Origin of the sequence: Undibacterium sp. GrIS 1.2, from assembly GCF_040544435.1 — a bacterium.
GTDB lineage: Bacteria > Pseudomonadota > Gammaproteobacteria > Burkholderiales > Burkholderiaceae_D > Undibacterium.
In genome coordinates this window covers 1-57,671 of the sequence record NZ_JBEONP010000029.1, presented here as the reverse complement: position 1 = coordinate 57,671, position 57,671 = coordinate 1, and the positions used below count along the sequence as shown (strand labels likewise).

Sequence of the window (57,671 nt, the reverse complement as noted above, 5' to 3'; positions counted from 1 at the left end):
TAGTCGCGTTAATCAGCTTAACAATTGCCTGAAAAATAATCCTATGGTCATATCGGTAAAAATCATCCTCGCGGATAAAGTCGGCGATTCTATCCCACGCAGCATTATCTAATAGTAAGCCACCCAAAACAGATTGCTCGGCTTCGATGGAATGTGGTGGGACTCGAATGGAATCTAATTGCGGATCGGAAGGTGCTTTCATGGCGCGCATTATACCTTTTTATTCAATATCGAAATCAACAGAACATGCCTTAATGAAATACATAAATCTGACCATTTATTACTAAGATAACAGGCACAGCCGCTATTAAAAAATAGTAAATACCATTTATGCTGCAAGCTTTAAAATACCAAATTAATTAAATCAATACCTGACTGCCAAGACTAATTGATCGCTCAATCTTAGCGACGTAAACGTTAAAAAGCCGGGCGAACCCGGCTTTTTTAAATACTATGCGACTAAAACTTAAGCGTGCTCGCCCAAGATAGCAACGGTCACATCAACAACTACGTCTGTGTGCAAAGCAACGGCAACAGAATGATCGCCAACGATCTTCAACGGACCTTGTGGCAAACGAATCTGCGCTTTTTCAACAGCAAAACCTTGCTTGGTCAATGCTTCAGCGATGTCGAAGTTGGTTACGGAACCAAACAAACGACCATCAACACCAGACTTTTGCGAGATTTGTACAGTCAAACCAGACAATTTTTCGCCTTGAGCTTGTGCTGCAGCCAAACGTGCTGCTGCTGCTTTTTCCAACTCTGCGCGTTTTGCTTCGAATTCAGCAATCGCTGAAGTTGTAGCACGGCGAGCCATACGTTGTGGGATCAAGAAGTTACGTGCGTAACCGTCTTTAACTTTAACTACATCGCCCAGATTGCCGAGATTAACGACTTTATCAATCAGAATAACTTGCATATTTTTCTCCTAGTACCTTGTCGTCAATTACGCTGTGTGCAAATCAGTGTACGGCAGCAACGCTAAGTAGCGTGCGCGTTTGATCGCTGTGTCGACTTGACGTTGGTACAAAGCTTTAGTACCTGTCAAACGTGCTGGCATGATTTTGCCGTTTTCTTGCACGAAATCTTTCAATGTATCGACGTCTTTGTAGTCAACTTGCGCTACATGTGCGGCTGTAAAGCGGCAGAATTTTTTACGCTTGAACAATGGATTTTGTTGTGGGCGCTTATTTTTCAGTTTGCTTTTGTCAAATTTTTTACCGAATGCCATTTGTGGCTCCTAATCTAGTAAATTTGTCTCGAATTCAGTAATGTGAAATACGAGACTTTTGCTGTTACGGTTCTTGCGCGACAAAAAACCTGTGAATTGCATTACAACACCTAACTCTATTTCCATAAATCGCTTTGAAATTTCTCCTGCGGCTAGCGCATTGATTTCAAAGTCGACTACACGTTGGGCATTTGCTTGCGTTTGCTTAGAGCTATGTATCAGTACCGCAGAGGCTATCGGAATTCCGGCTGGTGTAAAACGCAGCGCCGATTTTTCTACAATGCTGGCAACGACTTTAAGCTGATTCACTGATTTATGTAGCGTCCTCTAACGTGTCAATTATGCTGCTGGCGCTTCTACGCGTTGCGTTTTAGCAGCATCTTCTTTCTGAACAGATTTCATCATTGGAGATGGCGCTGTTTCAGCTTTCTTCATTTTGACTGTGAGGTGGCGCAGAACTGCATCATTGAATTTGAATGCGGTTTCCAACTCAATCAGAGTCTCAGCATCGCACTCAATGTTCATGCAAACATAATGTGCTTTTGCCAGTTTTTGAATCATGTATGCCAATTGACGACGGCCCCAATCTTCAATACGGTGTACTTGACCACTACGTGCAACAACTGTGGCTTTGTAACGCTCGATCATTGCAGGCACTTGCTCGCTTTGATCCGGATGTACGATAAATACGATTTCATAATGACGCATATATTCTCCTTGTGGACAATTTAATAGCCCGCCTCGGCGTCAAGACGAGTGCGGGAAGAGGAAAGCCCACAACTATACTGCACTTTGATAATTTACTCAATAGTTTCAATAGCTTATTACATTTACTGCTACCAATTTATGTGCAACACACCCATTGAGAGGACTTAAAAAAATTTTGAGATGAAAAAGATTTTAGGTTTATACTGTACAAAAATACAGGCTGCATATAAACCCAGTCTCACAACTACACGATTGGAATTCGATCATGCTAAAACTCACCGCTCGCCAAGAACAGATTTTAAATTTAATTAAGGACGCGATCCAAAATACTGGATTTCCGCCAACAAGAGCAGAAATTGCAAATGAATTAGGTTTTCGCTCCACCAATGCAGCGGAAGAGCATTTGCAAGCACTAGCGCGCAAAGGAGTTATTGAAATTGCTCCGGGTACCTCACGCGGCATACGATTGCTTGATTCCATACTAAGCAATGGAAGCACCAAGGCTAGGCCTAACTATATTGCTCAATTAGCGCTACCCCATCCATCACTAATGCAACTTAGTTTGCCGCTAGTTGGCAGAGTAGCGGCAGGATCTCCCATTCTTGCGCAAGAGCATGTGGACACAACCTATCAAGTTGATCCAGCCTTATTTTCAGCTATTCCAGACTACCTGCTCAAAGTGCGTGGTATGTCTATGCGTGACGCCGGTATTTTTGATGGTGATTTGCTTGCAGTAAAAAAATCTAACGAAGCAAAAAATGGACAAATCGTGATTGCCCGTATGGGGGATGATGTTACGGTTAAACGCTATAAAAAATCAGGGAATATGATCGAGCTATTAGCAGAAAATCCTGATTATCCCAATATCAAGATTAATGAACTTGACGAAGACTTTTCACTTGAAGGTTTAGCCGTTGGGCTGGTCAGAGCCTGGACTTAAGTTATGTATTACTAGGTATTGGCAGTATCAGTAAATAAAATAAAAAATTTCATCTGTCACGTCCCAACTCAATCAATATACTCCCCACAATCTTTTTGAAAAACATGATTTTACTCAATTATTGCATGGACAATTAAAATATACTCACCCATAGTATGAACGTACTCCGATTAAATGAATAAAATTTCATGTTTATCGAGCCTACTTTCATCGTCTCGACAAAAGTTAAATTGTCGGTCAATTTAATTTACTATTTTGGTAATAATTTATAAATTAGATAACCCAGAAAATCGATTATGAAAAAAATGGCCGCTAGATAACTAGTGACCATTTTACTTTCTTCAGTTTTAATCAGAGAAAACTATCTGATGAAAACCAAATTTCAGATCAGGCTCAATGCTTTACAACACCACCAACATCGACGCCACCTTCAACTTTAGTGGCCGTAGCAGCTACTAAAACTTCTTCATCAGTCAAAGCAACTGGCTGACGCTCTAAAGCAATTTCTAACACTTTATCTATCCAACGCACTGGAATGATCTCCAGCTTATTTTTGACGTTATCAGGAATCTCAGTTAAATCTTTAGCATTCTCTTCAGGAATTAAAACCGTCTTAATTCCGCCTCGATGCGCTGCCAATAATTTCTCTTTTAGACCACCGATAGGCAATACTTCACCACGCAAGGTAATCTCACCAGTCATCGCTACATCTGCACGTACCGGTATCCCGGTAAAAACAGATACCAGAGCTGTCGTCATAGCAATACCAGCGGAAGGACCATCTTTTGGCGTTGCCCCCTCTGGAACGTGAATATGAATATCACTTTTTTCAAACACATCTGGCTTAATACCCAAGCGCTTCGCACGACTGCGAACTACAGTGCGAGCAGCTTCAATCGACTCCTTCATCACATCACCTAAAGTACCGGTACGTATCACGCCACCCTTACCAGGCATTGCAACTGCTTCAATTGTCAATAAATCGCCGCCGACTTCAGTCCACGCAAGACCAACGACTTGTCCAACCTGGTTATCTTTGACCGCCACACCAAAATCGTAACGACGAACACCCAAAAACTTATCCAGATTTTTTGATGTAATCGTTGCTTTCTTCTCACTCTTTTTAAGTAAGAGCATCTTAACGACTTTGCGACAAATTTTTGATAACTCACGCTCTAAGGAACGTACCCCTGCTTCTCTAGTGTAATAACGAATAATGTCTCGAATAGCACTTTCAGCAACACTGATTTCACCATCCTTCAAACCATTATTTTTAATTTGTTTAGGAAGTAAGTAACGCTGGGCAATGCTAGCTTTTTCGTCTTCGGTATAACCCGACAAACGAATAACCTCCATACGATCCAACAAAGCTGGCGGAATGTTGTATGAATTAGAGGTCGCTACAAACATAACATCTGATAAATCGAAATCAACTTCGATGTAATGATCAGAAAAAGTATGGTTTTGTTCAGGATCTAGCACCTCAAGCAACGCAGAAGACGGGTCGCCACGGAAATCCGCCCCCATTTTATCTACTTCATCCAGTAAAAATAATGGATTACGTACTCCTACTTTCGATAAGCTTTGCAATATCTTACCGGGCATAGAACCAATATAAGTGCGTCGATGACCGCGAATCTCTGCCTCGTCACGAACACCGCCCAACGCCATACGTACAAACTTACGATTAGTAGCACGTGCAATAGATTGACCAAGAGAGGTCTTACCTACACCTGGAGGGCCGACCAAACACAATATTGGCGCTTTCAGTTTGTCAACGCGCTGTTGTACGGCAAGATATTCCAGAATACGCTCTTTGACCTTATCTAAACCAAAATGATCATCTTCCAATACTTTTTCAGCGTTAGTTAAGTCATTGTTTACCTTAGATTTTTTCTTCCAAGGTAAATTAACGATCGTGTCTATATAGTTGCGAACAACAGTTGCCTCAGCAGACATAGGAGACATCATTTTGAGCTTTTTCAACTCATTCATCGCTTTGTTATGCGCTTCTTTCGGCATCTTTGCTGCCAGAATTTTCTTTTCTAACTCATCGATGTCAGCACCTTCATCACCTTCACCGAGTTCTTTTTGAATCGCTTTTACTTGCTCATTCAAATAGTATTCACGCTGAGATTTTTCCATCTGACGCTTAACACGGCCACGGATACGCTTTTCTACTTGCAGAATGTCAAGCTCACCCTCCAATTGACCAAGCAAATGTTCTAAACGTTTGGCAACGCTAAAAATTTCCAGAATGACTTGCTTTTGCTCTAGCTTCAAAGGCAAATGTGCAGCAATTGTATCGGCCAACCGACCCGCATCATCAATTCCTGAAAGTGATGCCAAAATTTCAGGTGGGATTTTTTTATTCAGTTTTACATATTGATCAAATTGCTGAACGATTGCACGGCGCATTGCCTCTACTTCAGAGTCATCACCCTCTTCCGGCGCAACAGGAGTGAGCTCTGCTGTGAAGTGAGACTCTGTTTCAGTAATCTTGTGAATACGTGCACGCTGTGCACCCTCGACCAGCACCTTAACAGTGCCGTCTGGCAATTTCAACATTTGTAAAATATTGGCAATGCAGCCGATTTCGTAAATATCGTCAGCAGATGGCTCATCTTTTGCTGCAGCTTTTTGTGCCGCCAACATGATGCTCTTACCCTGCTCCATTGCTGCTTCCAAAGCTTTAATGGACTTTGGACGCCCCACAAATAAAGGAATAACCATGTGTGGAAACACAACCACATCGCGCAGTGGCAACAAAGGCAATTCGGTTTGTTCAGTAATTATAGAAGTTGTCATGGCGCACCTTATTCAAAATTTCTAGTATATAGATTGGCGCACTAGGCTAAATCTCAAGCCCGTCATCCGAAAAACAATAAAAAAAGCCACTCAGAGAGAAACTCCGGGTAGCTTTTCGATTGAAGCTCAATTTTATTGTGTAATTAATTGTACTGCTTATTCCAAATATCGTGGATCAATTATGACATTCACCCACAATTTTAAAGGATTAAGATTTTATACCTGACACCTTCGGTTGCTCGTCGTAAATCAGCAAAGGTTTTGCGCCATTGGTAATAGTATTTTCATCAATAACCACTTTAGAAACATTTTGCTCGCTAGGCAAATCATACATGACATCTAGCAACGCGTGCTCAAGAATAGATCTTAAGCCTCGTGCACCTGTTTTACGTGCGATTGCTTTTTTTGCAATTGCTTGCAAAGCTGCGGGCCTGATTTCAAGCTCAGCACCCTCCATTTCAAGCAATTTAGAATATTGCTTGATCAGCGCATTCTTCGGCTCGACCAAGATTTGAATTAATGCCGTCTCATCAAGCTCGTTGAGAGTTGCAATTACAGGCAAACGACCAACAAGCTCAGGGATCAAACCAAAACGAATCAAATCTTGCGGTTCTGCATCTTGCATAACTTGGCTAGCACTCTTCTCTGCCTGACTTTTCACGCTAGCAGAAAATCCTATGCCGCTGCGTTCAGAGCGGTCAGAAATAATCTTAGCCAAACCATCAAATGCACCGCCGCAAATAAACATAATATTTGTTGTGTCAATCTGAATGAAATCTTGATTAGGATGTTTTCGCCCTCCCTGCGGTGGTACGGATGCCATAGTACCTTCAATCAATTTCAATAATGCTTGCTGTACGCCTTCTCCAGAGACATCGCGGGTAATTGAGGGATTATCTGACTTACGAGATATTTTATCGATTTCATCAATATAGACGATCCCTTTTTGTGCTCGCTCAACTTCATAGTTACAGTTTTGAAGCAGCTTTTGAATAATATTTTCAACGTCTTCACCTACATAGCCAGCCTCAGTCAAAGTTGTCGCATCAGCAATTACAAACGGCACATTGAGCATACGTGCTAAGGTTTGTGCAAGTAAGGTCTTACCTGACCCAGTTGGGCCGACCAAAAGGATATTGCTCTTAGATAGCTCAATATCATCTTTTTTACCAAGATGCTTTAAGCGCTTGTAATGATTATAAACAGCAACAGCAAGAATACGTTTTGCTGTTACTTGACCAATTACGTATTGATCAAGCAAAGCTGTAATTTCTAAAGGTGTTGGCAGATCAGTTTTTGCACTGGAAATGGATTCCAGGTTGCTGACTTCGTCACGAATAATATCGTTACACAGATCAATGCATTCATCGCAAATGAAAACAGACGGACCTGCAATTAGTTTTTTAACCTCGTGTTGGCTTTTGCCACAAAAAGAACAATATAAAAGCTTTTCGCCAGTGGAGGATTTTTTATCAGGCATAGTACGTATATCTTTAACAGGAATTAAGCAAAAATTAAGCGAGAATAATTTTGATATTAACCGTAAATCCGATATATGTCATTGAAGAAGGACACGAAAATACGAAGATAACAAATCAATATAAAACCCGCTAGCAATTTAATTATAGAGCACAATAAAAAACGTCCGCACTTAATAAGCACGGACGTCTTCTAATTACTCAATATTTTTAGTATATCAGGCGCGATGCGTTAACACTTTATCGATTAAACCATATTCAGCAGCAGATTCGGCCGACATAAAGTTGTCACGATCAGTATCTTTCGCAATTTGCTCAACTGTCTGACCAGTTTTGTCAGCTAGGATTCCATTCAAACGTTCACGCAGGTACAAAATTTCACGCGCCTGTATTTCTATGTCAGAGGCTTGACCTTGAGCACCACCCAAAGGTTGGTGAATCATAATACGAGAATTTGGCAGTGAGAAACGTTTGCCTTTCGCACCAGCAGCCAATAAAAATGCACCCATTGACGCGGCCAAACCTGTACACAAAGTAGATACATCAGGCTTAATAAATTGCATGGTATCGTAAATCGCCATACCAGCTGATACAGAGCCACCCGGAGAATTAATGTAAAGCGAAATATCCTTATCAGGATTTTCACTTTCCAAAAACAATAACTGAGCTACGATTAAATTTGCAGCTTGATCATTTACTGGCCCAACTAAAAAAATCACACGCTCTTTTAACAAGCGAGAGTAAATGTCGTAAGCACGTTCGCCACGACCGCTTTGCTCTATGACCATAGGCACCATACCGAGCATGTTGGTATCTAATGCTGAACTACGAATAATGCCTGTCATTGGATTTTCCTTTAGTTATTACGCGTTGTTACCCATTAATTCGTCAAAAGGTAACACCTTGTCAGTGACTTTTGACTTACCTAAGACATAGTTAACGACGTTTTCTTCTAATACAAGGGCTTCAACTTCAGCTAAGCGATTACGGTCACTAAAATAATATTTAACGACCTGCTGAGGATCTTCATAGCTCTGAGCGAAATCTTCGACTTGCGCTTTAATTTGCTCAGCAGTTGCTTGCAAATTATTAGCCTTTACTAACTCAGCCAATATCAATCCTAAACGAACACGGCGTTCCGCTTGCACCGTAAACAATTCTGGTGGGAATGGAACATCTGCAACATTCATACCGCGCTGAGCCATGTCTTGACGAGTCATCTCTGCCAAGCGTTGACCGTCTTGCTCTACCAAGGATTTTGGCACATCAAATTCTACGGCTTTAACTAAAGCATCCATTACACTATCTTTAGTTTTAGCTTTAACGCGACCTTTAACTTCACGTTCAAGATTTTCTTTGATATCAGCGCGCATTTTGACTAAATCACCATCGTCTACACCTAGACTTTTTGCAAATTCAGCGTCAACCTCAGGAAGATGTGCCCACTCTAATTTTTTCAGAGTGACAGTAAACTCTGCAGTTTTACCAGCTACATCTTTACCGTGATAATCCGCCGGAAACGATAGCGGGAAAGTTTTGCTTTCACCAGATCTCAAGCCTAAAGTCGCAGCTTCAAACTCAGGCAACATACGACCCTCACCCAAAACAAAAGCAAAATCTTCAGCTTTGCCGCCAGCAAACTCTACGCCATCAATTTTACCGACGAAGTCCAAGGTAGCACGATCACCATTTTTTGCTGATAAGTCGCCACCGTCTCCATGAGCACCTTGTTCACCTTTGACATGAAAGTGAACGCGTTGCTTGCGTAAAATGTCGATAGTTTTATCAATTTCCGCTTCAGATACTTCAGCTTTAACTTGCTCTACTTCTGCAGAAGACAAATCACCAACTACAACTTCTGGATATATTTCAAAAGTTGCGTCGAAAGCTAAACTACCTTCGGCTACGCCTTCACCAGATTTTGGTTCAATGCGTGGATAACCAGCAACGCGCAATTTATTCTCGTTAGCAGCGGCATTAAATGCCTGGCCAACTTTATCATTTAAGACTTCATTTTCGACTTGATAACCGTGCTGCGCGGCGACCATTTTCATCGGCACTTTTCCAGGGCGGAAGCCAGGGGCTTTCGCTGTGCGTGCGCGCAATTTCAAACGCTTTTCCACTTCAGATTGCACATCGGCGATCGGAAAAGAAATAGTAAGGCGGCGTTCCAATTTATCTAAAGTTTCGACTGCAGTTGCCATGAAAATCGTCCAAATAAAAAAAATTCTGTGGTGCGAGGAGGGGGACTCGAACCCCCACACCATTACTGGCGTCAGGACCTAAACCTGGTGCGTCTACCAATTTCGCCATCCTCGCGGGATGAGAACACTTGCCAAAATTAAAAACTGGCACAAAAGCAAAGGGCGACCCAAAATTCAAGTGTCGCCCAAAACTGTTGCATGTGGCATTTCAACTCCAGCCGCATATTCTACTGGATTTTAATCGGATGTGGCTCTTTTTTAGAGTTTGATTTGCAATTATCTAGTCAGGCTCACTATATAAATAGTAGCAAGCCCGACTCGCACCCACAAACGGAGCCTATCAAACAGGTCTTTTCACCCTAAACCAAGCAGCATATAAAGCAGGTAAAAACAGCAAAGTTAAAGCTGTCGCAATGATCAACCCACCCATGATCGCGACCGCCATTGGCCCCCAAAAAACTGATCGGGACAATGGAATCATTGCTAAAACTGCTGCGGCGGCTGTCAAAATAATTGGACGGAAACGCCTCACAGCCGACTCCACAATCGCGTCCCAAGCGGGAGCACCTGCTTGAATATCTTGCTCAATCTGATCAATCAAAATAATCGAATTGCGAATAATCATTCCAAACAAGGCAATCACTCCTAGCTGCGCAACAAAGCCGAACGGTCTATGCAACAGTAATAAAGCCATCGCTGCACCAGCAATACCAAGTGGCCCAGTCAAAAATACCAATAAAGAACGTGAGAAGCTATGCAATTGCAACATCAATAAAGTAAAAATAATGAATATCACTAAAGGTACATTTGCCGATATTGATTCTTGCGCTTTCCCACTATCTGCCGCTGCACCAGCCAATTCAATTTTGTAGCCAGGTAATAACTCAGAGCGAATTTTCTCTAACTTAGGCGAAATCTGGCTGGAAACCGTCGGACCCTGTATGCCATCGACAACGTCACACTGAACCGTAACTGCCCACTCCCGTCCCTCGCGCCAGACTACACCAGGCTCCCAAACCAGATTAATTCTTGCTACTTGAGATAAGGGAACAGACTTACCACTCGCCGTAGGAATATTTGCATCGCCTAACGCATTGATAGTAGATCGCTCATCAACAGGTTGCCGAACCACGATATCAATGAGCTTATTGCCATCCCTAAATTGTCCAACAGTTGAACCTGTCAAAATAGTATTCGCCGCCCGCATTACTGATTGTGAAGTAACACCTAAGGCACGCAATTTATCTTGATCCAAATCGATACGCACAACCTTCACTGACTCATTCCAATTATCATTGACGCCAATAGCATTAGGATTGGCGCGCATGACATCTTTAACCCGATCTGCCACCTCACGAACCTTGGCGACTTCTAAACCTGTCACGCGGAACTGCACAGGATAAGGAACAGGTGGACCACTAGGTAACACCTTAACGCGTCCACGTACTTCAGGAAAATCAACTTTAAACACGTTGACGATTTTTAAACGTAGCGCGTTTCTAGCCTCAAGATCTTTTGGCAGCACAACGATTTGCGCCACATTCGTCTGAGGGAAGATTTGATCTAACGGCAAATAAAAACGTGGACTGCCAGTACCAACATAGCTGGTCACGCTCTCAACACCTTCTTGTTTTTGAATGAACTGCTCAAACTTTTTAGCCTGCGCCTCGGTCGCCGCGAAGGAACTTCCTTCTGGCAACCACAACTCCACCATCAGTTCAGGGCGACTAGAATCAGGGAAAAATTGCTGCTCAATAAATTTAAAACCGAAAATACCTAAGCCAAAGACACCAAGCGTAATGAGGATGGTGGTTTTTCGCCATTCGACACACCAGGTAACCAGCTTACGGAAACGTGAATAAAATGGTGTGTCAAATAATTCATGATGACCGTCAGCATTAGAGGATGGCTTCACCTTGAGTAGCAAGTAACCAAGGTAAGGAGTAAATAATACCGCCGCCAACCAAGAGATAATCAAAGCTAACGTGTTTACTGAGAACATCGAAAATGTGTATTCCCCCGCGGCCGATTTAGCTAAACCAATCGGCAAAAATCCCGCCGCCGTAATCAGGGTTCCGGTCAACATCGGCATCGCAGTTGAAGTGTAAGCAAAAGTCGCGGCATCAAAACGAGAGAAGCCCTCCTCCATTTTGCGCACCATCATCTCAACAGCAATAATGGCGTCGTCGACTAACAGTCCGAGTGCAATAATCAGGGCGCCTAGAGAAATTTTATGCAGGTCAATATCAAATATCCGCATAAACAAAAACGTTACTGCCAGCACCAAAGGAATAGTCAAGCCGACGACTAAGCCAGGCCACACGTCCAACCGGAATGGTTTTGTATGCAAACCCAAAGCGAGAAAACTCACCGCCAAGACAATAACCACGGCCTCAATTAAAGTATGGACAAACTCGCCAACAGAAGACGCAACCATTTTAGGTTGATCAGAAACGCGCTCAATCTGAATACCAACAGGTAATTTACTCTTAACCTCGGCTGTCGCTTTTTCGAGATTTTTACCTAAGTCAATAATATTCCCGCCCCGCTCCATGGAAATACCAAGACCAATTACTTCTTTACCGTTGAAGCGCATTTTGTCCTGTGGAGGATTTTTGTACTCTCGCTTAACTGTCGCAAAATCACCTAAACGAAAAGTGGTTCCATTGGCGCGTAATTGCAGATTTTCCAGATCTTTTACTGTCATTAACGCACCAGAAATCCTGACCTGCAAATTATCTGCTGCGGTCGTTAGAATACCTGTGGCATTAATCGTGTTTTGGGAATTAATTTGACTAACAATCGTGTCAAAAGAAACTCCTAACTGAGAAAACTTTTTTTGAGAAAATTCAATATTGATTTTCTCATCCTGCACGCCAAACAACTCAACCTTGGCAACTGTCGGTATGCGCAAAAATTGCTGACGTACAAAGTCCGCATATTCTTTGACCTGCTCATAGGTAAATCCATCGCCAGACAGAGCAAAGATAGATCCGTAGGTATCACCAAATTCATCATTAAAAAATGGGCCGAGCACACCAGATGGCAAAGTGCTGCTGATATCTCCAATTTTTTTTCGGACTTGATACCAGGATTGTGCGGTTTCTTTTGGCGGGGTCGATTCGCGTAATTGCAAAATGATGAGGGTCTCACCAGGCTTAGAGTAGCTGCGTATTTTGTCTATATAAGGCGTCTCTTGTAGTTTCTTCTCAAGTTTATCGGTTACTTGTTCCGCCATCTGCAAAGCAGTTGCACCAGGCCAAACGGCCCTAACCACCATATTACGGAAAGTGAATGGAGGATCTTCATCTTGTCCCAACCGTCCATAGCTCAAAATGCCGCCTAATAACAGCACCACGATTAAGTAACGTGTTAATGGAATGTGCTCCAGAGCCCACCGCGACAAATTAAAACCTCGGGAGGAATCGCTCATTTAGCCACTCCTGCTGCATCGCTAGCTGCTTTAACAGAATCAGTAGTTGGACTGGCACTCGCAAGCTCGCCTCCAAGAATCGATACTTTTTGTCCGACTTTTAATAAATTCACACCAGCTGTCACGACAATTTGTCCTGCTAAAACACCCTTGGCAACCAATATATCTTGTCCGGCAGAACCCGCAATGGTGACTGGAACTAATTTAACCGCACCACCCTCAACGATCCATACCGAAGTCATATTTTTATCGTTAAATAATGCCGTCATCGGTAGACGTATCATTGCATTAGGCGTTTTAGCAGAGAAAGTGACGTAAGCAGTCATGCCTAATCTGACATCTTTAGAGTTAGCCGGAAGAGCGACTTTGGCTGTATAAGTGCGAGTCACCGCATCAGCAATTGGCGACAATTCACGTAGCTTCGCCTCTAACACTTCGCCTTGATTTGCCCACAAACGTACCCGGATATCAGAAATTTGGCGTATCGTATTTACTTTATCCTCAGGAATACCTACAACCACATCCATCTCACCGGATTGCGCGACGCGCACTACCGGTGTACCTGCTGCAACGACCTGCCCTACCTCCGCATCAATCCCGGTAACCACGCCATCTACGTCAGAAATTAAGGTCGTGTAACCAGATTGATTGACCTGATTTTTATATGATGCCTGCGCCTGCTCATAACTCGCTTGAGCCGCTTTATAAGTCGTTTCTTTGGACTCTAATACAGTAGCAGCGACAAAATTCTTTTGTCGCAATTCTTGATAACGCTTGAGTTCTGCTCTGGCCAAATCACGATTGCTCTCCGCCGCCATTAATCCAGCTTTTGCCTGCGTTTGCGCTAACGCCAGGTCTTGCGGATCAAGCTGCATCAATACCTGACCACGTTTTACCAAGTTACCCACATCAACTTTGCGGAGAACGATTTTACCTGCCACTCTAAAACCAAGGCGTGACTCTATCCGTGGGCGCACCTCGCCGGAAAATTCCGTAGCCGAGTCAGCGCTATCTGCACTAGCTTTAACGACGCGTACTGGACGAATATCTTCTACTTTTTCTGCTGGCTTTGAGCATGCAATCAACAACAGTACGGTACTCACACCGAGTACAAGAGTATGTTTTGCAATAGATAAACGTATGCCAGATGCTTTGTTCGCACCAGTGAACTCGGTGAAATAGTTTTTTTGTACGGTTGGCACGAGGGGTTTCCTTTACTATGCTGGCTGTAAATACCAAGAATATGCGTTTGCCGGATGGCAATCAAAATTTGTTACTTTTAAGTTTTGCTTAAATCTTGCTTAAATCTTATTTACGTCTTGCTCAAATCTTATTCCAGCTTTTTTTAAACGTTCTAACGGAATGGATGACAAAACACTTACTGACTGCTAACGGATAGACAAAATACTTTGGGTAGACTATTTGAATATCATTTAAAGTGACCCAATCAGTTACTGACTAAACGGTTAGTAATTATAGTTGCGCAACATTTTTTTGCCAATGACTTTAGAGTCATTTATTTTTTATTGCAATTTTAGCCAATGCTATGCCAGTAGATCATTACGAAAACTTCCCTGTAGCCTCAATTTTGCTGCCCGAACACTTACGTCCAGCAGTTGAATCTATTTATGCTTTTGCCAGAACGGCGGACGACATCGCAGATGAAGGTGATGCAACCGCAGAACAACGTTTGTTTGCGCTTAACCAATATGAAACGGAATTGACCAAAATAGAATTAAATGAAATAAGTGACATTGGCTTGTTTCAAAAGCTTAATTATTATATTGGGCAACATCGCCTGCCTTTACAAGCCTTTCGGGACTTGCTGTCCGCATTTAAACAAGATGTGGTGATTACCCGCTTTCAAAGCTTCACTGAGTTATTAGATTATTGCAGACGCTCTGCCAATCCTGTCGGAACGCTCATGTTGCATCTCTATAAGGCGACAACACCGGACAATCTAAAAGACTCCGCAGCAATCTGCTCTGCGCTGCAACTAATCAATTTTTGGCAAGATGTTGCTGTCGATTGGCATAAACAAAGAATCTATTTACCCTTAGACGACCTGACGCAATTTGGTATTACCGAACAACAAATAGCAAATGAGCAAGTAAACGAAAATTGGCAGAAAATGATGCGATTTCAAACCGACAGAGCACGTACGATGATGTTAAGCGGAAGCCCGCTATGTAAGCGTTTAAAAGGTAGGATAGGTTGGGAATTACGTCTTGTTGTACAAGGCGGATTACGTATCTTGGAAAAAATTGACGCTGTTCATGGCGATGTTTTTAGGCACCGTCCATCCATAGGAAAAAGTGATTGGTTGGTGATTGCCTGGCGCGCAATCTGGATGTAAGCGTCGGGGTAAAAAACAAACTCTGTACGCGTGAGTAGTACAAATAAATTACAGGCTGTTGCAAAATTATTATAGCTTTGGCGCGTACAGCACCTTACTATGCGGATACCATGTCGTACACCAATGATCAATACGATGCAATTTTCTTTTCGGGCATGATGATGCGAAATTCTTTTCCTCTTTTTTCCTCCCGCTTATTATGTTGCCTCAGCATGTTGCTTGGCAGTCTGAGTGCCAGTGGATGCACCGTAATCGCAATTGCAGACGCGGCGGTATCTACTACGGTCAAAGTAGGTAGTGCGGTGGTGGGTACTGCGGTTGATGTAACGGCGGCTGGGGTACACGCGGTGACAGGCAGCGGTAAAAAATAAGTAAGGCAAATCAGATCCTGTTTTTAATCTGCTGACGCATCACACTATCCGGCCAATACACCATCTGGCACATCACTTGGTACATCAACCCGCAACTCAACATCATTAAGAGCTAGCTCATGCCAACCGAACTGCAAATTGCAGAGCACCGTAAAGCGCAACATGCGGCTAAGTTCGCTTTGGCGCGTTTGGGGTCCTTAATTACGCCAGAAGATACCGAGCAGAGTCTTGCGGCAAAAGCACACGCCCTGTTATCTGAATCTGGTTACCCGGAAACCTGGTATTACCAATGCCCTGCCCTGGTGTTATTGGGGTCCAGAAGTTGCGTATCTATTGCTGGCAACAACTACAGCGCGAGTGAGGAAGCGGTTGGCATGTCCAACCTGATTACGATAGACCTCAGTCCGGTCAAAGATAATTGCTGGGGAGATTACGCTCGCTCATTTGTCATCGAAGATGGCAAACTCAGCGAAAAACCTAAGCAGCTTGAATTTAAAAATGGCTTACATTTTTTGCACCAGCTACACCAGCAAATGCCGCGCTTCGTAAAACCGAACACCACGTTTGAACAGTTGTTTGAATGGGCCAACGTGCGCATACGCGAGAGTGGTTTTGTGAACTTAGATTACCGCGGCAATGTAGGCCACAGCGTTGCCACTAATCGGGATGAACGACAATATATCCAGACCAGTAATACTTTGTGTTTGGGAGATGTGCCATTTTTTACCTTCGAGCCTTTTGTCAGGCTTAAAGGTGGGCGCTGGGGATTTAAACATGAGGATATGTTTTTCTTCAATCAGGACGGCGCACTCGAAAGCGTATAAAAGCTAACCTGCTTCATAAAAAAAGCCGATATCTTTACAGACATCGGCTTTTTACTTTTGCGAGAGTTCTTTATTAAGCTTAATTGTATAACTCAGCTATAGAACTTCGTTTACAGAGCTTAGCTAGCAACCGCCCGCTAAGGTCTATGCGCGCTTAAAGTCAGACTTTAAATACAATTAATCTGGATATTGCTTGCACCGGTCGGATTGCTCAATTGTGCAGTGCCAGTACCGCCAACCACGGTACAAGTTTGTCCGACTGGTTGTGTAGTCACCGTTACAGCATACGGCTGACCATCCAATACAGAGTTCGAGAAAGTAAAAGTACCGTTGGCACCTAAGGTCAGGAACAAAGGATCTGAACCGTTGGTAACAACAACCGTCTTGCCCGCTGCTAAACCAGTCAATACAACAGAAACCGGTACACTCGGCACGCAGTTCACCAGCACATTGGCAGCAGGTAGTGGATTAGTAATGCTAGCTGTGCCCGTCCCGTTTTGCACAGTACAAGTCTGCGCTGCAGGTTGCAAACCAACGGTTACTGCATAAGCAGTACCATCTGGAATATAAAATGGAAAAGTGCCCGCGATATTCGTGGTGTATGTCAACGCATCAAAATTAACGTTAGCATTGTTATACAAATACAATGAACCAGCAGTTAATCCAGAGACGGTCGCAGTTACAGGCACTTTAGGTGCGCATGTCACTGCGATATTATTCACCGCAGCATCGCTAGTCATCGTGCCTGTGCCATTGGCGACCGTGCAATTGACTTGGTTTGGCTGTTGCAAAACGCTGATGGTATAACTCGCATTACTCGCGACTTTAAACGAGAAAGGGCCGTCCACTGTCAGTTGTTGAACAAAGTTACCTTCATTCCTCAATTTTAAAGTACCACCTGACGTCCCCGCAGCGCTGTTACCCAGACCAGTGACAGTGCCGCCGACCGTTGTGTACACATAGCCACCACAGGCTGCCAAGGCGAGCAGCAAGCTACTAGCTAAAAGAATCATGCTCGTTTTTTTCATCATTTTCATTCGCTATTCCATTTGGTCAAAATCAATCAAACCCAATAATATTGCAATATATACACTGCTTAATTTGAGTAATTGCGTAATGGTATATGAGCTTGACGAAAAAAGCGTGAGCCAGATACAAAAAACCGCATCAGATTACAAAGCATTACATGTATTTCTAAGTCAAAACATTCGATTAATTTACTAAAAGCGCATCGCAACACCGATTAAAGCAACGCCCCACCCGCTAATTCTGCCTTGTCTATTTGTAGTCTCTGTCACTTCGGATAACATACGGGCTTATTGCTGCATTGCACGTAGCCAACAGCGGACTCATAAGTCCTCTACAGACAATCTCACTCACTTAGCATGTCTCCAGACGAATATTGCCAACAAAAAGCAGCACAAAGCGGCTCCAGTTTTTATTACAGTTTTTTATTTCTACCGAATGAAAGACGCTTAGCCATCACGGCGCTGTACGCGTTTTGTCGCGAGGTCGATGATGTCGTGGATGAGAGTACAGACGATGGCATTGCCCGCAGCAAACTCAGCTGGTGGCGTGGTGAAATCCAAGCCATGCTGAATAAACAGCCGACCCATCCCGTCACCAAAGCCTTATTGCCGCACATGGCAACCTATGCTTTGGATGGAGCACATTTGCTGGCGATCATTGATGGCATGGAGATGGACTTAAACCAGACACGCTATCTCGATTTTATCGGTCTGCAAAAATATTGCTGGCATGTGGCTGGCGTCGTCGGTATTTTGTCCGCCAGTATTTTTGGCATCAAAAATCCGCAAACCAAACAATTTGCTGAAAAATTAGGGCTGGCTTTCCAGATGACTAACATCATTCGCGATGTCGGTGAAGATGCGCGCAAGGGTCGGATTTATTTGCCAGTCAATGAGTTGCAACAATACAAAGTCACCGCCGCCGACATTCTGAATGCGCGCCACAGCCCTGAATTTGAAGCTCTCATGCAATTCCAGTACGAACGGGCGCAGCAACTCTATGACGACGCCTTTGCCCTGCTGCCTGCGGAAGATCGTAAAGCGCAGCGCACCGGTCTGATTATGGCCGCCATTTATCGCGCCTTGCTGGTAGAAATTAAAGACGACCACTTTAAAGTGTTGACACAGCGCATCTCGCTGACACCCATCCGCAAACTCTGGCTAGCCTGGAAAACTTACATCCGTGGCTAAGCTCGAGATCAATCGCAAACAAAATCTACGAATTGCTCGACACGTCGCCGTAATCGGTGCTGGCTGGGCAGGCTGCGCAGCAGCCACTGAGCTTGCCAGCCAAGGCGCGATAGTGAGCTTGTTTGAAGCGGCACGCACCTTGGGTGGCCGGGCGCGGCGGGTGGATTTGCATGGACATGCGCTGGATAACGGCCAGCATATTTTGCTAGGTGCTTACAGCGCCAGCCTGGCGATCATGCGCAAAGTCGGGATTAATCTGGACGCGGCGCTTTTGCGCTTGCCCTTGCAGATGGTTTATCCAAACTACACCGATGGCATGCAATTTATCGCGCCCAAACTGCCCGCGCCTTTGCATTTGCTGCTGGCGCTATTCCGCGCTAAAGGTCTGGATAAACAAGATAAACTCGCGCTGGCCAGATTCTCAACGACAGCGCGCTGGATGGGATGGCAGCTGAATCAAGATTGCCGCGTGACCGAGCTGCTGGAGCGCTTTGATCAGACTGACCGGCTATGCCAGCTAATGTGGAATCCCTTGTGTATTGCTGCCTTAAATACACCGCCAGAACGCGCCTCGGCACAAGTATTTTTAAATGTTTTACGCGATAGTCTGGGAGCAAAACGAGCGGCATCCGACATGCTGCTGCCCAAACTAGACTTGTCCGCCCTCTTCCCTGAACAAGCCAGACAATGGATTGAAGCGGCGGGTGGCAATGTGCACTTAGGCACCACCGTGAAGCACATCACGCCCACCGCACAGCACGGCTGGCAATTAGATTTTACAAGTGCGGATACCAGCCATCAGCAAGAGTTTGATGCACTAATCGTAGCGACGAATCCTGAGCAAGCGACGCGTCTTTTAGGTAGTAACCTGAAAGCAGAAACTACCCGCCAGCTTTCTGGTTTTGGCTATGAGGCTATCACCACTTGTTATCTTCAATACGACACCACACTGCAACTGCCGCGTGCTTTTTTTGCCCTACTAGACCAGGCAGAGCTGCAGCACTGGGGACAGTTTGTCTTTGATCGCGGCCAGTTACATCCATCACAAGCCGGTTTATTAGCAGTAGTCGTCAGCGCGTCTGAACAGGCGATTGCCCTGGGCAATTCGGCCTTAGCGACCGCTATTGCTCAACAACTGGCACAGGTATTCCAACTACCGCAGCTCACAAACCCACTATGGCATCAAATTATTTCAGAAAAACGCGCCACGTTTTCTTGCACACCCGCATTAGACAGGCCGGATAATAATCTTGGCCTGAGCAACTGTTTTATCGCTGGCGATTACACCAAGGGCGATTATCCGGCGACGCTGGAGGCCGCGGTACGCAGCGGTGTTGCAGCGGCGAAGTTGTGTTTGCAAGCGAAGTCTTAAGCCGATATAAAGACAGCACCATAAAATATACTCCCAACAAGTATATTTAAGTTGTCCATAGAATCCTTGGACAATAAGGCATATTTCATAAAAAATTGGGGGAGTATATGGAAATTGATATTCTCACAGACATCCCAAGCATGGCGCACTCGTTATGAGAATGATCGATATTCCATGATCTTTTACCCTAGTCTTTTACATAACTATCGACATCCCGTATTTTATTCAATGCCTCTTCTATCCTGTCGACGGGTATTAAGGTCAAACCTTCAATCGGCTGCTTGGGCGCATTGGATTTGGGGATCATCGCAATCGAGAATCCGAGCTTGGCGGCCTCGCGTAGACGCTCTTGTCCGCGCGGTGCGGGGCGAATTTCTCCTGCTAAGCCAACTTCGCCAAACACGACTAAACCTCGCGGCAATGGCTTGTTACGCATCGAGGAATTGACTGCCAGCAAAACCGCCAGATCGGCAGCAGGTTCGGTAATTTTGACGCCGCCAACCGCATTGATAAAGACATCCTGATCAAACACGGCAACACCCGCGTGCCGGTGCAAGACGGCCAGCAACATTGCCAGCCGGTTTTGCTCCAGGCCGACTGACAAACGTTTGGCATTGGGCGCGTGAGAACTATCGACCAAGGCCTGTATCTCAACGAGCAAAGGACGTGTACCTTCTTGCGTCACCATCACGCAAGAACCGGCAACCTGCGTGTCGTGCTGCGACAAAAACAGAGCAGATGGGTTGGAAACACCTTTCAAGCCACGTTCGGTCATAGCAAAAACCCCCAGCTCATTGACCGCACCGAAGCGGTTTTTGATCGCGCGCACCAGACGAAAGCTGGAATGGGTATCGCCTTCAAAGTACAGTACGGTGTCCACAATATGCTCCAGCACACGTGGTCCCGCCAGTGCACCCTCTTTAGTAACATGGCCGACCAGAATCATCGTGATATCCATGGTCTTGGCAATCCGCGTCAGTTGCGCTGCGCATTCTCTGACCTGCGCTACCGATCCTGGTGCCGAGCTTAAAGCATCCGAATACATGGTTTGAATTGAGTCAATCACTACCACTTGCGGTTTGTGGTCTGCCAGCGTATTGAGGATTTTCTCTAGCTGAATCTCGGCCTGCAATTTTAAGTCGCTGGCATCGACCGCCAGACGTTTTGCACGCAGGGCGATCTGGGAGCCGGATTCCTCACCGCTGACATACAGCACTTTTTTGACCTTAGATAAATTGGCCAGCGCCTGTAACAGCAAGGTCGATTTACCAATCCCCGGATCGCCACCGATCAGCACTACTCCGCCAGCAACCAGACCACCGCCCAGCACCCGGTCAAACTCATCAATACCGGTACCAAAACGCGGAATTTCTTCTGCATCGATTTCAGACAGATTCAGCACAGGCGCAGTCTGCGCCAGACTTTGTGGTTTGGCAGAATAGCGATTGATGCTGGTTTCGATAATGGTTTCTACCAAGGTATTCCATTGCTGGCAGGACGGACATTGCCCCGCCCATTTATTGACGATGCCACCGCATTCGGTACAGGTGTAATTGGTTTTTGGTTTGGCCATGGTCTAACAAATAAATTCATCAAAAAACGTGGATGTCGACTTTAACAATAAGCTTCAAAAATAAACTTTAAAAAATACGCTTTAACTACAGCGACAATACAATCTAAATTTGGTGCGTCGCAACAATAAATCTGCTTGCCAATAAATTGCCAATCAATCGCAAACTAAACTTACCAAAGCTAGTTTGGCATATTGACAAAACTACTGATAGTTTAACCAGTATTGTAAAACTTGCCCCATGTAAATCACAAATATTCTTGGTTTTTCATGGTATAAAGCGAGTCGGTGACATTACGTAACAGGCATATAAAAAGAATGAAACGCGGTTTTTATACGATCATGGCGGCGCAGTTTTTTTCGTCGCTCGCAGATAACGCTTTATTAATTGCAGCCATCGCTTTGTTGGTGTCCATGGAGTCGCCCGAATGGATGCCTCCCTTCCTGAAACTATTCTTTGTCTTGTCGTATGTGCTGTTGGCACCTTTTGTCGGCGCTTTTGCAGATTCGCTCCCCAAAGGCAAAGTCATGTTCTTTACCAACCTGATCAAAGTATTTGGTTGCGGCTTAATGTATTGCCGAGTCCATCCTCTACTGGCTTATGCAGTCGTCGGGTTTGGCGCAGCAGCTTACTCCCCAGCTAAATACGGCATCTTGACCGAATTATTACCCCCAGAGAAATTAGTTGCCGCCAATGGCTGGATTGAAGGCTTAACTGTATCCTCTATCATCCTTGGCACGGTATTAGGTGGTGCGCTAGTCAATCCGCACAATGCTGCGATGTTACTGAACTTAGATTTCCCCTTCATCGATTTCAATATTTCTACAGCGACGCAAGCGGCGATTTGTGTGATTACCGCCTGCTATGCTCTGGCCGCTTTATTCAATTTACGGATACCTGATACCGGTGTCTGTTACGTACATCAAGAACGCAACCCAGCAAAATTGGTAGAAGATTTTGCTAATTGCTTCGTCAATTTATGGAAAGATAAATTGGGTCAAATTTCTTTAGCCATCACGACTTTATTTTGGGGTGCCGGTGCGACTCTGCAATTTATCGTTTTGAAATGGGCGCAAAGTGCGTTGAAAATGCCATTAGACAAAGCCGCAGCATTACAAGGCGTAGTCGCAGTCGGGATTGCATTGGGCGCAGTAGCAGCAGCGCGATTTGTTCCGTTGAAAAAATCATTGACGGTAATGCCATTAGGTATTGCGATGGGCTTGACGGTAATGAGCATGACCTTAGTCACCAATGTGTGGGTGGCTTATCCGTTGCTCATCGTAATTGGCGCACTGGCCGGTTACTTTGTGGTTCCGATGAATGCTTTATTGCAGCATCGCGGACATGTGTTGATGAGCGCAGGACATTCCATCGCGGTACAAAACTTTAATGAGAACCTCTCCGTACTGACTATGCTAGGACTATATGCCCTGCTGATTTCTCTCAACGTCAGTATTTATTTTGTGATCATCCTGTTTGGTCTGTTTATGGCCAGCACGATGTATTTAGTGATGCGCAAACATCAGTTGAACCAACTGGAATTTGATTCAGTTGCTTTGATTGGTGAGCATAAGCACCCTTGTCAGCCAACGCCTTAAAAAATCCCATTTTTCAAGATAGATATTGTCAAGCACAAGTAACGCTAATCACTTAAATGTGATCACTTATATCTTTCCTGCGCAAGATCTAACCACTGCTCCGGTACCACCATGCCGCGATGCGTTTCCTGCATCAGATCGCCGTTTTCACGCATGATTGCCAACATCACCGGCGTGTTTTGCAATTGAAAACGGCGCTGTATTTCATCCATTAACATTGCCTGATTCAGCACCTGCTCTGGCTTGGTTTGCGCTGGTGCCAGCCATGACATACGCTCCAAAATCACGCCATGCTCTATCGCCATAGCCGCCATATCTTGTAGCGTCCACCAATAACCACGGCAGTGCTCAGGCGCGATCTCTGGCGGCGCATTAGCAGAGGCAATCGGTTGACGATAGAATAACCAGCCCTTCATCAATGCCTGCGTGCTAATCACGGCTCGCTGCAATAAAGCTTGCGCAGCAGCGTGGTGAGATAACAGCAATTGTTGATTAAAAAGTTTGTCCGCTTTTTTGGCAAAGGTATCAAGCTGATTGGGGCCAATATAGTCGTCTAGTGCAAACTTGCTACGGGTCTGATCCAGATCACCGACGAACAAATACATCTTGGTGGCCAGCTCCCAATGAACGAATCCCCGGGCGTCATTTAATAAAAAATCAAACTCACCCAATGTCACTTGCTTAGCACCTTGTACTTGCAGATTTTGGGCAAAGAGTAAATTTTGTAGCCCAGACAAACTTTGATGATTCAGAAAAAATGCCAGTAAGTTTTCAGCATAATGTCCTAGCCTGCGATGCTTGTGTACCGCCAAAGCGTCATGCAAAACCTGGGGATATTGATCAAGCTGGTTAATCCAGCTTAATAATTGTTGTGGATTAGGCAGCGCAATGCGGGCAATCTGTCCATGCCAGCGGGATGCGCTGATTGAACCTGTTGGATCGGTTGAATCTGGTGTTGCGTATTCAGCGGTATCGCTCGCCAGCAAGTTGGGCGAGGTCAGCATCCATACCAGCGCGCGCACATGCGGGTCTTGCAGATGCTGCCATTGTTGATGAAACTGTTTCTGGTAGGTTTGCATCCAAGCTCAGTTTCAAAAAACTCAGTTCCAAAAAATTAATAGCATTAAGTCGATGCCAACATAGTCGACGATGCCGCCGCAGAGGTCTGTGCGATTGCCTGTAGCGCCAGACAAAGGTCTTCCCAGGTTTTACTTTTCTCAGTTGGCTTACGTAGTAAATACGCTGGATGATAAGTCACGACTAAAGGTAAATCCTGATAATGATGAATCGAGCCACGCAACTTTCCGACGGGAGTTTCAGGATTTAAATCCAGCAAGGAAATCGCTGCCGTCTTACCCAGCGCAATGATAATTTCTGGCTGTATCAATGCGATTTGGCGCTTTAAATACGGCAAGCAGGCAGCGACTTCTTCAGGTGCGGGCGCTCGGTCCTTGCCCTGGGCATCGGTCGGACGACACTTGACGATATTGGCGATATAAGTATCGGCGCCACGTTGCATACCCAAAGCGCGCAGGATGTTGTCTAGTAGCTGCCCAGCGGGTCCGACAAAAGGTAGCCCTTGTAAATTCTCGTTATAGCCTGGCCCTTCACCAACAAACAACCACTTCGCATGTTGATCACCGACACCGAACACCGTCTTGGCGCGACCTTCGCACAAATGACAGGCGCGGCAGTTAGAAACTCTGGCTTCTAATGCACCCCAATCAAGTTCGGCAGTAGGCGTTGATGGGTTGACTGAGATTGCTGTTAATGACCGGTGTGCTTGATCTGGGGATTGCTCAGACGATAGATCAGACTCGCGACCAGCGCGGGCAATGATTTCCGGCGATATGATGGCACCTGCCTGCGCAGCGTCAATGCCAGAATGGGCATCAGCATCGACGTTAGTTTCACGCAATTTCCAGACAGGTCCGATACCCAGCTCTGCCAGCATTGCATCGTGTTGCTTTGGATTGTTATGTTCTGGGGTGTTCATGATGGCTCAGTTGACGGCTCAGTTGACGACTTAGTTGATAGCTAATTAGATAAGATTGAATAAAGTTGAAACGAGTCTAATTTATGATAAAAATAGCAGCGGCGTTTGGGATATTGCGAAATCCTGCCCCCAAATTAAATATACTCCCCATTATTTTTACCAAAAATGCCTTATTGTCGAATGATTCTATGGACAACTTAAATATACTCACCATCAGTATCATAATTCACTACAATTTAAAATAACGAGATTTACAACTCTATTCGCATCACAATCGCATCTTCACGCAGATTGTCGTGGGCGGGATAGTAGGCTTTGCGACGACCGATTTCTTTAAAGCCATACCGCTGATACACCTCAATCGCGCGCTGATTACTGATCCGCACTTCTAGCAAAATCGCCAGACACTGCTTCTCCCGTGCCATTGCTACCATATTGTCCAACATCAAACGAGCATAACCCAAACCCTGATGCTCGGCACTTACGGCAAGATTTAGCAAATGCATCTCATCGACGACAGGCATTAATAAAAAATAGCCGATCAGTTTTTCCGACGGATCACGCAAACCGGTCAAATGATAAGCGCTATACAAAGAATCTAAAAAATTGCCGCGCGACCAGGGATGTGAGTAGACCTGATTTTCTATCGCTAAGACATCATCGATATCCTCAAAACCAAGCCGGCTAAAAATCAAGTTGCCTTGCATTAGCTCGCCGCTTTCAATTGCATGCGCTCTGCGGTAGTCAGTGCGATTTTGTTACGCAAGTACAGCGGCTGCGCTTGCGATGCATCCAGACCGCGTCCCGCAAGGTAATCTGGTAAAGCGAGTTGCGCTATTTGCCTTGCATGCGGCATGCAAGCTATGTGCAGATGTGCCGAAAACGATTCAGCCATGCTGACATTTTCAGGCAGCACAACGCCTTGCCCAAGCGCAAATACCAGCGAGCTACTATCTAATAAGTCGCTATCAACGACAGCCCTGACCTCCTCCGCTTTTGATAAAGTCGGCGCTACTATCACCTGCCATACGCTGTTTAGATAGCGATATTGCGCCCAATACACTTCGCCCATGCGTGCATCAAGTACCGCAATATAATCAACGACATCATTTGATAAGACATGTTGCTGGCGCGCAGATTCTGCCATCGCCTGCAAACTCACGACGGGCAATATCGGCAAGTTGGTGCCAAAAGCCAAGCCTTGCACGATCCCACATGCAGTTCGCACACCAGTAAAAGCCCCGGGACCACAACCAAAAGCAATCGCGTCGCATTGTTTTAGCGACAAACCTGCCTCCAGCAATAAGGATTGTATGGCAGGCAAAATACCTTGGGAATGGGTCTGTACCCCCGTCAGTTCACGACTGATCAGGGTATCGCCGATTAGTAAAGCAGCAGAAGCAAGTTCTGTCGAAGTTTCAATAGCAAGAAGTGTTGTCATGCCCGTATTTTACAGGGCGCGAAGGCAATCCCAAACTCTGATCTTTGAATCCGCATAAATCAAGCGCGCCAAGCCGGAATAACATCAGTTCGGTTAAAATGTCAGGCATGAACTTAGCAACGAACACTGAAGACTTGGCACTCATCAAAAGCCAATTAACGAGCAAACAATGGCTAGTGGCCTGCTTATGCGCAGCCTGGTGCGACACCTGCACAGCTTATCGGATCGCATTCGATCAATTAGCCGAACAATATCCCGATGTCTGTTTCGCCTGGATAGACATAGAAGATCAGGCGCACTTAGTGGACGAAATCGATATTGAAAACTTCCCTACCATCCTGATACAACATCAAGACACAGTGCATTTTTTTGGCACCATGCTGCCAGACACCATGCAATTGCATCGCTTGTTAAAGTCCATCATGGCGTCTCATACTGGTACTCAGCAAGAGGCTGGCAAGATCGCCATGAATACTACCCAGAACGACACAGCCGCTACAAAATCCACCGCACATCAAGGCATACCGATCGGCTGGAGCTTGCGCCAGCTGATTCTTAATGATGCTTGAAGCTGGACTTGTGCGGCATTGATGTCACATTAAGCATTCAACACAACGACGTAGCAAAAAAGGGGAACACCTTATGCTTAAAGGAAAACTTTGTAGCATTCGTTATTTTAATGAAAATGATTTACAACACTATCTTGAAATGGTTTGTAGAGTCGATAACCGCGGAGACCAATTTCCCCACCGCGTAAAGTCGCCGGTCAATATCCGCAAAGAATTCATGGAAAATGGTTTCTCTAAGGATGATTATGAAAGACTACTCATCGTCGGGAAGAACAATATTGTCGAAGGCGAAATTGTGCACTTTACTATACGCACACCGTATACCCGTGAAATTGGTTATTGGCTTTTTGATGAAAATTCTCGTGGTCAAGGCTACGTCAGCGAATCAGTTCAACTATTATCAGACTACCTTTTTCGTTCACGCCCGATTAATCGCTTAGAGATCATCGCTTCAATTGAAAATAAAGGTTCCAAGCGAGTAGCGGAAAAAGCCGGATTTCGATATGAAGGTACATTACGTCAGTATCTTTTTATGGGTGGAAAGTACCATGATAGTTGTGTGTGTTCTTTGCTGAGAGACGATTGGACATATTAATTTGAAGCTCCTATTTTAATCAGAGCAGATCATGGCGAAAAATAATTCTGCAATCCGAACCTACTTTAGAACAGCGTTCCGTTGGCAACGCGGTCGTCAAATGTCTGGATACGACAAAATGTTGCTTCTACAAAGTTTGTGGCCACTGCCTTTAGATATGTATATCTTACGATTTACTGAAGGAGCAGAGATAGCACCTCATGTCGATGCTGTCTCATCCGGAGAACACTACCGACTTAATATTGTCGTCAAGCGCGCTTTATCGGGAGGCGAATTTGTCTGCGCCTCGCCCATCTTTGAATCTGCCCGCATCAAGTACTTTAGACCCGATGCATGCGAGCACAGCGTTACTCGCGTAAATAAAGGGTCACGCTATGTACTAAGCATAGGTTGGGTGCGGCATCGTTAGCAGTATTGAAAACCGGTGGGACGCTCGATTAGTTTCACAGGCCGAACAACAATCACTTAGCATATTTCAATATACTCACTCCACATTTTCATAAAAATGAATTAGCGACCATAATTTGGCGTGATATCCATTTTGAGACGTCTGCAATGAGCAACAAAAAATGCTTAATAAGCCTGCAATGTGGGTCTGAACAGAATTTCGTTGATGTCTACGTCCTCGGGTTGACTAAGCGCGAATGCGACAAACGCCTTTGATATTGACGTCGATCGTCCAACCCCAGTCATCGATCATCAGATTTTCTAGTAACGGTTGCGGCATTAATCCGACATTGTTAATGATCACGTCGATGCGTCCATACATTTGCGCAACCTCCTCGACTATCTGTTTTACCTGATCACGCTGAGTGACGTGGGGTTCCAGTGCAAGTGCTTGCCCACCCTTGCGTGCGAGTTGATCTATCAGGGTATTAATGCGTTCAACCCGTCGCGCACCAAGTACAACTTTTGCGCCAAGCGCACTAAGATGAATAGCGCTCGCTTCACCCAGACCGCTGCTGACACCCATAATGACGACAACTTTACTATCGATGTTATTGCTCATGAATGACTCCTGTCTGGTGATAAATTCGTCATTCAAATAGAGGAACGACGAGCTTGAAAACTGCCTTAAATCCTTCAGCATCGATTTATACAATCACGTAAAAAAAATAAGAAAATCTTTCCTTTTCTGAGCACAAAATAAATTTTTCTCTGTGCTCTATGTCGTCTAAATGTTACTGCAGCAGATATCACCAGTCACAATCTGCTAAGTAATTCCATACGTATATAAAAAATCTCTTTTGCTATATGAATATGGGATTTGTGAAAAATCCTTATTGCTTCGCATAATCGTGTGGCGATATGTGCCGGAGTTTATGGACTCTGCGGGTGTTGCAGATTCAACTGCGGATTTGCATTTCACGTCTTACATAGAATAAGACGGTGCTCATACGTGGTTTACATAGGAGACAAAAAAATGAATGACTATCTGAGCTTCATCGGTCGTTGCATGGCGATCGTCAGTGTTGCGTTGGTATATGCGGTTGCATCACCCGCGCAGGCCGCGCCGAAGACCATACAGAACGACGTATTTTGGAAGGATACAAGCAAGAATCCCATCTATTCTCAAGGCGGTGGCATTCTTAAAGTAGGAAACACATATTACTGGTATGGGGTCAAGTACAACGGCGCGGTGACTTATGCTGCCAACCCTGTCGCCAAGAACTCTGACATCAGCTTCAATGCGATTACCGCTTATTCTTCGACCGATCTGGCGACCTGGAAATTCGAAGGCAATATGATGAGTGCCGGTGCGGCGGGCAGCGTGCTCGATCCGTCCAACTGGATCGGCCGTATGGGCGTCGTTTATAACAGTAATACCAAAAAATATGTGTTGATTACCCAGTACTACAGCACGGCAACCGGCAATGCAGTGTTGTTTGCAACCAGCGACTCACCTGCCGGGCCCTTCATCTATCATCATGTGCAGACACAGATCACCAATGTTGGTTCAACCGGTACAGGTGATCAGACCGTGTTTACTGACGATACTGGTTTGTCCTATCTGATTTTCAGTAACGCGGGTGGACGCGCTAATGCTTATGTAGCCGCTTTGCGTGCTTCCGATTCGCTCAATATCGAGCCAGCTTCTCTAATTTCGACCAGTACCTCGGGAGGGCGCGAAGGCAATGCCATGTTCAAATACAACGGTACCTATTATTTCTGCTCGTCAGATTTACATGGATGGAACGCTTCGCATACTTATTATCTCAAGGCTAATTCAATACTGGGACCATACACGGCAGAGGCTGTGATGGGTGGAACAGATGCCGACTTCTCGCATGTGACTCAAACCGGTTTCTTTATTCCAGTTAATGGTAGCTCCGGTACGACAATCCTGTTTGCAGGTGATCGCTGGAGCGACTTCGCCGGTAACGGGCTGGGCTACAATCAATGGATGCCAATATCGTTTAGCGGGACGACACCGACGCTCAACTCCGTCAGTCAGTTTAATCTGGATGCGGCAACTGGCGCCTGGACAGTGGGTGCGGGCAATAACTATATTCTCAACCCCAGCTTTGAGGCCGACAGGGTCGCGCAGAACGATTTGGCTGGCTGGTCGACCTGGACTAATCTGACAGGCGGCGCAAATCCGAACGCCAATGTACTCGGTGGACATACTGGACGCTGGTCGATGAAGCTAAGCTACACGACAGCTTATAGCTCCAGCCGCTATCAGAGTCTGACTGGCCTGCCGAATGGAACCTATACTCTGAAAGCCTGGGTCATGAGCAGCGGTGGACAAAGTATCGCTCAGATCTATGTCAAAAATTTTGGCGGATCAGAGCTGAACGTGGGATTCAACACAGCGATTTCCAACTGGCAGCAAGTGACAATACCGAACATCGTCGTTAGCAACGGAAAGATCGACTTGGGACTCTATACGGTTGCCAGCGCGAATAATTGGGTGATCGCTGATGACTTCAGTCTGATAAAAAACTGAGCGCTGTACGATAAGGATTTGAACTTACTCGCTTAATGCGCAATGATCATTCTGGATAAAGCATCCCGGATGATCATTTAGCATTAGTGAGCAAATATATCGCGTTCATATGACGTTGCTGACGTTGCTGACGGAGCGATGCATAATGCATATCGCTGCAATCCTGATGATGTAAATTGAATTGACAATGACATGATGAATTTATTTTGTTTGAGCAAAAATCTTGTAGTAACGATCGTATTCCTGGCGATTTTATCGCCGGCTCATGCGACTACCAGAGTATCCGGTAGCGATAAAAATTTACAATACACGGGGCGGATTGATTTCAGCAATGTCTATGCACCAAGCCTGTCTTGGCCAGGCTCCAGCGTTGTTGGAAACTTTACCGGCCAATATTTATCAGTCACTTTGGTCGATCAATTTGGAGGAAATTACTTCAATGTCTTCATCGATCACGACTTAAACCACCCGATGATATTAAAAGCAGAAACAGGTGAAAAAACCTATCTAATTGCTGACAATCTGGCGCCAGGAAAACACAGCTTTTTGCTGACAAAACGCACTGAGGGTGAGGATGGCGCGACTGCAATCAAAGAATTTATATTAGCGGATGGTGCAGAATTGTTACCGCCACCGGTCAGACCAAAACGGAAGATTGAATTTTTTGGCGACTCGATCACCAGTGGAATGGGCAATGAATCCCCCGATGGCGCCCCAGATAATCTGGCGAAAGATAAAAATAATTTTATGGCATATAGCGCAATCACAGCGCGCACTCTCAATGCAGAAATGCATATCACGTCGCAAAGCGGTATAGGCGTGATGGTGAGTTGGTTTCCATTTGTCATGCCGCAGTTCTACGATCAGTTAAACGCGTATGGCCGCAACGATACTAAATGGGATTTTTCAAGCTGGACGCCTGATGTGGTTGTGATCAATTTATTCCAGAATGATCGTTGGTTAATTGAGATAGAGCATCGCTTAAACCCTGAACCTTCGGATGAGCAGCGCACCCAGGCCTATGTCGACTTTGTAAAAACTATTCGTAGCAAATATCGTGACGCGTATATTGTGTGCGCCTTAGGCAGCATGGATGCGACCAAGGAAGGATCGAAGTGGCCAGGCTATATTACTGCGGCAGTGACGCGAATTAAGAACGAAAATAACAAGGAAAAAATAGACACTATTTTCTTTCCATACACCGGTTATGACGCGCATCCACGAGTAAAGCAACATCAAACTAATGCCGCTTTGCTAAGCACTTTGATCAAACAAAAAATGAAATGGTGAGCTCGGCTTTTAAGTGTTTAATTAAGTGTTTAAACGTGTTGGGTATTTAAATTGCTTGCATGCCTTAAATGGATAAATCGCGGAACTGATTTGGACAGGGCCAGGCAACACGGTATTCAAGCATTGAGTGAACAAATGGGTCACAAAATCCTTAGGACAAAAGAAAAAAGGGACTAGATTTGCATCTAGTCCCTTGAATCTGGTGCGGCTGGCAGGAATCGAACCCACGACCCCTTGGTTCGTAGCCAAGTACTCTATCCAGCTGAGCTACAGCCGCGAAGATCGACACTATAGCATAGCAATTGAGAAATACAAAGCTAAGCGGTGGCAAAAATCCTCTACATTGCAGTAATAATGGCTAGCATCACCAAAATTAAGTATCAAAAACTAATTTAAAGCAGGACTTACTACATTTCCAAATGAATAAAATACTATGCTAATTATTCAATGATTTATTGCGCTGTTTTGTTTAGCCTGCTTCCATCTTGATCGCCTTTACGCAAAAACATAATCCTCTCTGCGCTACTTGGATGACTGGATAAGTAAGGATTACTTGCACTATGATTTTTTTCTAAATCGGCAAATAAATCTGCTAGCGCATTGGAGCTGATACCATTTTTTTCCAACATCGCCAAGGCATAAGCATCCGCTTCGCGCTCGGCATCGCGGGAATATTTTAAATCTAATAGCAAAGGCGGCAAGCTGGCAACAGCGGTAGAAACATCGCCAAACAAGGCGACGGCAACGGCGGCAACGGCTGAGCTTTGTATCACCCGGCGGCTTAAGTGACGTTCGTGCAAATGCCCCAGTTCATGCGCTAGTACGCCCATGATTGCATCATCGTTATGAGATAAATTAACTAGCTCATCGGTCAAAATAATTTCGCCCGATGGCAAGGCCAGTGCGTTGGGACCAATTTTACTTTTGCGAAATAATAGTCGATAAGCTGGACTATCGTCTTCAACTGGACGCAGGCGAGCAAAGCGTGTACTCAGTTCATTTTGTCTTTCCACAGAAAGCTTCGTAGGACTAAAAAAATGCTCATCTAAAAATGTCAGCGCACCATCGCCTAAAGCCCGCTCTACTTTTTCTGGCAGAGCAAAAGCGACTATTTTTGCAGCTGCAGGCAAGGCATAAACATACAGCAAGCTAATCAACACCACCGTACTGACAACAGCAATCAAGGTCGCACGCCAGCTTTGTTGCATGCGTACGATCAGGCTGTCACTATGCCCGGTGGCTGACAATAAATTAGCTAAGGCTGCCAGCATTTCTGGATCGCTTACTTCGAGGTAAGCACCATCAGGGAAGGTAACTTTACGCACCTTATTGGAGGTGCGCTCTGAGACACGCAATTGATCAAGGGAGCACTCTAGTTGTACATCGCCAGTCAACTGCGCAATCTGCCCGACCACATCTAAATAGACGTGGTGGGCACGCGATGTTTTGCCATCAAAATAATTTGCTGCAACAGGCATCATAAAGATAAATCAAAGTCCAATAAATCCGCCATACCTTCACCGGTAGCAGAAACCTGCGCTGCTTCGTCGGCTACAAATTGGTCTAAACCATCACCAATTTCAATCGAGATAGATTCCAGACGGTAACGCATCATACGTATTTGAGCGAAGGGAATAAACAAACCCAAGGTACAAACAATAGCGAGCAAATTCGTGAGATAAATGAAAGTGACACGTCCCCACTTCATATGACTATACATTTGTCGATTGCCAAGCTTAGTGTGATTCCAGATCAGATTCTGTATCAAGCTTAAAAACAAGGGAACAATCGCGAACAACCAAAAATAAAGTGAAAATACCAACCCAATCAGACCAACTATTAGATGTGGCGCAAACTGCCCTGCCTGTTTAGCTGCAATTACCGCCGCGATTGGTGCCGAAAATGCTAGACATATCACGATAATACCCGCAATAAAAATAGAAAATCCGATTAAATAATTCAGATAAAAGCGCGATATTTTTGCATCGAAAGAAAAATGCGTTGTACCAAAACGGCTCTCATTATGCTGGAACTGCTTAATCCGTTGATGCACCAAAGGTACCAGGGTGTACAAGCTGATCAAGGCAAAAAATGGCCACATTAAATAATTGATATAAGCCTGTTTGGCGGTACCACGAAAACCAAAACGCACACCGCGGAAACTGGAGTTGTACAGTTTAAATTGCAGACTTTTCCAGAGCAACCAAGGCATCACTGCACTTAGCGCAATCAACATCAAAAAGCCGAAACCGGTAGAAAACTTAAAAGCAAAGTGATACAGCGTTACAAAAACAAACGCCACAATACGACCTTTTAAAATCGCAATCGGATTACCGTGATATTCAAAACTAGCCCCTGCAAGCTGGGTACTCGAATAAAAATAATGATTTCTTCTTACCTTAGCCCAGGCTGAATAAATGCCCAAGGTGACGATGGTCAGTAAAAGATTGACGATCCAGATACGAAAATATTCGCCGCCTGTTCCGGTAAAACTTAAAGAGACTTTTGAGGAATCCGTATTGGTTTGCATCATGCCACCTCGTTTGCCAGGTTAATCATTGCGACGTTGTTATCATAATTATTGATGGCAGTCGTCTCAAAACAGACGCCCAGAAACCTGTCACAAGAGTGATCGAATAGATTCTGCATGGATTAAAACCTTAAGTGGAGGTGAAATGAAGTTCGCTTTTGTTTGGATGGGGCGACTACTTAGACATCAAGCTTTTTTATGGTCTTTTGTCAGGCGCATCGTTTGTATTGCCTAACAATAAGCTTGCTATTTAATTATGCCATAGGCGCACACAGTAAAAGAGACTCAGAGCAACAAAAACCTTGCAAACTCGTCAATATTGTAGTTATGTTGCATATTTAGCACATCTTCGCCAAGTCAGTCGCTTTCTCCGCGGTGGTCGTTTTATTGTTCTATTTGATGGCTGACATCGACTGAATAGCGTATTCACTCACTTTGAAATAAGTAAAAATGAGGGGGTATATGCCAAATACATCCTTTACGTCCAATGATTTATTGGACATAAAAATATACTGCAATGAGTATATTTTTATGTAATTTAATTCACACGGATAATTCGATAATTAAGTCGGGTAATGAAATGGGTAAATGCCGCGCTCTGATTGAGCACCCGATTACACTAACTCAGTCCTTAAACAAGCTAAGCCTGGAATGATGATGGTTTAAGCATGGCAGCTTAAGTATGGCGGCTTAAGTATGGTGAATCTTGCAGCATGCCGGACAGGTTCCATACAGCGCTAACCGGTGTCTAAGCAATTGAAATCCGTGTGTCTGGGCAACCTGTAATTGGCGCGATTCAATTACATCGTCGGCGAACTCAATCACCGTGCCGCAGTCGAGGCAAATCAGGTGGTCGTGATGACCGCCCTCGCTAATTTCATAAATCGCTTTACCTGATTCAAATACATTGCGCGCCAGAATTCCCGCTGCCTCTAATTGCGATAACACTCTGTAAACGGTTGCTAAGGCGATCATCGCGTTTTGCTCCAGCAAGCGTCGGTACACGTCCTCCGCGCTGAGGTGGCGCTGCTTGCTAGTGCGTATCACCTCTAATATTTTTTGCCTCGGAATGGTACTTTTTAAGCCAAGATTTTTTAAATCCTGATCGCAAGTTCGCTCAACCACCTGTGTCTCTTTATGTTGTAGTGTGGATCGCATCATTCGCCGCCTGTGCCGTCATTCTGGACTTCTGAGATTAGCTGTTCATCTTGGTAGCCAACTGATCGGCTGTGTTTAACTGCTTGATTGGATTGATTAGGCTGACTTTTTAGCTGGATATCCTTAAGGCAGCGTGCCATGCTACTAACGCTGGGTTTCTCAACAAACACGCAGGGTTTGCCTGTTCTTTTGCAATGATCTTTAACTCGCCAGTACGCACCATGGCTGACGCAACCAGTTTGGCAAATAACTAAATCGGCGGCCGCAAGACTAGCGCCGAGTAAAGAGGCATTATCTTCATCACCACCGTCATGATGTAAAAAATGTCCACCAGTACGCTCTATCATTTGTCGGTACATCGGGACGATGTTCGGACGTCCGCCAACACATAATATCGACCGGTTTTGTAGGCCAAGATTTTGTAAATTAGCGGCAGTATTACTCGCTTCATACTGTGCTGAGCGATCAGATAATAAGGTTGCCATATCTGCCTCTGCTTTTTGCTGCAGTTGCTGCAGTTGATGGAGTTGCTGAGCTTGCTCCAATTGGGATTGCTGCCGCTGCATGCTGGCGAGCTGCTTCTCTAAATCATGAATGCGTGCGATTTGCATATCGATATGACGTGCTTGCTCTTGTCTTGCACGTAAATCAGGGAAGCCCGCTTCCAGCTCCTTGACCTGATCTTGCAAACTGGCGATCACCGTATTTTTGCCAATCAAGCTGGCATGCAACTGCACTTGATCGGTTTGCAATTGCTCAATGGCGGCACTTTTGGCGGCGATGATTCGGGTATTGCGCTCTTGATGGGCGGCCAACTCTTTGCTAGCGTGTTCATAATCAGCCTGCATTTCAATAAAACGTCGGCTGCTAACACGATCAGCTGTGCCAACCTGATGTTGCAGCATATGGATTTCTCTTAACACCCGTTCTTCTAAAGAATTATCGCAGCGCGCATGAGTCAGCGTTGCCCACAATACGCCAGCAACATCTGCGCTGTGCTGTCCCTGCGACCACCAGGCAGACAGCGCCTCGCTTGTCTTAATCTGTGATGACTGACGCAAAGCAATCGCGTAACGGCGCTCTAACTCTGCCTGCAAACGCTCCGTCATCGCCGTGCGAAATTTGCAGTCAGCTATCGCACCACAATGTAATTCGTAATCATCAGCAACCGTCTGCCCACCTAATGCCTTATCCACCAGACGACGCAAGACCGTGATGGACAAACAAACCCCGATAACAGGACATAACGCATGATATGGCAACTCCCATAAGCGACGGCGACGCGATCCCTTCGCAGCCAAACGTTGAGAAATCGTATCGATATCAATTGGACTGGAATCAGCGTTTGAAGTTGAGTTGGAATTGAGGTTGGAATTGAGGTTGAAATTCGGGCTGGAGTTCGGGCTAGAATTCAGATTTACTGGCTTATTCGCTTTTTTACCTAGTTCGCACATGAGCTACCCTCCGTTAATGTCTGATGTTATTGCCACCGTCAGTGGCAAGTACCCGAGATTCAGACGATTCAGAATCGTGCAAAGCTGGATCAACATCTAAACGTTTTTGGGCAAAACTCAGCATCTCGGTCAGTTCACGAAAAGCATCTAATTCAAATCTGACCGTCACCGCTCGCAAATTCAAATGCACATGTCCGCACTCGGGACAAGTCGTCACATGACCTACATCGCTGGCAGCGACCAAGGTCTGGCGACATTCTACATAGTTGGTTTTGTGTGACATGAAATAACTCCTCACGGGTAAATGAGAAGTTATTGCATCAATAAATGATAATGATTCGCATTTATATTTTGAGTGGAGCTATGTTTGATTGATTGATCGTCTAAAGATGACATTTATAAAATATCAACTAATCAAAAATGATAACGAGGAAGCAAATTAGAGTTCTAAGAAGAATATCTCCCAAAAACCGCATGAACCCAATCCACCAAAGAAAAAAGGGACTAGATTTGCATCTAGTCCCTTGAATCTGGTGCGGCTGGCAGGAATCGAACCCACGACCCCTTGGTTCGTAGCCAAGTACTCTATCCAGCTGAGCTACAGCCGCGAAAAACGAAAGTATAGCATAGCCAAATTCGCTTGATAAGCCCCCACGCTATTTTTCAAGCGTTTTTGAGGCTCTCAGCAAACTAAAGTAGTTTAAATTTCAACCTGAGAACCGACTTCAATTACGCGATTAGTTGGTACTTGATAATAATCTGCTGCATCACGTGAATTTTTAGACATGATGACGAATAGCCATTCGCGCCACAAGGCCATACCGCTATTCGGTCTTGAAATAATCGTCTGGCGCGCGATGAAGTAAGAAGTTTCCATCCGCTCAAATGTCAGCCCAAATGGTTCACATAAATCCAGCGCTTTGGGGATATCCGGTTCATTTTTAAAACCGTAAAACACATCAATCTGGTAGCAATCATGACCCAGATCAGTCACTTTGACTCTGTCTGAGGCCGGCACCCAAGGAATATCCTCGTTATGCAAAGTTAAAAATATAACCCGTTCGTGCAGAATTTTATTGTGCGACAAGTTGTGCAACAGCGCATGAGGCACGCCGTCGGACTCGCCGCGCAAAAAGATGGCGGTCCCAGCGACCCGCACAGGCGGTGATACGAATAAGGAAGATAGAAACGCCTCCAGCGGAATCGCATGCTTTTTCAGATTGTCAAATACCAGCTCACGACCACGCTTCCAGGTCACCATTACGGTAAACATGATGATGCCCAATACGACAGGGAACCAGCCACCGTGGAAGAATTTCAAGCCATTGGCCGAGAAAAATGCGAGATCAATCGTCGTAAAAAATCCGGTAGCGACAAAGCAAAGAATCGGATTGTATTTCCAGCCGTAACGGATCACGAAGAAAGTTAAGATCGACGTCACCAACATCGTGCCAGTAACAGCAATGCCGTATGCAGACGCCAGATTAGAAGAATTACCAAAACCGACTACCGCTGCCACCACCACCAATAACTGCAACCAGTTGACCGCAGGGATATAAATTTGACCGATCTCTTGCGATGACGTGTGGACGATTTTCATTCTTGGCATAAAACCTAAAGAAATCGCCTGCTTAGTCATGGAGAAAGTACCAGAAATAGTTGCCTGTGATGCGATCACAGTAGCAACAGCAGACAAAGCGACTAAAGGATAAACACTCCAGGCACCCAATTGCTGATAAAACGGATTGCTAACAGCGTCCGGCGTGACGATCAATAATGCGCCCTGCCCTAAATAATTTAGACCCAACGCAGGAAACACCACCATAAACCACGCCATTCTGATTGGCTTGCGGCCAAAGTGTCCCATATCTGCATACAAAGCCTCAGCACCGGTAAATGCCAGCACTACTGCGCCTAGTGCTAAAAATGCTAGCCACCCGTTAGACACTAAAAAACGTACTGCATGCAACGGGCTTAACGCACCCAGAATCATTGGCATTTTGATGATATTAATTACGCCCATCACAGCCAAGGCGACAAACCAAATCACCATAATCGGACCGAACCATTTACCAATACCCGCAGATCCTTTGCTTTGCACCGCATACAGAGCGATCAACACCACCAAAGTAATCGGGACCACATAAGGAGAAAATGCGGGGGTAGCAACCTCTAGCCCCTCAATCGCTGATAGCACAGAGATCGCGGGAGTAATTACACCATCGCCATAAAACAGCGCAGCGCCGAACAAACCAATCACAAAGAGTAAAAAATGCCATCTGGAGGCTTTGCCAACCGATTCCAGCGCCAATGCGGTCAGCGCCATAATCCCACCTTCGCCCCGGTTATCCGCCCGCAAAATCAGGGTGACGTACTTAATCGCAACGATGATGAACAATCCCCACAAGATCAGCGATACCACGCCAAAAATGTTGGCTTCGTTCAGAGGTAGACCGTGTTCTTTTGAAAACACCTCTTTCATCGTGTAAAGAGGGCTGGTGCCAATATCGCCGTAGACAATGCCGACTGCTGCCAGCGTTAGCCCCGCCATTGTGCTTTTTTCGTGTTGATTATTTGATAAATTAGCCAATTGTGTACCTTGTTATTCTTGGTGCGTTGCACAATAGGTGATTCCGTAGCGAAATTCAAGCACCAATTTCAGGAATCAAAACATTATGGGGTTAAGCAACAACAGACCACACTCTGCAAAGTTTCTTTTGAACTGTCAATAAAAACAATACCTATATTCACCACCTCGAAAACCTTGACAACAGAATGAAACAGGCGGTCGAATCCAGAATTCGCATAACTAAAGTTGAAATGATTCGTTTTACTGCGGCGGACACAATGGAATAATTTTGGCATTGACATCTGTAAAGAATGCTATGCCCCACTCATCTCACTCTGCCTTAACATCGGCACCATTAAAGCCAAGCATATTAACTTCGGCACCATTAGCGTCAGCAACATTGCGTGCTGGCGTGCCAAACCATCTTCATGCAAGTTCGCTCTTTGAAGTCTCTGCCGTCACAGCAGAAATCGCAAAAACACTAGCAGCAACTGCCGTCGAGCGCGACCGGGCTGGTGGACATGCAGCTGCAGAAAGAGAATTACTACGCGATAGTGGCTTACTCACTTTATCAATTCCGGCAGAATACGGCGGCTTAGGTGCGCCCTGGCCGCAGATTTTTCAAACCATTCGTGACTTAGCCAAAGTCGATAGCGCGCTGGCGCATGTGTTTGCGTTCCATCATCTGCAACTGGCGGGCGTGCAGCTGTATGGCGATAAAACGCAGCAACGTACTTTTTTCACCAACACGGTCAACAACCGCTGGTTTTGGGGCAATGCCTTAAATCCATTGGATAAACGTGTTGTTGCTCACACGCTTGCTGACACGGCGACTGAAGCAATCATTGAAACTAGCGACGGCGAATACAAAATTAACGGCATTAAAAGTTTTTCCTCTGGTTCGGTCGGATCGGATTTACTCACCATATCGGCATGGCATGAAGCCAGCCAAAGTCCTCTGATTGCAGCGATACCGAGCAATCGTAGCGGCATCCAGATCAATCCCGACTGGGATGCGTTTGGTCAGCGCCAGACTGATAGCGGCAATGTAGTCTTTACCAATGTGATTTTGCACAAGGGAGAGATTTTGCTAGCGCCCGGCACAGCGGCGACAGCACAAGCCAGTGTGCGCTCACAGGTCGCACAATTAATCATGACCAATCTGTATTTGGGCATAGGCTTAGGCGCTTTTGATGAAGCCAGACGATACAGCCGTGATGAAGCACGCCCCTGGTTTGCCTCCGGCGTGCAAAGCACGGTTGATGATCCCTATATTCAGCATCGTTTTGGCAGCCTCTGGTTATTACTGCGCCCTGCAATTGCATTGGCGGATCAGGCAGCGGAGCACCTGCAACGTGTCTGGAATAAAGGAGAAGCAATCACGGTGCAGGATCGTGGTGAGCTGGCGATCAGCGTGGCAGAAGCCAAATGCCTGTCGCATCAAGCCGGACTGGAAGTATCTAGCCAAATGTTTGACATCACTGGTGCACGCTCGACGAGTGCACGTTATGGCTGCGACCGCTTCTGGCGCAACGTCCGTGTACACACATTGCACGACCCTATCGATTACAAACTGCGTGATCTGGGTCGCTATGTTCTCAGCGGCAGTTTGCCAGAGCCTACACCTTACTCGTGATCAGGACGCCCCTCATGTCTCAATTGTCTACACTATTTGATGCGACCAAATTCGCCAAGCTTGCAACAACGGCAAACGGCACGCACGTCAGCAAGCAATCGCTTGAAAAAGACTTCGTGATTCAGCTTGATCAGGTATCAAAATCATTTGCGCTGCCTGCAGGTAAACAGTTTGATGCAGTCAAAGACGTGTCGTTACAAATACATTCTGGCGATATCTTTGGTCTGATTGGAAAAAGTGGCGCAGGCAAATCAACTTTGCTGCGTCTGATCAATTTACTGGAGCGACCAGATAGCGGAACCGTTACAGTCAACCATGTTGATCTGACCGCACTGGATAAATAGGCATTACGGAAAGCGCGTCAGTCCATCGGTATGATCTTCCAGCAATTTAATTTATTGCAGAATGCCAGTGTATTTCAGAACATTGCCCTGCCCTTAAAAATCCATGGCGGACTAAACCGTGCGCAAATCGCAGAGCGTGTACAAGAATGTTTGTCTCTGGTTGATCTGGCAGACAAAGCCAATAGCTATCCATCACAATTATCAGGCGGCCAAAAACAACGTGTAGCGATTGCCCGCGCACTGGCCAGCCGCCCAACAGTCTTGTTATGTGATGAACCCAGCTCTGCCTTAGACGCCGAAACTACGCGTGCATTGTTGGCGACGCTGCGCGATATCAATGCACGCCTCGGCGTCACGATTGTAATCGTCACGCATGAATTGTCGGTTGTCCATGAGTTATGCGAGCACGTCGCGGTGATAGAAAACGGTTCCATCGCGGAGCAATTTGCACTCGCCGATAACATCACACCGCGCAAAACAGCGTTGGGGAAAGAGCTAGTGCATTACGCCAAATTTGCACGAAGTATTCTGGAACAAGAACGTGCTGAAAAGCAGGCGCTATCCCAATTCAATCGCCCTGAACAAATAGAGCAGCAACAAAGGCAAGGATTGCAAGTTCAGCAGCCACGTGAGTTAGCACATGTCTGAGAATATTCTGAATATCTTGCCTGAGCTTTGGATCTCTATCGCGCAAACGTTTTTGATGCTAGGCATTGGCCTGAGCGCGGCGGTACTAATTGGTGGTCCCTTGGGTATTTTGTTATACCTGGTCGGACCGGGGCAATCGCTGGCTAACCGTCCGGTGTTTACGGTACTGGATTGGCTGGTGAGTACGGTGCGGTCTTTTCCCTTCATTATTTTGCTGGTCGCGTTGGTGCCGTTTACCCGTTCGATTGTAGGCTCCTCAATTGGCCCGACTGCGGCGGCAGTGCCATTGTCGATTGCTGCCATTCCTTACTTTGCCCGGTTGGTAGAACAAAGCTTGCGTGAGATTCCGCGCGGTGTGATCGAGGCAGCCCACGCCATTGGCGCATCAGAATTACAAATTATATGGCGCGTTTTGCTGGTGGAATCCAGGTCTGGTCTGGTACTGGGATTTACCGTATTAGCGATCAGCTTTTTGTCTTATTCCGCCGTCGCAGGTGTGGTGGGTGGCGGCGGTATCGGCGATCTGGCGATACGTTATGGCTACTACCGTTTTCAAACCGACGTGATGGTTTTTACCATCGCTATTTTGGTGGTACTGGTACAAATAATTCAGTTTGTCGGCAACACAGTTGCGCGACATATTGATCATCGCTGAGCGCTCTAATTGTCTAGCGCATGCTGATTTCTATGATTCTCTAAGCATATCAAAAATATATACTGGATAGGAGTAATTTTAATTTCCCATATAATCATTGGACAATAGAGCATATTTTATAAAAATGATGGGGAGTATATTGAAAATGAACCAATACCAGCGATTAAATCATCTGAGTTTTGGTGCTCCAGTGGTGTTCCTCATCGTCGCTCCTCATCGTCGTTCATCACGCTGTTGATCGAAAGCACGCAGTATCCTGTTTCTGAATTATTTATTCCCAATATGTTTGCTTCCTAAGAACCTAAAATTTTTATCAAGAGGAATTTCCATGTCACTCTCTTCATCCAATCGCCGTCGCTCTAGTTTGGGCTTATTCGCTAGTGTTGCCATTAGCTCTACGATCACGGTAACGACCATATTTAGTCCACTCGCATTGGCACAAGAAAAAAAAGAAATCGTGATCGGTGCAACTGCGGGGCCCTACTCGGATCAAGTCAAATTAGGTATCAAACCGATCCTAGAGAAAAAAGGATATCAGGTAAAGATTGTCGAATTTAATGACTACATCCAACCTAACTTCGCACTGGCACAGGGCTCACTCGATGCGAATGTTTTTCAGCATATCGTTTATCTGACCAAGTTTTCTACTGAAAATAAATTGGCGCTGACTGAAGTCATCAAAGTACCCACTGCACCGATTGCGATCTACAGTAAAAAACATAAAACGCTGGATGAAGTCAAAGATGGCGCAACCGTGGCGCTGCCAAATGACCCGACTAATCAAGCGCGAGCACTGGTCGTGCTGGAACAATTAAACTGGCTGAAATTGCGCGTAGGCTATGACCCAATACGCGTCTCAGAAAGAGATGTCGCGTCCTATACCAAAAAGATCAAACTAGTCCCGTTAGAGGCAGCGCAACTGCCGCGCTCACTGGATGACACGGACTACTCTTTCATCAACGGTAACTTTGCGATTGCGTCGGGGCTCAAAATCAGTGAGGCTCTCGCATTAGAAAAAACTTCCGCGACTTACCAAAATCTAGTCGCAGTGCGTACTGCCGATAAAGGAAGTAAATGGGTTCAGGATTTAGCGGACGCCTACCGTTCACGTGAATTTCTTGAGATCACTAACAAGCACTTTGCTGGCTTTGTTAAAACAGACTATCAGCAAGCATTGAATCAAAGCCGCTTAAATCAGCAGGCTGTCACTGTGAGTGCGAAATAATCAGTCATGGCAAAGCAGATCCGGTTTAACGCATTTCAAATCAATAGTGTCGGGCACCAGTCGCCAGGTCTCTGGACACATCCACGTGACCAGTCCCATCGTTACACAGATCCAGAGCATTGGATCTGTCTGGCGCAACTGCTAGAGCGTGGCTTATTTGACGGACTATTTTTAGCCGATGTACTTGGTGTCTATGACGTCTATCAATCGAATGCCGACGCAGCATTGCGTGGCGGTGTGCAAATTCCGCTGAATGATCCCTTAGCACTGGTACCGCTGATGGCGCATGCCACTCAGCACCTGGGTTTTGGCGTGACCTGCGCACTGACCTATGAACATCCCTACTCATTTGCTCGCCGCATCTCGACGCTGGATCATTTGAGCAAAGGACGGATTGCGTGGAATATTGTCACCGGCTATCTTGACAGCGCAGCACGAAATCTGGGATTAGAACATCAGATTGGTCACGATGCACGCTACGACATCGCAGAAGAATATATGGAAGTCGTATACAAACTTTGGGAACAAAGTTGGGAAGACGATGCTGTCGTACGCGATAAAGTCAACGGCATATTTACCGATCCAAGCAAAGTTCACGCGATTCATCATCATGGAGAAAACTATCGGGTGCCAGGTTTCCACTTGTGTGAACCTTCGCCCCAGCGCACTCCCTTGTTATTCCAGGCTGGTACATCGGGACGCGGTAAAAATTTTGCAGGCAAACATGCCGAATGCGTTTTCGTCAGCGGACCCAGCAAAGCGGTAGTCAAACATTATGTACAAGACTTGCGCGCTGCCACACTAGCAGCCAGACGCAATGCCGATGACATTTTGATATACGCCCAGGCCTTGATCATCACAGCCGCAAGCGAAGAAGAAGCCCAAGCCAAATATGCCGACTACCGCAGTCATATCGACATTACCGCAGCACTCGCGTTGCTGTCGGGCTGGACTGGTGTGGACTTTAGTAAATATGACCCGGATGCCACAATTGAATATATGGAAAACGATGCCGGCCGATCGGCATTAGCATCATTCAGCCAGGCTGACCCTACACGTCGCTGGACAGTGAGAGAAGCGGCAGAGTTTATCGGCCTTGGCGGACGTGGTCCGGTGTTGATCGGTAGCCCACAGCAAATCGCCGATCAACTGATCGATTGGGTAGAAGAAACCGGGATAGACGGTTTCAATCTGGCGTTTGCTGTATCACATGACAGTATGGCCGACGTGGTTGATTTCATCGTACCCGAGCTCCAAAAACGCGGACGCTATCGTAACCACTATATCGGCGGCACACTGCGCGACCAGTTATTTGGCACAGGAAATCGCTTGCCTGAAAATCATATTGGACGGCAGATCAGAATCCAGTCTCAGGAATCCGCATAAATTACTTTTAAGATCAGGTCGCTTGCATCCTAAAAAACTAGTGTTGAAAAATCCATAAGATAGATTAATCAGTTTTGGACAACAGCCTGATTATGGTCGCCAGATACAGCGGAGATGGATAAATCCGGTTTTGTTCATAGCAGGTATGAGTCAACTTGATGACATGGTCGTTATCACTCTGAATCGCCTTAGCAAATAAATCTGACCAGGCTTGTTCTGGAGATGTTCGGTACAACGAATTGAGTATTAATTCTGCCTCACGCTCGGCAGAAACGAGTGATGGTAGCGAGGGTGCTCCTACCGACACATAGGCGGCACAAAAAGCCACCCACAATTGCGGCAATAAGACGACGACTAAATTCTGCGGCAAACGAGCAAATACAATGCGCGCAGCATGCATCGCCGTGACCATGTGCAGCACAGTAAAATTTTTACTTTTCCAGTAGGCGACGATTGCTAAGCTTGTCATCTCACGCATCATCTCATTCAATAACTGAGACTGATTTTCGATCAGGTAGAGGCCATCAGCAAAGCGCGGATCGGCGACCACCGCTTTCAGACTACCGACAATCGAATCACCCACATACAGATTTGGATTGGCTTTGTACAATAGCGACAACTGGGCCAATGCTTGCTCCGCTGTACCAGCAAACTGCGGCTGATTGTCCTTTATCTTAATGTCCAGATTCGACACCACAAGATGTGCCAGTCCGGCGGCAATTTCTCCAATATGATGCGCATCTAAACCATATGCGAGGCGGATCAAGGCATGGAACGCCGCCGTTGCTGGCGCAAAAGGGATCTGACTTAACACTTCGATCAACACCTCATCAGTACTGCGGGCAGAAATCGCCGTCATAAAATAAGCACGTAAGGGCATGAAGTTATCCACTTGTCCTAGCTGCCGTTGCCAATTATCAGCAGTCACTTTACATTGACTCATTCGCATTGGCAGCGCATAAGTGTTTTGCCACATACTAAAAAACTGTTGTAAACGTTCTGGGCTGGCTCCCATCTTCGCTAACGCGATCAATGCCATAGGACAGTGATTAGTCGTACCTTTTGATGCCAACGCAAAATGAGCACTGGCATCAAGCAGCTGGTCTAAAAGCTCAGATGCGGAGTAATCCCTGACAGATTCTGTTGAACCTTTTTTCATCGCAATGTCCTTAACAATTTTTGATGAAATAAGCATACAAGTTCAAGTACACTTGAAGTCAAGGATAATTTTTGTTAACTATGATGCGTGTATTAAAAGCTGAAACAAAGGGAATTACGGTGAAAAAATCAACCGAGAATCTGATTAGCATTGGTGACTTGGCGAAACGCTCTGGACTCGCAGCTAGTGCATTACGATATTACGAAGAACAAGGATTGATCACCAGCTCACGCAATGCGGGGCAACAAAGACAGTTTCCAAAAGAAGTATTGAGGCGTATCGCTTTTATTCGTGCCGCGCAAACTGCGGGTCTGAGCCTGAGCGAAATCAAATCAGCATTAGCGTCACTGCCCGGACAACGCACACCGACAAAACAAGATTGGGAAAAATTGTCATCCTCATGGCAAACGACACTCCAGCAGCGCATAGATGCCTTAGTTGCGCTACGGGACAAACTCACGTCCTGCATAGGCTGCGGCTGCCTCTCACTGAAATCCTGCTCGCTGTATAACCCAGGCGACGTTGCGGCTCAACGTGGTAACGGCGCGCGTTATTTAAACGGCGATACGGCGATTGAAGTGATGAAAGCGCATCAGCGCTTAATCACGTCATCAATTACATCCAGATCGATAAAATCATCCATTAAATCGACGTAATCAATCGCTATAAAAAAATACCTCAATCATTAATCAAATTATGAATCGTGCAGAAAAAAGCCACCCGCTAAAGCTGGTGGCTTTTCAATTGATCAGGTTTGTTTAAGAAACCAGTATCAATAATTTCAATAATATTAATATTAGAAAGTCTTGCTGATCATTGCAACCAATGATGTTTTACCCATGAATTTTCCATTCACTGGCGATGCATAAGCGATCTTGTCAGCATTCGTACCGATTACGGACAAAGAGCCTGTAACACCGAAAAATTCTTTAGTGACGCCAACTTTCCAATCGGTGTATGTCGCTGCTGAATTGTTTTTGACGTTTTGACGACCTGCGTGCAAATTCAATGTATAGCCATTGGTGATATCAAGGTTCGCACCCAGATCTAGGTAGCCACTGTTTTTACTATCGGCAAAACCGAACAAATTCGTGACTGCGTGTGAGTATTTAATATACGCTGGGCCGTATCCTACTTGACCATAGATTTCAGTCGTATTGGCGTCAACAGGCAAATCGTTAGATGGATAAACGTAAGTCAAAACTCCGATATCGTAAGAAACGTCTTTAGCGATCTCGCCACGTTTGCCGGCATACAAATCCAGCTCAACATCGCCACTACCACCTGCATCTTTAATCCATTTGATCGTAGACGCCCAAGTACCAACATAGAAACCTGTTGGATTGTTAGTGTAATCTGCACCGCCTTGCAACGCTGGTTGCAAACGTGTTTGTGAGATACCACGATAGCGGTAGTCAGATGTCAGTGCTGCATTGAAACTGACCTCATTGTCTGGTTTAGCATCTTCTGCATGAGCAAAAGTGCCTAAAAATAAGCTAGAGAGAGCGCTGACGAGGAGTAGTTTTTTCATGTTATTTCCTAAGATAAAAAAGATAAAGATCAAACTTAAAATTCACTAATGAATTTGCCATAGTACAAATGACAGGCGTGCAAAGTCCTGCCCCTCAGGTTGGCAACCTGAAGGTTTTTTCTGTTTAAAAGTGTTTTAGCTCGGTATCAGTAAGCGATAACCGACTGCTGTCTCCGTTAAGAAGAAGCGTGGCTGGGTTGGATCGTCTTCCAATTTTTGCCGTAAATGTCCCATGTAAATACGCAGGTAATGTCCATCTTCTGAATGAGATGGCCCCCATACTTCACGCAGCAATTGCGGGTTGGTTACCACCCGTCCTGCGTTCGCCACCAACGCGCTGAGCAGACGGTATTCTGTCGGTGTCAGATGCACCATCGTTCCGCCTTTGGTGACCATACGCGCTTGCTGATCGACACGGATATCGCCAAATTGCACGACACCATCTGTGTTAGCGCCAGGCTGACGCTGTCTGCGCAAAGTGGCGCGTACACGTGCCAGCAACTCACCGACACCAAATGGCTTACTTAAAAAATCGTCTGCACCGGCATCCAGCGCCTTGATTTTATCGGCCTCATTAACTCTGGCGGATAACACGATTACCGGCACGCTGGACCATTTACGCAAGTCTTTTAAAAAATCAACGCCGTCGCCATCTGGCAAGCCAAGATCTAACACGATTAAATCGGGCTGGCGGGTTCCGGCGTCAATCAAGCCGCGTTGTAAACTGCCAGCTTCTTCGACTTGCCAGCCCTCTTCTTCTAGGGCGCTGCGTACAAAGCGGCGTATTTGCGGCTCATCCTCGACCAATAAGGCGGTGGGAGTGGTTTCTGTCATCATAATTTTTCTAACTTGTATTTTTAACGCAAATTGTTGACGTCGTTTTAATCAGTTTTAGCTCATTCTATTCAGCCAGTATTTAAACTAGCTAAACCAGCAATTCTGGCTCTGGCAACATGGGCGGCGTTCCTAGCGGGAGAGTGAAGCAGATACATGCCCCACCTTCTTGCGAATGCGCTGCCGCGATGCGCCCGTTATGCGCTTCGATAATGGCGCGACAAATCGCCAGGCCAAGACCAACTCCGGGGGTGGCGGACTCACGTTCGCCACGAGTAAACTTTTCAAAAATCGCTTCTTCGCGCCCTATTGGTAAACCAGGGCCGTTATCATCCACCATCACTCTGACCACGCTGTTATGGGCATCTACTTCGGCACGGATCACAATGAGCGATTGCGGCGGAGAATATTTGGCGGCGTTCTCTAACAAATTACACAAAACCCGCTCAATCAGCACCGCATCAAAATGTAGCAAAGGCAAATCACGCGGTAATTTGGTTTGCACCTGGTATTGCGCCAACGCCGCAGTGCTGGCACGCAGAGAACTACCAACCACCTCTTCCAGCGGTTGCCATTGCAAATTCAATTTCACTTCGCCACTTTGGATTCTTGCCATATCCAGCAAATTGGATACCAGTGCGCTCATCCGTATTGCTTCGTCATGCAACACTTGCGCCATTTGTTGTTGGGCATCAGACAGAGTGGGCTTCGACATCGTCAGTGATTCTGAAATGCCGACCAACGAAGTTAACGGTGTGCGCAAATCATGTGATAAGGCCGCCAATAGAGAATTGCGCAGACGCTCTGACTCCATATGGATCAGTGCATCCTGTGCGACCTCGATGTAATGCACTCGCTCCAGCGCAATCGCGGCCAATGCAGCAAAGGTATCTAACTGTTGACGTTGCTCTGGAATCAAAATCCAGCGCCGGTTGTCAGGCTGTATGACCAGCAAGCCTCTGGTACGCATAGGCGCAACCAGGGGCAAATAGAAAAAGCTACTGGCGGGCAAAGTATCTGTGCCCATGCCTGCTGCCTCAACTTTATCAAATGCCCATTGCGCAATACCTAAATCAAGACCTTCTACCGGCGTTTGCGGCGCTTGTAATTTGCCTGCATCATCCGGCAATAATAAAGTCGCTGTCGCACGGAAAGCACGTTGAATAATCGCCTGAGTGCTTTCAGAAATTTGCTCAGATTGCAGAACACCGGACAGGTCGCGTGCGAACTCATACAGTGCCCTGGCACGCGACTCGCGATGGGCTGAGACTCTGGCTTGATAACGCAATCCCGCAGTCAGATGTCCCGTTATTAGTCCTACTGCCAGCATCACACAAAAGGTAATTAAGTACTGTAAATCGCTAACGGCAAACGTAAATCGCGGCGGAACAAAAAAGAAATCAAAGGTCGCTACCCCGATCACTGTCGCTAGTACAGAAGGACCACGTCCCAAGCGCAATGCGACCAAGACCACCGCCAGCATAAACAGCATGGCGATATTGACCAGATGCAAATGGTCTAATAATGGCGTACATAAAACTGACGTACCGGTGATCGCTAGCAGCGCATATAAATACCGTAACTGCTTACGAAATCCGCGAGCTGATCTGACTGGATCTTCTGCCCTGTCCCAATCGCTACCGGCGGCGTTGAACTGCTCGACGCGTTCTTCTTTTTCGGCGCGTTCGGCGTTTTCATCATGCGATGCGGCACGACCAATTTCGATCAAATCCAGATCAGGAGCTAAACTAGCAATGCGTTTATGAATCGAGGTTTGCGACCAAGAGGTGCCGCGACGCCCCACCACAATTTTAGAAAAATTCAAACTATGCGCATAATCGACTACCGCCGTTGCCACATCTTGGCCTGTCAGTACCGCCGTCTTGGCACCAAGGTCTTGCGCTAGCTTTAAACTTTTTAAAATCCGTTCGCGTTGCGCCGCAGATAGGCGTTGTAATTGCGGCGTCTCTACATAGACCGCATGCCATTCGGCACTGAGCTGGCTGGCTAATCTGGCGGCACTGCGTATTAAGTGGTCAGCACCAAAACCCGGACCTACACAGGCGAGTAAGGCAGCATCTGTTTTCCAGACTTTGCCGATGGATTTTTCTATCCGGTACGCCTGCACGTCTTCTTCTACCCGATCAGCGGTGCGGCGTAAGGCCAGCTCGCGCAGTGCAATCAGATTGCCTTTACGGAAGAAATTTTTTGCGGCGCGCTCTGCCTGCTGCGGTTTGTAGACACGGCCACTTTGCAAACGTGCCAGCAATTCGTCAGCGGGGACATCAACCAGCACGACTTCATCGGCCTCATCAAATACGGTATCGGGTACCGTCTCTGCCACGCGGATACCGGTGATGCCGCCAACGACGTCATTCAAACTATCTAAATGTTGAACATTGACGGTGGTATAGACATCAATCCCTGCATCGAGTAATTCTTCTACGTCTTGCCATCTCTTAGGATGACGCGAACCCGGTGCATTGGAATGCGCCAGTTCGTCCATCAGAATCAACGGTGGTTTGCGTTCCAGCGCCGCATCGAGATCAAATTCGGTCAGCGTCTTGTCGCGGTAATTAATGGCTTTCGGTGGCAGGATTTCTAAACCATCGAGCAGAGCCAGCGTCTCACGGCGGCCATGGGTTTCTACCACACCGATTAATACTGGCTGACCTTCACTCTGCAATTTGTGCGCGGCACTCAACATTGCATAGGTCTTGCCAACACCCGCTGATGCGCCGAAATAAATACGCAACTTGCCACGGGTAGCACGACGCTCTTGTGCCTGCACATGTGCGAGCAAGATGTCGGGGTCGGGACGTTGATCGTGAATATTAGCCATCTAGGTTGTTCTTGAGCTTCTGGTTTGTGCTTCGGGATTCAGCTTATGGAGTCTACTTTTGCAAACGGTCAGATTAATAACTTAAACTAAAAATTAGGGGGGTATATGCCAAAATCACCCTTATTGTCCAGACATTACCTGGACGATTAAAAATACAGGTAGCAGTATATTTAATGACAGAATAATCAAATTACTTCTAAAAATGCTTGATACCACTTACGGCTAGTAACTAATTAACTAATCAACTCATTAATCAACTGATCGAGAAAAAACTAAGCAAGCATCACGTCATTAAGCACTTTTAGAAATACTCTTATTCAAATAGACGGGACACACATGGTGCATCCCGCATATCAATACTCAACTACAGGACTTGCGCAAAATTGTCCCGGCCAGACGTAGCGACGACAGCGATCTCCGGTAAGACTAGTCGCTGCTACGCAGCCGGGGTGATTTTACGTAAATCTACAATGACAGATTACTTCTGATCCAGTGCCAGGTTCAAGGCTAATACGTTGACCCGTGGCTCTCCAAACACACCCATCACCGGGCGTTGTGAGAATTTCTCGATCAATTCCATGACTTGCTCATTGGTCATTTTACGCTCACGAGCAATTCTAGTCGCTTGATACTGTGCCGCGGCGATACTGATTTCTGGATCAAGACCACTAGCTGATGCGGTCACTAAATCGACTGGAATCTTTTGTTTATTCTCTGGATCAGCTGCTTGCAAGGTCGCAATGCGTCCTTTAACCGCATCCATCTGTGCTGGATTAAATGGGCCCAGATTAGAACCGCTCGACGCCGTTGGATTGTTCGGCATCGGCGATGTCGCAGAAGGACGGCTCCAGAAATATTTGTTTGAGCTGAATGCCTGACCGATCAGGCTAGAACCGATCATCTTACCGTCACGCTCAACCAGACTGCCTTCGGCTTGCTTGTTAAACGCCACTTTGCCGATGCCGGTGATTGCGTAGGGATACGCGACACCAACGATCAGACTGAAGCCAACAAACAACACTACGGCAGGACGAAATTGGGAAAATAGAGAATTCATTTTCAATCCTTCATTACACTAAATTAAACAGAGCAAGAATCATGTCGATCAACTTGATGCCTGCGAACGGCAACACGATACCGCCCAGACCGTAGATCAACAGATTACGACGTAACAAACGCGCTGCACCGATTGCACGATACTTCACACCTTTGAGTGCCAGCGGGATCAGGAACACAATGATCAGCGCATTAAAAATCACCGCAGACATAATCGCCGAGGCTGGGCTGGACAAATGCATCACGTCCAACGCTTTCAACTGCGGGTAGGTGGCGACGAAAGCGGCAGGGATAATCGCAAAATATTTCGCTACGTCGTTCGCAATCGAGAAGGTAGTTAAAGAACCGCGTGTCATCAGCATTTGTTTACCAATTTCTACGATCTCTAACAACTTGGTTGGATTAGAATCCAAATCCACCATGTTGCCCGCTTCTTTCGCTGCTTGGGTACCTGAGTTCATCGCAACGGCGACGTCTGCTTGTGCCAATGCTGGCGCATCATTGGTACCGTCACCAGTCATCGCAACCAGACGGCCTTCGGACTGATAGCTGCGGATCAATTTCAGCTTATCTTCTGGCGTTGCTTCTGCCAAAAAGTCATCTACACCGGCTTCTGCGGCAATCGCAGCTGCAGTCAGCTTATTGTCACCTGTGATCATGATGGTTTTGATACCCATGCGGCGCAGCTCGGCAAAACGCTCCTTGATGCCACCTTTGACGATATCTTTTAACTCAATCGCACCCATGACTTTGCCATCGTCCACTACCACCAGTGGTGTACTACCACGACGAGAAATATCGTCCACTGTTTTGCTGACTTCGGCTGGGAAAGGACGGCCTAAGCTCTCAACAAACTTCTTCACTGAATCAGCCGCACCTTTACGGATGACACGAGTACCGATATCGACACCGCTCATACGAGTTTGCGCAGTGAATTCGATAAATTGCGCATTCAGGCTCGCCATTTCACGTTCACGCAAATTACATTTTTGCTTTGCTAACACTACGATACTGCGACCTTCTGGTGTTTCGTCAGCTAATGATGCGAGTTGTGCTGCATCACCCAATTGAGCAAGGATTACACCTGGCGCAGGGAAAAACTCAGATGCTTGACGATTACCTAAAGTGATCGTACCTGTCTTATCCAACATCAAGACGTCAACGTCACCAGCGGCTTCAACCGCACGACCTGATGTCGCGATAACGTTGGCTTGCATCATGCGGCTCATACCAGCAACACCGATGGCGGATAACAAGCCACCTATCGTGGTTGGGATCAGACATACCAGCAAGGCGATCAAGACCGTAATAGAGATAGGGCTAGATGCAATACCTGCCAATTTCGCCGCTTCTACGCTATATAAAGAGTATGGCAACAGAGTGACGGTAACGAGCAAGAAAATAATCGTCAGTGCTACCAACAAAATCGTCAATGCGATTTCGTTTGGTGTTTTTTGGCGTTTTGCGCCTTCTACCATGGCGATCATACGATCAATAAATGCTTCACCAGGATTCGACGTAACACGCATCACCAACCAGTCTGACAACACGCGAGTACCACCGGTGACAGCAGAGAAATCGCCACCAGATTCACGGATCACCGGTGCGGATTCACCTGTGATCGCACTTTCGTCCACGGTTGCTACGCCTTCGATCACTTCACCGTCGATAGGAATGACATCACCAGTTTCTACCAACAAGACATCGCCTTTACGCAAGTCGCTGGCATTGGCTGGCAACCAGCTTGTGCCGTGTTTTGGTACTGCCAGTTTCTTGGCAATCACTGTTTGCTTTAAAGCGCGTAACGACGCGGCTTGCGCTTTGCTGCGACCTTCCGCCAATGCTTCGGCAAAGTTAGCGAACAAGACGGTGAACCACAGCCAGACTGATATCGCCAGGATAAAACCAGCACTGGCTTCACCTTTACCAAACAAGGCTTGCAGCCACAACAGCGTAGTTAAGATACTGCCGACATACACCACAAACATCACCGGGCTGCGCAATTGCGTCGCTGGATTCAGCTTTTTAAAGGCATCGACAACTGCTGGCCACATCAGTGTGCTATCCATCATGCTGAGTGATTTTGCGCTACGCAGTTTATCTGCGGAGGCATCACCTTGATCAGCTATGGCTTTATTTGTATTTTGAGAATTAACGCTAGACATGAGTTTTTTCCTTAGTGAACTTAATGAGCCGCGAACAATTGCAGATGTTCGACAACCGGTCCAAGCGCCAATGCCGGAACATAATTCAAGACGCTAATCAACACCACCGTACCAACCAGCAACGAGATAAACATCCAGCCATGGGTCGGCATGGTGCCTGCGTTCACTTCCAAACGTTTTTTAGCTGCCAGAGAACCAGCGATCGCCAAGATAGGCACGATCATCGCAAAGCGACCAAACCACATCGCAATCGCCAACATGATGTTGTAGAAAAGTGTGTTGGCAGACAAACCAGCAAACGCACTACCGTTGTTATTTGCAGCGGAGGTAAAGGCATACAGCATCTCAGAGAAACCATGCGCACCAGGATTGGCAATACCAGCTTTGCCTGCATCTGCCATCACTGCAATCGCAGTACCAACCAATACCAATGCTGGCGTCACCAAGATCACGATCGCGGTCATTTTCATTTCATAAGACTGGATTTTTTTGCCCAGATATTCTGGTGTGCGTCCAATCATCAAGCCAGCGATAAACACTGCCAGGATTGCGAAAATCAACATGCCGTACAAACCAGAACCAACACCGCCAAACACTACTTCACCAAACTGCATCAGGACGATAGGTACCAGACCACCGAGTGGCATTAAAGAATCATGCATCGCATTTACAGCACCGCAAGATGCTGCAGTCGTAATTGCTGCAAACAAGGCAGAGGCACTGATACCGAAGCGAGTTTCTTTACCTTCCATATTGCCGCCGGATTGCAGCACACTCGTCACCTGATCAACATTCAAGGCTTGCATTAGCGGATGGATTTGCTGCTCTGCCATCAATACACCGATCGTCATCACGACAAACAAAATTGTCATGGCGCCCAGTACCGCCCAGCCTTGGCGAATATCACCAACCATGCGACCAAAAGCAAAACATAATGCCGCTGGAATCAAGAAAATACTCAACATCTGTGCAAAGTTCGTCAGATAGTTTGGATTCTCATAAGGATGGGCTGAGTTGGCATTGAAGAAGCCGCCACCATTCGTGCCGATCATTTTGATTGATTCTTGCGACGCTACTGGACCCATTGCAATCGTTTGGGTTTTAGTCGTCAAGGTTTCCATTACTGGCGCACCTTGTGCATCTTTTAAAGGCTGACCATCAGCGCCGACTTTGGGCTGGCTGTAAGTGACCGGATCAAGCAAAGTCGCATCTTTGTAACCATCAAAGTTTTGGATCACGCCCTGCCCCATCAGGAACACAGCGAAGATCACAGACAATGGCAATAACAAGTACAAAGTCGTGCGAGTGATATCGACCCAGAAGTTACCGATGGCTTTAACTGAATGATGTGAAAAACCGCGGATCAACGCAAATACAACCGCAATACCAGTCGCGGCGGAAAAGAAGTTTTGCCCTACCAAAACCAGCATCTGAGTCAGATAGCTCATAGCAGATTCGCCTGAGTAACCTTGCCAGTTGGTGTTACTGACAAAACTCACTGCTGTATTAAATGCGGAATCAGGACTGATATTGGCAAAACCTTGTGGATTCAACGGCAACCATTGCTGCACACGTTGCAGCAAGTACACCGCCAGCGCGCCCAGTGTGTTGAACACCAACAACGCAAACGCGTAGGTTTTCCAACCCATGCCCTGCTCTGGATTAACACCAGCAGCACGATACAAGACTTTTTCCAAGCCAGACAACCAGCCAAAACCGGGAACACGACCATTACCCGCTAATTTGGCAATGAAACTTCCTAGCGGATAGGACAACACCAACAATATTGCTAAAAATGTCAGCAATAAGACAATCGCCTGAGTCGTCATCACAGTTCCTCTGCTTTCAACAATGCAATCACCAAATACACCAACAAGGCAGCAGCTACGACTGCGCCTAAAATAGTGAACATACTCATTTCGTTTCTCCCAACTTGTTACAAACGTTGGCGAACAAAGCGACCAATATAAAAAAGATCAAAATGCCGCCGACATAAAAAATATCCAGAAGATCGCTCATCATGTTTCCACGTAGTTAGTTTTAACAACCGGAAGGATAGCCAGAGGGGTCTAAAGATTTTGTAAAGACTGCTAGGAGGGGTGTAAACGAGATGTAAAAATTTGAAGTGCGTGATGAGGAAGGTGTTTTATAGCTATGAATTCGTTATTAGTAGATGCTTTAGCGACGCGGTTAAGAGAGATTAATAGCGGGCCAGCACCAATTCAATCAGTCAACGGTATTTGCTTTTGCATGTTAATACCAGTGACTTCATAACCAAGCGAGGCATACAAAGCTTGAGCACCACTATTGAACGCAAATACATGCAAACCTATGACAGACAACCCTAACGAGCGAACAAATAACTCCAGCGCAGCAAACGCCCGTTTTGCGTGCCCTTGGCGGCGATACGACTCAGCTACTTCGATATTGTAGAGATCTTTGCACGATAAAAAGCCAAGCAGAGTGTTTACCTCAAATGAGACAATAGCAACAGGATAAATTTAAAGAGTGGCAATCATGGCGTG

General features: G+C 46.0%; 50 protein-coding genes, 3 tRNA genes and 1 pseudogene (1 of these 54 running past the window's edge). 18 read left to right on the top strand and 36 right to left on the bottom strand.

What is annotated here, in order from left to right; all coding sequences use genetic code 11:
• The 5 genes from AAKU61_RS13730 to rpsF form a co-directional block, all read right to left on the bottom strand.
• Positions 1-202, bottom strand: the beginning of a protein-coding gene (locus AAKU61_RS13730; RefSeq protein WP_322118562.1) for a replicative DNA helicase. It extends 1,187 nt beyond the left edge of the window; only the first 202 of its 1,389 coding nucleotides appear in the window; it begins with the start codon at positions 200-202; its stop codon lies off the left edge, out of view.
• Positions 203-466: 264 nt separating this feature from the next.
• Positions 467-919: a 50S ribosomal protein L9 gene (gene rplI / locus AAKU61_RS13725; RefSeq protein ID WP_322118561.1), complete on the bottom strand. Its 453-nt coding sequence runs from the start codon at positions 917-919 to the stop codon at positions 467-469.
• A 27-nt stretch (positions 920-946) separates the two neighbouring features.
• Positions 947-1,231, bottom strand: coding sequence for a 30S ribosomal protein S18 (rpsR, locus tag AAKU61_RS13720; RefSeq protein ID WP_322118560.1), 285 nt, complete (start codon positions 1,229-1,231; stop codon positions 947-949).
• A 9-nt stretch (positions 1,232-1,240) separates the two neighbouring features.
• Positions 1,241-1,540, bottom strand: coding sequence for a primosomal replication protein N (priB, locus tag AAKU61_RS13715; RefSeq protein WP_323492379.1), 300 nt, complete (start codon positions 1,538-1,540; stop codon positions 1,241-1,243).
• 30 nt (positions 1,541-1,570) lie between these two features.
• On the bottom strand, positions 1,571-1,939 hold the full coding sequence (rpsF, locus tag AAKU61_RS13710) for a 30S ribosomal protein S6 (protein WP_322118558.1): 369 nt from the start codon (positions 1,937-1,939) through the stop codon (positions 1,571-1,573).
• A gap of 265 nt (positions 1,940-2,204) precedes the next feature.
• On the opposite strand from rpsF, the gene lexA reads away from it, so the two are divergent.
• Complete coding sequence (lexA, locus tag AAKU61_RS13705; protein ID WP_354333062.1) at positions 2,205-2,879, top strand: transcriptional repressor LexA; 675 nt, start codon at positions 2,205-2,207, stop codon at positions 2,877-2,879.
• A gap of 393 nt (positions 2,880-3,272) precedes the next feature.
• Here the strand turns inward: lexA and lon are convergent, their stop codons facing one another.
• The 7 genes from lon to AAKU61_RS13670 form a co-directional block, all read right to left on the bottom strand.
• Positions 3,273-5,687, bottom strand: coding sequence for an endopeptidase La (gene lon, locus AAKU61_RS13700; protein ID WP_354333060.1), 2,415 nt, complete (start codon positions 5,685-5,687; stop codon positions 3,273-3,275).
• 208 nt (positions 5,688-5,895) lie between these two features.
• Complete coding sequence (gene clpX / locus AAKU61_RS13695; protein ID WP_354333058.1) at positions 5,896-7,167, bottom strand: ATP-dependent Clp protease ATP-binding subunit ClpX; 1,272 nt, start codon at positions 7,165-7,167, stop codon at positions 5,896-5,898.
• 216 nt (positions 7,168-7,383) lie between these two features.
• On the bottom strand, positions 7,384-8,010 hold the full coding sequence (gene clpP / locus AAKU61_RS13690; RefSeq protein WP_354333056.1) for an ATP-dependent Clp endopeptidase proteolytic subunit ClpP: 627 nt from the start codon (positions 8,008-8,010) through the stop codon (positions 7,384-7,386).
• Positions 8,011-8,028: 18 nt separating this feature from the next.
• Entirely contained in the window at positions 8,029-9,369 is a 1,341-nt protein-coding gene (gene tig / locus AAKU61_RS13685; RefSeq protein WP_354333054.1) for a trigger factor, read from the bottom strand.
• Positions 9,370-9,397: 28 nt separating this feature from the next.
• A tRNA-Leu gene (locus AAKU61_RS13680) sits at positions 9,398-9,484 on the bottom strand.
• A gap of 225 nt (positions 9,485-9,709) precedes the next feature.
• A complete protein-coding gene (locus tag AAKU61_RS13675) occupies positions 9,710-12,802 on the bottom strand; it encodes an efflux RND transporter permease subunit (RefSeq protein WP_354333053.1) in 3,093 nt (1,030 codons plus the stop codon).
• Positions 12,799-14,004 (bottom strand): efflux RND transporter periplasmic adaptor subunit, encoded by a 1,206-nt coding sequence (locus AAKU61_RS13670; RefSeq protein WP_354333051.1) that lies wholly within the window; start codon positions 14,002-14,004, stop codon positions 12,799-12,801. Before AAKU61_RS13670 ends, AAKU61_RS13675 begins: the two co-directional genes overlap by 4 nt.
• 344 nt (positions 14,005-14,348) lie before the next feature.
• Here AAKU61_RS13670 and hpnC point away from each other — a divergent pair, with 344 nt between their 5' ends.
• From hpnC to AAKU61_RS13655, 3 genes are all read left to right on the top strand, one after another.
• A complete protein-coding gene (hpnC, locus tag AAKU61_RS13665; RefSeq protein WP_354333049.1) occupies positions 14,349-15,158 on the top strand; it encodes a squalene synthase HpnC in 810 nt (269 codons plus the stop codon).
• A gap of 110 nt (positions 15,159-15,268) precedes the next feature.
• A complete protein-coding gene (locus AAKU61_RS13660; protein WP_354333048.1) occupies positions 15,269-15,529 on the top strand; it encodes a hypothetical protein in 261 nt (86 codons plus the stop codon).
• Between the two features lie 119 nt (positions 15,530-15,648).
• The gene (locus AAKU61_RS13655) at positions 15,649-16,353 is read left to right on the top strand and encodes a M24 family metallopeptidase (protein ID WP_354333046.1); all 705 of its coding nucleotides are present in this window, start codon (positions 15,649-15,651) and stop codon (positions 16,351-16,353) included.
• 167 nt (positions 16,354-16,520) lie between these two features.
• Here AAKU61_RS13655 and AAKU61_RS13650 read toward each other — a convergent pair whose 3' ends face one another.
• Positions 16,521-17,390, bottom strand: a complete 870-nt coding sequence (locus AAKU61_RS13650; protein WP_354333044.1) for a hypothetical protein — start codon at positions 17,388-17,390, stop codon at positions 16,521-16,523.
• A 348-nt stretch (positions 17,391-17,738) separates the two neighbouring features.
• Between AAKU61_RS13650 and hpnD the strand changes: the two genes are divergently transcribed.
• Together hpnD and hpnE are read left to right on the top strand one after the other, a co-directional pair.
• Positions 17,739-18,572 carry a presqualene diphosphate synthase HpnD gene (gene hpnD, locus AAKU61_RS13645; protein WP_354333042.1) on the top strand — a complete coding sequence of 278 codons (834 nt, stop codon included), beginning with the start codon at positions 17,739-17,741 and terminating at the stop codon, positions 18,570-18,572.
• On the top strand, positions 18,565-19,944 hold the full coding sequence (hpnE, locus tag AAKU61_RS13640; RefSeq protein WP_354333040.1) for a hydroxysqualene dehydroxylase HpnE: 1,380 nt from the start codon (positions 18,565-18,567) through the stop codon (positions 19,942-19,944). The genes hpnD and hpnE overlap by 8 nt, the downstream gene beginning before the upstream one ends.
• 187 nt (positions 19,945-20,131) lie before the next feature.
• Here hpnE and radA read toward each other — a convergent pair whose 3' ends face one another.
• Positions 20,132-21,517 (bottom strand): DNA repair protein RadA, encoded by a 1,386-nt coding sequence (radA, locus tag AAKU61_RS13635; RefSeq protein WP_354333038.1) that lies wholly within the window; start codon positions 21,515-21,517, stop codon positions 20,132-20,134.
• 315 nt (positions 21,518-21,832) lie between these two features.
• On the opposite strand from radA, the gene lplT reads away from it, so the two are divergent.
• Complete coding sequence (lplT, locus tag AAKU61_RS13630; protein ID WP_322118543.1) at positions 21,833-23,113, top strand: lysophospholipid transporter LplT; 1,281 nt, start codon at positions 21,833-21,835, stop codon at positions 23,111-23,113.
• A gap of 62 nt (positions 23,114-23,175) precedes the next feature.
• Here lplT and AAKU61_RS13625 read toward each other — a convergent pair whose 3' ends face one another.
• The 4 genes from AAKU61_RS13625 to tsaB form a co-directional block, all read right to left on the bottom strand.
• Positions 23,176-24,192: a DUF1853 family protein gene (locus AAKU61_RS13625; RefSeq protein WP_354333036.1), complete on the bottom strand. Its 1,017-nt coding sequence runs from the start codon at positions 24,190-24,192 to the stop codon at positions 23,176-23,178.
• Between the two features lie 44 nt (positions 24,193-24,236).
• Entirely contained in the window at positions 24,237-25,109 is an 873-nt protein-coding gene (locus AAKU61_RS13620) for a uracil-DNA glycosylase (RefSeq protein WP_354333034.1), read from the bottom strand.
• A gap of 251 nt (positions 25,110-25,360) precedes the next feature.
• On the bottom strand, positions 25,361-25,816 hold the full coding sequence (gene rimI / locus AAKU61_RS13615; protein WP_354333032.1) for a ribosomal protein S18-alanine N-acetyltransferase: 456 nt from the start codon (positions 25,814-25,816) through the stop codon (positions 25,361-25,363).
• Entirely contained in the window at positions 25,816-26,550 is a 735-nt protein-coding gene (tsaB, locus tag AAKU61_RS13610; protein WP_354333030.1) for a tRNA (adenosine(37)-N6)-threonylcarbamoyltransferase complex dimerization subunit type 1 TsaB, read from the bottom strand. Before tsaB ends, rimI begins: the two co-directional genes overlap by 1 nt.
• Positions 26,551-26,657: 107 nt before the next feature.
• Between tsaB and AAKU61_RS13605 the strand changes: the two genes are divergently transcribed.
• The 3 genes from AAKU61_RS13605 (at position 26,658) to AAKU61_RS13595 (ending at position 28,123) form a co-directional block, all read left to right on the top strand.
• Positions 26,658-27,119 carry a thioredoxin family protein gene (locus tag AAKU61_RS13605; RefSeq protein WP_354333028.1) on the top strand — a complete coding sequence of 154 codons (462 nt, stop codon included), beginning with the start codon at positions 26,658-26,660 and terminating at the stop codon, positions 27,117-27,119.
• A gap of 73 nt (positions 27,120-27,192) precedes the next feature.
• Positions 27,193-27,714, top strand: a complete 522-nt coding sequence (locus tag AAKU61_RS13600; RefSeq protein ID WP_354333026.1) for a GNAT family N-acetyltransferase — start codon at positions 27,193-27,195, stop codon at positions 27,712-27,714.
• 31 nt (positions 27,715-27,745) lie between these two features.
• Positions 27,746-28,123 carry a 2OG-Fe(II) oxygenase family protein gene (locus AAKU61_RS13595; protein ID WP_354333024.1) on the top strand — a complete coding sequence of 126 codons (378 nt, stop codon included), beginning with the start codon at positions 27,746-27,748 and terminating at the stop codon, positions 28,121-28,123.
• 225 nt (positions 28,124-28,348) lie between these two features.
• On the opposite strand, the gene AAKU61_RS13590 is transcribed toward AAKU61_RS13595, so the two are convergent.
• Complete coding sequence (locus AAKU61_RS13590; RefSeq protein ID WP_354333022.1) at positions 28,349-28,723, bottom strand: SDR family oxidoreductase; 375 nt, start codon at positions 28,721-28,723, stop codon at positions 28,349-28,351.
• A 414-nt stretch (positions 28,724-29,137) separates the two neighbouring features.
• Between AAKU61_RS13590 and AAKU61_RS13585 the strand changes: the two genes are divergently transcribed.
• A complete protein-coding gene (locus AAKU61_RS13585; protein WP_354333020.1) occupies positions 29,138-30,664 on the top strand; it encodes a family 43 glycosylhydrolase in 1,527 nt (508 codons plus the stop codon).
• A 210-nt stretch (positions 30,665-30,874) separates the two neighbouring features.
• Positions 30,875-31,954: an SGNH/GDSL hydrolase family protein gene (locus AAKU61_RS13580; RefSeq protein WP_354333018.1), complete on the top strand. Its 1,080-nt coding sequence runs from the start codon at positions 30,875-30,877 to the stop codon at positions 31,952-31,954.
• 200 nt (positions 31,955-32,154) lie between these two features.
• On the opposite strand, the gene AAKU61_RS13575 is transcribed toward AAKU61_RS13580, so the two are convergent.
• The 8 genes from AAKU61_RS13575 to AAKU61_RS13540 form a co-directional block, all read right to left on the bottom strand.
• A tRNA-Arg gene (locus AAKU61_RS13575) sits at positions 32,155-32,231 on the bottom strand.
• A gap of 175 nt (positions 32,232-32,406) precedes the next feature.
• Positions 32,407-33,435 carry a M48 family metallopeptidase gene (locus AAKU61_RS13570; RefSeq protein ID WP_354333016.1) on the bottom strand — a complete coding sequence of 343 codons (1,029 nt, stop codon included), beginning with the start codon at positions 33,433-33,435 and terminating at the stop codon, positions 32,407-32,409.
• Entirely contained in the window at positions 33,432-34,487 is a 1,056-nt protein-coding gene (locus tag AAKU61_RS13565; protein WP_354333014.1) for a YjgN family protein, read from the bottom strand. The genes AAKU61_RS13570 and AAKU61_RS13565 overlap by 4 nt, the downstream gene beginning before the upstream one ends.
• 687 nt (positions 34,488-35,174) lie before the next feature.
• On the bottom strand, positions 35,175-35,642 hold the full coding sequence (gene fur / locus AAKU61_RS13560; protein ID WP_354333076.1) for a ferric iron uptake transcriptional regulator: 468 nt from the start codon (positions 35,640-35,642) through the stop codon (positions 35,175-35,177).
• Complete coding sequence (locus tag AAKU61_RS13555) at positions 35,642-37,096, bottom strand: DUF2325 domain-containing protein (RefSeq protein ID WP_354333012.1); 1,455 nt, start codon at positions 37,094-37,096, stop codon at positions 35,642-35,644. The genes fur and AAKU61_RS13555 overlap by 1 nt, the downstream gene beginning before the upstream one ends.
• Before the next feature lie 13 nt (positions 37,097-37,109).
• Positions 37,110-37,379, bottom strand: coding sequence for a hypothetical protein (locus AAKU61_RS13550; RefSeq protein WP_322118531.1), 270 nt, complete (start codon positions 37,377-37,379; stop codon positions 37,110-37,112).
• Between the two features lie 248 nt (positions 37,380-37,627).
• Positions 37,628-37,704, bottom strand: a tRNA-Arg gene (locus AAKU61_RS13545).
• Positions 37,705-37,796: 92 nt separating this feature from the next.
• Positions 37,797-39,647 (bottom strand): potassium transporter Kup, encoded by a 1,851-nt coding sequence (locus tag AAKU61_RS13540; RefSeq protein WP_322121562.1) that lies wholly within the window; start codon positions 39,645-39,647, stop codon positions 37,797-37,799.
• 334 nt (positions 39,648-39,981) lie between these two features.
• Here AAKU61_RS13540 and AAKU61_RS13535 point away from each other — a divergent pair, with 334 nt between their 5' ends.
• The 5 genes and pseudogenes from AAKU61_RS13535 (at position 39,982) to AAKU61_RS13515 (ending at position 45,559) form a co-directional block, all read left to right on the top strand.
• The gene (locus AAKU61_RS13535) at positions 39,982-41,301 is read left to right on the top strand and encodes an acyl-CoA dehydrogenase family protein (RefSeq protein ID WP_354333010.1); all 1,320 of its coding nucleotides are present in this window, start codon (positions 39,982-39,984) and stop codon (positions 41,299-41,301) included.
• Between the two features lie 116 nt (positions 41,302-41,417).
• Positions 41,418-42,293, top strand: a pseudogene (locus tag AAKU61_RS13530) (methionine ABC transporter ATP-binding protein).
• On the top strand, positions 42,286-42,948 hold the full coding sequence (locus tag AAKU61_RS13525) for a methionine ABC transporter permease (RefSeq protein WP_354333008.1): 663 nt from the start codon (positions 42,286-42,288) through the stop codon (positions 42,946-42,948). Before AAKU61_RS13530 ends, AAKU61_RS13525 begins: the two are co-directional and overlap by 8 nt.
• A gap of 328 nt (positions 42,949-43,276) precedes the next feature.
• Positions 43,277-44,173, top strand: a complete 897-nt coding sequence (locus tag AAKU61_RS13520; RefSeq protein ID WP_354333007.1) for a MetQ/NlpA family ABC transporter substrate-binding protein — start codon at positions 43,277-43,279, stop codon at positions 44,171-44,173.
• A 6-nt stretch (positions 44,174-44,179) separates the two neighbouring features.
• On the top strand, positions 44,180-45,559 hold the full coding sequence (locus AAKU61_RS13515; RefSeq protein ID WP_354333005.1) for an LLM class flavin-dependent oxidoreductase: 1,380 nt from the start codon (positions 44,180-44,182) through the stop codon (positions 45,557-45,559).
• A 64-nt stretch (positions 45,560-45,623) separates the two neighbouring features.
• Here the strand turns inward: AAKU61_RS13515 and AAKU61_RS13510 are convergent, their stop codons facing one another.
• Positions 45,624-46,718 (bottom strand): questin oxidase family protein, encoded by a 1,095-nt coding sequence (locus AAKU61_RS13510; protein WP_354333003.1) that lies wholly within the window; start codon positions 46,716-46,718, stop codon positions 45,624-45,626.
• Between the two features lie 83 nt (positions 46,719-46,801).
• Between AAKU61_RS13510 and soxR the strand changes: the two genes are divergently transcribed.
• Positions 46,802-47,374, top strand: coding sequence for a redox-sensitive transcriptional activator SoxR (soxR, locus tag AAKU61_RS13505; protein ID WP_503012615.1), 573 nt, complete (start codon positions 46,802-46,804; stop codon positions 47,372-47,374).
• A 140-nt stretch (positions 47,375-47,514) separates the two neighbouring features.
• On the opposite strand, the gene AAKU61_RS13500 is transcribed toward soxR, so the two are convergent.
• The 8 genes from AAKU61_RS13500 to AAKU61_RS13465 form a co-directional block, all read right to left on the bottom strand.
• The gene (locus AAKU61_RS13500; protein ID WP_354333000.1) at positions 47,515-48,249 is read right to left on the bottom strand and encodes a TorF family putative porin; all 735 of its coding nucleotides are present in this window, start codon (positions 48,247-48,249) and stop codon (positions 47,515-47,517) included.
• 135 nt (positions 48,250-48,384) lie between these two features.
• Entirely contained in the window at positions 48,385-49,083 is a 699-nt protein-coding gene (kdpE, locus tag AAKU61_RS13495) for a two-component system response regulator KdpE (protein WP_354333074.1), read from the bottom strand.
• 91 nt (positions 49,084-49,174) lie between these two features.
• Positions 49,175-51,925, bottom strand: coding sequence for a two-component system sensor histidine kinase KdpD (gene kdpD, locus AAKU61_RS13490; protein ID WP_354332998.1), 2,751 nt, complete (start codon positions 51,923-51,925; stop codon positions 49,175-49,177).
• 478 nt (positions 51,926-52,403) lie between these two features.
• Complete coding sequence (gene kdpC / locus AAKU61_RS13485; RefSeq protein WP_354332996.1) at positions 52,404-52,982, bottom strand: potassium-transporting ATPase subunit KdpC; 579 nt, start codon at positions 52,980-52,982, stop codon at positions 52,404-52,406.
• Positions 52,983-52,995: 13 nt separating this feature from the next.
• Positions 52,996-55,146 carry a potassium-transporting ATPase subunit KdpB gene (kdpB, locus tag AAKU61_RS13480; RefSeq protein WP_354332994.1) on the bottom strand — a complete coding sequence of 717 codons (2,151 nt, stop codon included), beginning with the start codon at positions 55,144-55,146 and terminating at the stop codon, positions 52,996-52,998.
• 20 nt (positions 55,147-55,166) lie between these two features.
• Complete coding sequence (gene kdpA, locus AAKU61_RS13475; protein ID WP_354332992.1) at positions 55,167-56,975, bottom strand: potassium-transporting ATPase subunit KdpA; 1,809 nt, start codon at positions 56,973-56,975, stop codon at positions 55,167-55,169.
• On the bottom strand, positions 56,975-57,064 hold the full coding sequence (gene kdpF, locus AAKU61_RS13470) for a K(+)-transporting ATPase subunit F (protein WP_322118514.1): 90 nt from the start codon (positions 57,062-57,064) through the stop codon (positions 56,975-56,977). The genes kdpA and kdpF overlap by 1 nt, the downstream gene beginning before the upstream one ends.
• A 304-nt stretch (positions 57,065-57,368) precedes the next feature.
• A complete protein-coding gene (locus AAKU61_RS13465; RefSeq protein WP_354333072.1) occupies positions 57,369-57,608 on the bottom strand; it encodes a GNAT family N-acetyltransferase in 240 nt (79 codons plus the stop codon).
• Between the last annotated feature and the right edge of the window lie 63 nt (positions 57,609-57,671).

What these genes read in the sequence shown, in the direction of transcription:
- rplI (WP_322118561.1), bottom strand. Translation starts at nt 919, where the DNA reads ATGCAAGTTATTCTGATTGATAAAGTCGTTAATCTCGGCAATCTGGGC.
- rpsR (WP_322118560.1), bottom strand. Translation starts at nt 1,231, where the DNA reads ATGGCATTCGGTAAAAAATTTGACAAAAGCAAACTGAAAAATAAGCGC.
- rpsF (WP_322118558.1), bottom strand. Translation starts at nt 1,939, where the DNA reads ATGCGTCATTATGAAATCGTATTTATCGTACATCCGGATCAAAGCGAG.
- lexA (WP_354333062.1), top strand. Translation starts at nt 2,205, where the DNA reads ATGCTAAAACTCACCGCTCGCCAAGAACAGATTTTAAATTTAATTAAG.
- lon (WP_354333060.1), bottom strand. Translation starts at nt 5,687, where the DNA reads ATGACAACTTCTATAATTACTGAACAAACCGAATTGCCTTTGTTGCCA.
- clpX (WP_354333058.1), bottom strand. Translation starts at nt 7,167, where the DNA reads ATGCCTGATAAAAAATCCTCCACTGGCGAAAAGCTTTTATATTGTTCT.
- clpP (WP_354333056.1), bottom strand. Translation starts at nt 8,010, where the DNA reads ATGACAGGCATTATTCGTAGTTCAGCATTAGATACCAACATGCTCGGT.
- tig (WP_354333054.1), bottom strand. Translation starts at nt 9,369, where the DNA reads ATGGCAACTGCAGTCGAAACTTTAGATAAATTGGAACGCCGCCTTACT.
- AAKU61_RS13675 (WP_354333053.1), bottom strand. Translation starts at nt 12,802, where the DNA reads ATGAGCGATTCCTCCCGAGGTTTTAATTTGTCGCGGTGGGCTCTGGAG.
- hpnC (WP_354333049.1), top strand. Translation starts at nt 14,349, where the DNA reads ATGCCAGTAGATCATTACGAAAACTTCCCTGTAGCCTCAATTTTGCTG.
- AAKU61_RS13660 (WP_354333048.1), top strand. Translation starts at nt 15,269, where the DNA reads ATGTCGTACACCAATGATCAATACGATGCAATTTTCTTTTCGGGCATG.
- AAKU61_RS13655 (WP_354333046.1), top strand. Translation starts at nt 15,649, where the DNA reads ATGCCAACCGAACTGCAAATTGCAGAGCACCGTAAAGCGCAACATGCG.
- AAKU61_RS13650 (WP_354333044.1), bottom strand. Translation starts at nt 17,390, where the DNA reads ATGAAAATGATGAAAAAAACGAGCATGATTCTTTTAGCTAGTAGCTTG.
- hpnD (WP_354333042.1), top strand. Translation starts at nt 17,739, where the DNA reads ATGTCTCCAGACGAATATTGCCAACAAAAAGCAGCACAAAGCGGCTCC.
- radA (WP_354333038.1), bottom strand. Translation starts at nt 21,517, where the DNA reads ATGGCCAAACCAAAAACCAATTACACCTGTACCGAATGCGGTGGCATC.
- lplT (WP_322118543.1), top strand. Translation starts at nt 21,833, where the DNA reads ATGAAACGCGGTTTTTATACGATCATGGCGGCGCAGTTTTTTTCGTCG.
- AAKU61_RS13625 (WP_354333036.1), bottom strand. Translation starts at nt 24,192, where the DNA reads ATGCAAACCTACCAGAAACAGTTTCATCAACAATGGCAGCATCTGCAA.
- AAKU61_RS13620 (WP_354333034.1), bottom strand. Translation starts at nt 25,109, where the DNA reads ATGAACACCCCAGAACATAACAATCCAAAGCAACACGATGCAATGCTG.
- rimI (WP_354333032.1), bottom strand. Translation starts at nt 25,816, where the DNA reads ATGCAAGGCAACTTGATTTTTAGCCGGCTTGGTTTTGAGGATATCGAT.
- tsaB (WP_354333030.1), bottom strand. Translation starts at nt 26,550, where the DNA reads ATGACAACACTTCTTGCTATTGAAACTTCGACAGAACTTGCTTCTGCT.
- AAKU61_RS13605 (WP_354333028.1), top strand. Translation starts at nt 26,658, where the DNA reads ATGAACTTAGCAACGAACACTGAAGACTTGGCACTCATCAAAAGCCAA.
- AAKU61_RS13600 (WP_354333026.1), top strand. Translation starts at nt 27,193, where the DNA reads ATGCTTAAAGGAAAACTTTGTAGCATTCGTTATTTTAATGAAAATGAT.
- AAKU61_RS13595 (WP_354333024.1), top strand. Translation starts at nt 27,746, where the DNA reads ATGGCGAAAAATAATTCTGCAATCCGAACCTACTTTAGAACAGCGTTC.
- AAKU61_RS13590 (WP_354333022.1), bottom strand. Translation starts at nt 28,723, where the DNA reads ATGAGCAATAACATCGATAGTAAAGTTGTCGTCATTATGGGTGTCAGC.
- AAKU61_RS13585 (WP_354333020.1), top strand. Translation starts at nt 29,138, where the DNA reads ATGAATGACTATCTGAGCTTCATCGGTCGTTGCATGGCGATCGTCAGT.
- AAKU61_RS13570 (WP_354333016.1), bottom strand. Translation starts at nt 33,435, where the DNA reads ATGATGCCTGTTGCAGCAAATTATTTTGATGGCAAAACATCGCGTGCC.
- AAKU61_RS13565 (WP_354333014.1), bottom strand. Translation starts at nt 34,487, where the DNA reads ATGATGCAAACCAATACGGATTCCTCAAAAGTCTCTTTAAGTTTTACC.
- fur (WP_354333076.1), bottom strand. Translation starts at nt 35,642, where the DNA reads ATGCGATCCACACTACAACATAAAGAGACACAGGTGGTTGAGCGAACT.
- AAKU61_RS13555 (WP_354333012.1), bottom strand. Translation starts at nt 37,096, where the DNA reads ATGTGCGAACTAGGTAAAAAAGCGAATAAGCCAGTAAATCTGAATTCT.
- AAKU61_RS13550 (WP_322118531.1), bottom strand. Translation starts at nt 37,379, where the DNA reads ATGTCACACAAAACCAACTATGTAGAATGTCGCCAGACCTTGGTCGCT.
- AAKU61_RS13540 (WP_322121562.1), bottom strand. Translation starts at nt 39,647, where the DNA reads ATGGCGGGGCTAACGCTGGCAGCAGTCGGCATTGTCTACGGCGATATT.
- AAKU61_RS13535 (WP_354333010.1), top strand. Translation starts at nt 39,982, where the DNA reads ATGCCCCACTCATCTCACTCTGCCTTAACATCGGCACCATTAAAGCCA.
- AAKU61_RS13525 (WP_354333008.1), top strand. Translation starts at nt 42,286, where the DNA reads ATGTCTGAGAATATTCTGAATATCTTGCCTGAGCTTTGGATCTCTATC.
- AAKU61_RS13520 (WP_354333007.1), top strand. Translation starts at nt 43,277, where the DNA reads ATGTCACTCTCTTCATCCAATCGCCGTCGCTCTAGTTTGGGCTTATTC.
- AAKU61_RS13515 (WP_354333005.1), top strand. Translation starts at nt 44,180, where the DNA reads ATGGCAAAGCAGATCCGGTTTAACGCATTTCAAATCAATAGTGTCGGG.
- AAKU61_RS13510 (WP_354333003.1), bottom strand. Translation starts at nt 46,718, where the DNA reads ATGAAAAAAGGTTCAACAGAATCTGTCAGGGATTACTCCGCATCTGAG.
- soxR (WP_503012615.1), top strand. Translation starts at nt 46,802, where the DNA reads ATGCGTGTATTAAAAGCTGAAACAAAGGGAATTACGGTGAAAAAATCA.
- AAKU61_RS13500 (WP_354333000.1), bottom strand. Translation starts at nt 48,249, where the DNA reads ATGAAAAAACTACTCCTCGTCAGCGCTCTCTCTAGCTTATTTTTAGGC.
- kdpE (WP_354333074.1), bottom strand. Translation starts at nt 49,083, where the DNA reads ATGACAGAAACCACTCCCACCGCCTTATTGGTCGAGGATGAGCCGCAA.
- kdpD (WP_354332998.1), bottom strand. Translation starts at nt 51,925, where the DNA reads ATGGCTAATATTCACGATCAACGTCCCGACCCCGACATCTTGCTCGCA.
- kdpC (WP_354332996.1), bottom strand. Translation starts at nt 52,982, where the DNA reads ATGAATTCTCTATTTTCCCAATTTCGTCCTGCCGTAGTGTTGTTTGTT.
- kdpB (WP_354332994.1), bottom strand. Translation starts at nt 55,146, where the DNA reads ATGTCTAGCGTTAATTCTCAAAATACAAATAAAGCCATAGCTGATCAA.
- kdpA (WP_354332992.1), bottom strand. Translation starts at nt 56,975, where the DNA reads ATGACGACTCAGGCGATTGTCTTATTGCTGACATTTTTAGCAATATTG.
- kdpF (WP_322118514.1), bottom strand. Translation starts at nt 57,064, where the DNA reads ATGAGTATGTTCACTATTTTAGGCGCAGTCGTAGCTGCTGCCTTGTTG.